This window comes from Plantibacter sp. Mn2098 (genome assembly GCF_049319745.1).
Taxonomy (GTDB): domain Bacteria; phylum Actinomycetota; class Actinomycetes; order Actinomycetales; family Microbacteriaceae; genus Plantibacter.
In genome coordinates, this window is sequence record NZ_JBMOUH010000004.1 from 230,687 (window position 1) to 288,357 (window position 57,671).

General features: G+C 69.1%; 47 protein-coding genes and 1 pseudogene (1 of these 48 cut by a window edge). 18 read left to right on the forward strand and 30 right to left on the reverse strand.

What is annotated here, in order from left to right; genetic code table 11:
* Nucleotides 1–149: 149 nt before the first annotated feature.
* Nucleotides 150–1,409: an amidohydrolase gene (locus ACL9RL_RS08350; RefSeq protein WP_422779765.1), complete on the forward strand. Its 1,260-nt coding sequence runs from the start codon at nucleotides 150–152 to the stop codon at nucleotides 1,407–1,409.
* 90 nt (nucleotides 1,410–1,499) lie between these two features.
* On the opposite strand, the gene ACL9RL_RS08355 is transcribed toward ACL9RL_RS08350, so the two are convergent.
* From ACL9RL_RS08355 to ACL9RL_RS08385, 7 genes are all read right to left on the reverse strand, one after another.
* The gene (locus tag ACL9RL_RS08355) at nucleotides 1,500–2,279 is read right to left on the reverse strand and encodes a response regulator (RefSeq protein WP_422779766.1); all 780 of its coding nucleotides are present in this window, start codon (nucleotides 2,277–2,279) and stop codon (nucleotides 1,500–1,502) included.
* Nucleotides 2,276–3,703, reverse strand: coding sequence for a sensor histidine kinase (locus ACL9RL_RS08360; protein ID WP_422779767.1), 1,428 nt, complete (start codon nucleotides 3,701–3,703; stop codon nucleotides 2,276–2,278). Before ACL9RL_RS08360 ends, ACL9RL_RS08355 begins: the two co-directional genes overlap by 4 nt.
* A 131-nt stretch (nucleotides 3,704–3,834) precedes the next feature.
* On the reverse strand, nucleotides 3,835–4,710 hold the full coding sequence (locus ACL9RL_RS08365) for an ABC transporter permease (protein WP_422779768.1): 876 nt from the start codon (nucleotides 4,708–4,710) through the stop codon (nucleotides 3,835–3,837).
* The gene (locus ACL9RL_RS08370) at nucleotides 4,707–5,747 is read right to left on the reverse strand and encodes an ABC transporter ATP-binding protein (protein WP_422779769.1); all 1,041 of its coding nucleotides are present in this window, start codon (nucleotides 5,745–5,747) and stop codon (nucleotides 4,707–4,709) included. Before ACL9RL_RS08370 ends, ACL9RL_RS08365 begins: the two co-directional genes overlap by 4 nt.
* A gap of 114 nt (nucleotides 5,748–5,861) precedes the next feature.
* Nucleotides 5,862–7,175, reverse strand: coding sequence for an MATE family efflux transporter (locus tag ACL9RL_RS08375; RefSeq protein ID WP_422779770.1), 1,314 nt, complete (start codon nucleotides 7,173–7,175; stop codon nucleotides 5,862–5,864).
* A gap of 46 nt (nucleotides 7,176–7,221) precedes the next feature.
* Entirely contained in the window at nucleotides 7,222–10,161 is a 2,940-nt protein-coding gene (locus ACL9RL_RS08380) for a VTT domain-containing protein (RefSeq protein ID WP_422779771.1), read from the reverse strand.
* Between the two features lie 258 nt (nucleotides 10,162–10,419).
* Nucleotides 10,420–10,869 carry a DUF1801 domain-containing protein gene (locus ACL9RL_RS08385; RefSeq protein ID WP_422779772.1) on the reverse strand — a complete coding sequence of 150 codons (450 nt, stop codon included), beginning with the start codon at nucleotides 10,867–10,869 and terminating at the stop codon, nucleotides 10,420–10,422.
* A gap of 140 nt (nucleotides 10,870–11,009) precedes the next feature.
* On the opposite strand from ACL9RL_RS08385, the gene ACL9RL_RS08390 reads away from it, so the two are divergent.
* Nucleotides 11,010–12,989: a M13 family metallopeptidase gene (locus tag ACL9RL_RS08390; protein ID WP_422779773.1), complete on the forward strand. Its 1,980-nt coding sequence runs from the start codon at nucleotides 11,010–11,012 to the stop codon at nucleotides 12,987–12,989.
* A 317-nt stretch (nucleotides 12,990–13,306) separates the two neighbouring features.
* Nucleotides 13,307–13,561, forward strand: coding sequence for a hypothetical protein (locus tag ACL9RL_RS08395; RefSeq protein WP_422779774.1), 255 nt, complete (start codon nucleotides 13,307–13,309; stop codon nucleotides 13,559–13,561).
* A 268-nt stretch (nucleotides 13,562–13,829) separates the two neighbouring features.
* On the opposite strand, the gene ACL9RL_RS08400 is transcribed toward ACL9RL_RS08395, so the two are convergent.
* Nucleotides 13,830–15,593: a carboxylesterase/lipase family protein gene (locus ACL9RL_RS08400; protein WP_422779775.1), complete on the reverse strand. Its 1,764-nt coding sequence runs from the start codon at nucleotides 15,591–15,593 to the stop codon at nucleotides 13,830–13,832.
* Between the two features lie 238 nt (nucleotides 15,594–15,831).
* Here ACL9RL_RS08400 and argG point away from each other — a divergent pair, with 238 nt between their 5' ends.
* The gene (argG, locus tag ACL9RL_RS08405) at nucleotides 15,832–17,271 is read left to right on the forward strand and encodes an argininosuccinate synthase (RefSeq protein WP_422779776.1); all 1,440 of its coding nucleotides are present in this window, start codon (nucleotides 15,832–15,834) and stop codon (nucleotides 17,269–17,271) included.
* A gap of 256 nt (nucleotides 17,272–17,527) precedes the next feature.
* Here argG and ACL9RL_RS08410 read toward each other — a convergent pair whose 3' ends face one another.
* From ACL9RL_RS08410 to ACL9RL_RS08430, 5 genes are all read right to left on the reverse strand, one after another.
* Nucleotides 17,528–19,060 carry a leucyl aminopeptidase gene (locus ACL9RL_RS08410; protein WP_422779777.1) on the reverse strand — a complete coding sequence of 511 codons (1,533 nt, stop codon included), beginning with the start codon at nucleotides 19,058–19,060 and terminating at the stop codon, nucleotides 17,528–17,530.
* Between the two features lie 108 nt (nucleotides 19,061–19,168).
* Nucleotides 19,169–20,731, reverse strand: coding sequence for an SLC13 family permease (locus ACL9RL_RS08415; RefSeq protein ID WP_422779778.1), 1,563 nt, complete (start codon nucleotides 20,729–20,731; stop codon nucleotides 19,169–19,171).
* Nucleotides 20,732–20,743: 12 nt separating this feature from the next.
* Nucleotides 20,744–22,411 carry an MFS transporter gene (locus ACL9RL_RS08420; RefSeq protein WP_422779779.1) on the reverse strand — a complete coding sequence of 556 codons (1,668 nt, stop codon included), beginning with the start codon at nucleotides 22,409–22,411 and terminating at the stop codon, nucleotides 20,744–20,746.
* A gap of 127 nt (nucleotides 22,412–22,538) precedes the next feature.
* Nucleotides 22,539–22,895, reverse strand: coding sequence for an SHOCT domain-containing protein (locus ACL9RL_RS08425; protein ID WP_422779780.1), 357 nt, complete (start codon nucleotides 22,893–22,895; stop codon nucleotides 22,539–22,541).
* A 100-nt stretch (nucleotides 22,896–22,995) separates the two neighbouring features.
* A complete protein-coding gene (locus ACL9RL_RS08430; protein ID WP_422779781.1) occupies nucleotides 22,996–23,373 on the reverse strand; it encodes a hypothetical protein in 378 nt (125 codons plus the stop codon).
* A gap of 254 nt (nucleotides 23,374–23,627) precedes the next feature.
* Between ACL9RL_RS08430 and ACL9RL_RS08435 the strand changes: the two genes are divergently transcribed.
* Entirely contained in the window at nucleotides 23,628–24,596 is a 969-nt protein-coding gene (locus tag ACL9RL_RS08435; protein WP_422779782.1) for a helix-turn-helix domain-containing protein, read from the forward strand.
* 47 nt (nucleotides 24,597–24,643) lie between these two features.
* Here the strand turns inward: ACL9RL_RS08435 and ACL9RL_RS08440 are convergent, their stop codons facing one another.
* Nucleotides 24,644–25,390: a YoaK family protein gene (locus ACL9RL_RS08440; RefSeq protein ID WP_422779783.1), complete on the reverse strand. Its 747-nt coding sequence runs from the start codon at nucleotides 25,388–25,390 to the stop codon at nucleotides 24,644–24,646.
* Between the two features lie 77 nt (nucleotides 25,391–25,467).
* Nucleotides 25,468–26,790: an alpha/beta hydrolase-fold protein gene (locus ACL9RL_RS08445; protein ID WP_422779784.1), complete on the reverse strand. Its 1,323-nt coding sequence runs from the start codon at nucleotides 26,788–26,790 to the stop codon at nucleotides 25,468–25,470.
* Nucleotides 26,791–27,002: 212 nt separating this feature from the next.
* On the opposite strand from ACL9RL_RS08445, the gene ACL9RL_RS08450 reads away from it, so the two are divergent.
* Nucleotides 27,003–28,394, forward strand: a complete 1,392-nt coding sequence (locus tag ACL9RL_RS08450) for a glycine--tRNA ligase (RefSeq protein WP_422779785.1) — start codon at nucleotides 27,003–27,005, stop codon at nucleotides 28,392–28,394.
* A 231-nt stretch (nucleotides 28,395–28,625) separates the two neighbouring features.
* Here the strand turns inward: ACL9RL_RS08450 and ACL9RL_RS08455 are convergent, their stop codons facing one another.
* Together ACL9RL_RS08455 and ACL9RL_RS08460 are read right to left on the reverse strand one after the other, a co-directional pair.
* Nucleotides 28,626–29,570, reverse strand: coding sequence for a polysaccharide deacetylase family protein (locus tag ACL9RL_RS08455; RefSeq protein ID WP_422779786.1), 945 nt, complete (start codon nucleotides 29,568–29,570; stop codon nucleotides 28,626–28,628).
* A 59-nt stretch (nucleotides 29,571–29,629) separates the two neighbouring features.
* Entirely contained in the window at nucleotides 29,630–30,862 is a 1,233-nt protein-coding gene (locus ACL9RL_RS08460) for a glycosyltransferase family 1 protein (RefSeq protein WP_422779787.1), read from the reverse strand.
* A 322-nt stretch (nucleotides 30,863–31,184) separates the two neighbouring features.
* Between ACL9RL_RS08460 and ACL9RL_RS08465 the strand changes: the two genes are divergently transcribed.
* From ACL9RL_RS08465 to ACL9RL_RS08480, 4 genes and pseudogenes are all read left to right on the forward strand, one after another.
* On the forward strand, nucleotides 31,185–32,456 hold the full coding sequence (locus ACL9RL_RS08465) for an SfnB family sulfur acquisition oxidoreductase (RefSeq protein ID WP_422779788.1): 1,272 nt from the start codon (nucleotides 31,185–31,187) through the stop codon (nucleotides 32,454–32,456).
* Between the two features lie 11 nt (nucleotides 32,457–32,467).
* Nucleotides 32,468–33,865, forward strand: coding sequence for an LLM class flavin-dependent oxidoreductase (locus tag ACL9RL_RS08470; RefSeq protein WP_422779789.1), 1,398 nt, complete (start codon nucleotides 32,468–32,470; stop codon nucleotides 33,863–33,865).
* Nucleotides 33,866–33,953: 88 nt separating this feature from the next.
* Entirely contained in the window at nucleotides 33,954–35,417 is a 1,464-nt protein-coding gene (locus tag ACL9RL_RS08475; RefSeq protein WP_422779790.1) for an APC family permease, read from the forward strand.
* 78 nt (nucleotides 35,418–35,495) lie between these two features.
* Nucleotides 35,496–35,678 (forward strand): annotated as a pseudogene (locus ACL9RL_RS08480) (DUF1016 N-terminal domain-containing protein); the annotation flags it as partial.
* A gap of 20 nt (nucleotides 35,679–35,698) precedes the next feature.
* On the opposite strand, the gene ACL9RL_RS08485 reads toward ACL9RL_RS08480, so the two are convergent.
* From ACL9RL_RS08485 to ACL9RL_RS08525, 9 genes are all read right to left on the reverse strand, one after another.
* Entirely contained in the window at nucleotides 35,699–37,309 is a 1,611-nt protein-coding gene (locus ACL9RL_RS08485; RefSeq protein ID WP_422779791.1) for a beta-N-acetylhexosaminidase, read from the reverse strand.
* A gap of 27 nt (nucleotides 37,310–37,336) precedes the next feature.
* Nucleotides 37,337–37,705, reverse strand: coding sequence for a hypothetical protein (locus tag ACL9RL_RS08490; protein ID WP_422779792.1), 369 nt, complete (start codon nucleotides 37,703–37,705; stop codon nucleotides 37,337–37,339).
* Nucleotides 37,706–38,144: 439 nt separating this feature from the next.
* Entirely contained in the window at nucleotides 38,145–39,038 is an 894-nt protein-coding gene (locus ACL9RL_RS08495) for a MurR/RpiR family transcriptional regulator (RefSeq protein WP_422779793.1), read from the reverse strand.
* The gene (murQ, locus tag ACL9RL_RS08500) at nucleotides 39,028–40,011 is read right to left on the reverse strand and encodes an N-acetylmuramic acid 6-phosphate etherase (protein ID WP_422779794.1); all 984 of its coding nucleotides are present in this window, start codon (nucleotides 40,009–40,011) and stop codon (nucleotides 39,028–39,030) included. The genes ACL9RL_RS08495 and murQ overlap by 11 nt, the downstream gene beginning before the upstream one ends.
* A complete protein-coding gene (locus ACL9RL_RS08505; protein WP_422779795.1) occupies nucleotides 39,995–40,936 on the reverse strand; it encodes an N-acetylglucosamine kinase in 942 nt (313 codons plus the stop codon). Before ACL9RL_RS08505 ends, murQ begins: the two co-directional genes overlap by 17 nt.
* Nucleotides 40,937–41,140: 204 nt before the next feature.
* Entirely contained in the window at nucleotides 41,141–42,775 is a 1,635-nt protein-coding gene (locus ACL9RL_RS08510; RefSeq protein WP_422779796.1) for a glycoside hydrolase family 3 protein, read from the reverse strand.
* A gap of 5 nt (nucleotides 42,776–42,780) precedes the next feature.
* Nucleotides 42,781–43,623, reverse strand: coding sequence for a carbohydrate ABC transporter permease (locus ACL9RL_RS08515; protein WP_422779855.1), 843 nt, complete (start codon nucleotides 43,621–43,623; stop codon nucleotides 42,781–42,783).
* Nucleotides 43,624–43,733: 110 nt separating this feature from the next.
* On the reverse strand, nucleotides 43,734–44,711 hold the full coding sequence (locus tag ACL9RL_RS08520; RefSeq protein ID WP_422779797.1) for a carbohydrate ABC transporter permease: 978 nt from the start codon (nucleotides 44,709–44,711) through the stop codon (nucleotides 43,734–43,736).
* A 6-nt stretch (nucleotides 44,712–44,717) separates the two neighbouring features.
* Nucleotides 44,718–46,007 (reverse strand): sugar ABC transporter substrate-binding protein, encoded by a 1,290-nt coding sequence (locus ACL9RL_RS08525; RefSeq protein WP_422779798.1) that lies wholly within the window; start codon nucleotides 46,005–46,007, stop codon nucleotides 44,718–44,720.
* A gap of 420 nt (nucleotides 46,008–46,427) precedes the next feature.
* Here ACL9RL_RS08525 and ACL9RL_RS08530 point away from each other — a divergent pair, with 420 nt between their 5' ends.
* Complete coding sequence (locus ACL9RL_RS08530) at nucleotides 46,428–47,333, forward strand: serine hydrolase (RefSeq protein ID WP_422779799.1); 906 nt, start codon at nucleotides 46,428–46,430, stop codon at nucleotides 47,331–47,333.
* 193 nt (nucleotides 47,334–47,526) lie between these two features.
* On the opposite strand, the gene ACL9RL_RS08535 is transcribed toward ACL9RL_RS08530, so the two are convergent.
* The 3 genes from ACL9RL_RS08535 to ACL9RL_RS08545 all read right to left on the reverse strand — a co-directional run bounded on the left by ACL9RL_RS08535 (nucleotide 47,527) and on the right by ACL9RL_RS08545 (nucleotide 49,639).
* A complete protein-coding gene (locus tag ACL9RL_RS08535) occupies nucleotides 47,527–47,985 on the reverse strand; it encodes an NUDIX hydrolase (RefSeq protein WP_422779800.1) in 459 nt (152 codons plus the stop codon).
* 7 nt (nucleotides 47,986–47,992) lie between these two features.
* Entirely contained in the window at nucleotides 47,993–48,808 is an 816-nt protein-coding gene (locus ACL9RL_RS08540; protein ID WP_422779801.1) for an esterase/lipase family protein, read from the reverse strand.
* Nucleotides 48,809–48,889: 81 nt separating this feature from the next.
* Nucleotides 48,890–49,639, reverse strand: a complete 750-nt coding sequence (locus ACL9RL_RS08545) for an alpha/beta fold hydrolase (RefSeq protein ID WP_422779802.1) — start codon at nucleotides 49,637–49,639, stop codon at nucleotides 48,890–48,892.
* Nucleotides 49,640–49,748: 109 nt separating this feature from the next.
* On the opposite strand from ACL9RL_RS08545, the gene ACL9RL_RS08550 reads away from it, so the two are divergent.
* Nucleotides 49,749–50,402 (forward strand): DUF4190 domain-containing protein, encoded by a 654-nt coding sequence (locus tag ACL9RL_RS08550; protein WP_422779803.1) that lies wholly within the window; start codon nucleotides 49,749–49,751, stop codon nucleotides 50,400–50,402.
* Between the two features lie 251 nt (nucleotides 50,403–50,653).
* Here the strand turns inward: ACL9RL_RS08550 and ACL9RL_RS08555 are convergent, their stop codons facing one another.
* Nucleotides 50,654–52,078 carry a glutamyl-tRNA reductase gene (locus ACL9RL_RS08555; protein WP_422779804.1) on the reverse strand — a complete coding sequence of 475 codons (1,425 nt, stop codon included), beginning with the start codon at nucleotides 52,076–52,078 and terminating at the stop codon, nucleotides 50,654–50,656.
* Nucleotides 52,079–52,157: 79 nt separating this feature from the next.
* Here ACL9RL_RS08555 and ACL9RL_RS08560 point away from each other — a divergent pair, with 79 nt between their 5' ends.
* The 6 genes from ACL9RL_RS08560 to ACL9RL_RS08585 all read left to right on the forward strand — a co-directional run.
* Nucleotides 52,158–52,607 (forward strand): hypothetical protein, encoded by a 450-nt coding sequence (locus ACL9RL_RS08560; protein WP_422779805.1) that lies wholly within the window; start codon nucleotides 52,158–52,160, stop codon nucleotides 52,605–52,607.
* Nucleotides 52,608–52,765: 158 nt separating this feature from the next.
* Entirely contained in the window at nucleotides 52,766–53,650 is an 885-nt protein-coding gene (locus ACL9RL_RS08565; protein ID WP_422779806.1) for an ABC transporter ATP-binding protein, read from the forward strand.
* Nucleotides 53,651–53,673: 23 nt separating this feature from the next.
* Complete coding sequence (locus tag ACL9RL_RS08570) at nucleotides 53,674–54,567, forward strand: ABC transporter permease (RefSeq protein WP_422779807.1); 894 nt, start codon at nucleotides 53,674–53,676, stop codon at nucleotides 54,565–54,567.
* A 277-nt stretch (nucleotides 54,568–54,844) separates the two neighbouring features.
* Nucleotides 54,845–55,957, forward strand: a complete 1,113-nt coding sequence (locus ACL9RL_RS08575) for an ABC transporter substrate-binding protein (RefSeq protein ID WP_422779808.1) — start codon at nucleotides 54,845–54,847, stop codon at nucleotides 55,955–55,957.
* Nucleotides 55,958–56,110: 153 nt separating this feature from the next.
* Nucleotides 56,111–57,220 carry an LLM class flavin-dependent oxidoreductase gene (locus ACL9RL_RS08580; RefSeq protein ID WP_422779809.1) on the forward strand — a complete coding sequence of 370 codons (1,110 nt, stop codon included), beginning with the start codon at nucleotides 56,111–56,113 and terminating at the stop codon, nucleotides 57,218–57,220.
* On the forward strand, nucleotides 57,217–57,671 hold the 5' portion of the coding sequence (locus tag ACL9RL_RS08585) for a cysteine hydrolase family protein (protein ID WP_422779810.1). The gene runs 274 nt beyond the window's last position; 455 of the gene's 729 nt are visible here — the first part of the coding sequence; its start codon is at nucleotides 57,217–57,219; its stop codon lies off the right edge, out of view. Before ACL9RL_RS08580 ends, ACL9RL_RS08585 begins: the two co-directional genes overlap by 4 nt.

Sequence of the window (57,671 nt, forward strand, 5' to 3'; positions counted from 1 at the left end):
CCTTCAATCCCGAGCGCCGGTGAACCGGCTGCCGCGGAATTCCGGGGTTCGGCGATTCTGGCGCGACGATTCGAAGGAGTTGTGCGCGAAGGACTCCTGTCAGACGGAGGCGCCCGCCTAAGCTGGTCGGACCGTCGCAAGGAGGATCAATGTCGTCCCAGTCCGTCTCAGCCAGCGCATCCGCGATCGCTTCCGAAGTGGAAGACCTGTACCGCGATCTGCACGCCAACCCGGAGTTGTCCTTCGAGGAGCATCGGACGGCCGGGATCGTGGCCGATCGGATCGGCGCCCTCGGATACCGGGTCACGACCGGCATCGGCCGGACCGGCGTTGTGGGGGTGCTCGAGAACGGCGATGGCCCGACCGTCCTGCTGCGCGCCGACATGGACGGCCTGCCCGTCACGGAGGAGACCGGCCTCGACTACGCGAGCACGGCCCGCGGCATCGATCCGGACGGCAACGACGTCGGCGTGATGCACGCGTGCGGCCACGACGTGCACGTCACGTGCCTGATCGGCGCTGCGAGGCTCCTCGTCGAGACCCGCGACACCTGGTCCGGCACGCTCGTCGTCCTGTTCCAGCCGGCCGAGGAGCACGGCGGCGGCGCACAGGAGATGGTCGATGACGGTCTGTACGGCCGCATCCCGACCCCCGACATCGTGCTCGGCCAGCACGTCGGTCCGTTGCCGGCAGGTGTCGTCGGCACGCACTCCGGGCCGTCGTTCGCTGCGGCGGATGCGCTCGAGGTCACGCTGTACGGCCAGGGCGGGCACGGTTCGCGCCCGCAGTCGACCGTCGACCCGATCGTGATGGCCGCCGCGACCGTCATGCGGCTGCAGACGATCGTCTCGCGCGAGGTCGCCGGGACCGATACCGCCGTGGTGAGCGTCGGCACGCTGCACTCTGGCACGAAGAGCAACATCATCCCGGACACGGCGACGCTGGGTCTCAGCATCCGCAGCTACGAGAGCCACGTGCGCGACCGCGTCATCGGCTCGATCGAGCGGATCGTGCGCGCCGAGGCGCTGGCGTCCGGTGCGCCCAAGGATCCGGAGATCGTGTCGATCGAGTCCTACCCGGTGCTCGTGAACGATCCGGAGGCGACGGCGACGGTCACAGGCGCGTTCGTGGACGCGTTCGGTGCGCAGCGGGTGCTCGACCCGGGCCTCGTCACAGGCAGTGAGGATGTCGGCAACCTGTCGACGGCGGCCGGCGCACCCCTCGTGTACTGGATTCTGGGCGGGGCAGATCCCGTCGCGTTCGCTGAGGCGTTCGCGTCCGGTCGGATGGAGCAGGACATCCCGGGCAACCACTCCTCGAAGTTCGCCCCGCTCATCCGCCCGACCCTCGACACCGGCATCGCGGCACTGTCGATCGCCGCCCTCGAATACCTCCTCCCGCGCCCCTGACCGTTCTCCTCTGCCGAGGGGTCGCAAACTGCGGGTGTTCGCGTTGAGGACCCGCAGTTTGTGACCCCTCGGCAGAGGAAGAGGGAGGGGCTAGAGGAGGTTGAGTTCCAGGGCGAGGGTGACCGCCCGGGTGCGATCGTTGACGGTGAGCTTCTCGAAGACGTGGAGGAGGTGCGTCTTCACCGTCGCCTCGGAGATGAAGAGGGACTTCGCGATGCGGGCGTTGCTGTTGCCGGCGGCGACGAGACGCAGCACCTCCAGCTCGCGCGCGCTCAGGACCGGGCGGGCCGGAGCCGATGCTGCCGCAGCCGACGCCGCAGCACCCGCCCGCATGCGGTCGACGAGTTTCGCCGCGATCTCCGGAGCCAGCACCGTCCGGCCCCCGACCACCGACCGGATGCCGGCGAGGATCTCCTCCTGCGGCGCCGCCTTCAGCAGGTAGCCGCTCGCGCCGGCCTCGATCGCACCGAGGATGTCGTCATCGGTCTCATACGTCGTGAGGATGAGGACCCGCACCTCCGGCACGGTCTCGATGATGCGGGCCGTCGCCTCTGCGCCGGAAAGGTGCGGCATCCGGAGGTCCATGAGCACGAGGTCCGGGCGGAACTCGGCCGCGAGACGGACGGCTTCAGCGCCGTCGGAGGCCTCCGCGATCACGTCGATGTCGTCGGCCCGCCCGAGCAGACCGACGATGCCGCCCCGCACGATCGGGTGGTCGTCGGCGACGACGACGCGGATCTGGGACGGATGCGCCGATTCGGGATGGGCCGATGCTGGCCGGGCTGATGCTGGCCGGCCGGAGTCTGACGGCCGTGCTACCGGCTGGGCCGACGCTGACTGGGCCGGAGCTGGGTTGGTGGTGTCGGTCATCGTGAGGGGTGCTCCGGATCCGGGTTCGACGGGTGGGACGATGCCGCTGGTGTGCGCGCGGCGCGGAGCAGATCGGCGACCGCGGGGCTGAGTCTGGGGTCGGCGGGAGCGGGAGCGTTCGCGGCGCTCGCCGGATCCCGCGTCGGAGTCGCGGCGGGTGGCGTGGCCGCGGTCGGGACCGGCACGCTGACGCGCAGCATCGCGCCTCCGCCCTCCCGATTCGCCGTGGTGACCCGCCCGCCGAGGAGCTCCACGCGGCTCTGCATGCCGTCGATGCCGAACCCGCGTTCGCGGACGGTGCCGTCCGCTGGGAAGCCGACGCCGTCGTCGCAGACGGTCAGACTGATCTCGGGCGCATCTGCGGGCATCGCCCCGTCGCTCAACGCGGGATCGCCATCGCCGCTCAGCACAGCATCGCCCCCGCCCAGCACGGCATCGCCCCCGCTCCGCGCAACCCGCAACCCCAGCTCGACCGACCGCGCACCCGCATGCTTCCGCACGTTCGCAAGCCCCTCCTGCGCGCATCGCAGCAGGACGACTTCGAGCGCGCGTGGGAGCTGAGCGGTGGTCGCATCGAGGCGCACGACAACACCCGTCTCCCGCTCGAATCGGGACGCCAGCCGCTGCAGACTGTCGTGCAGGCTGGTGTCCGAGGCGGGGAATCCGGCGTTCGTCGCGACGAGGGCTCTGGCTTCCCCGAGCGCCTCCCTGGCCGTCGTCTCGATGAGGTCGATCGTGTCGTCCGCGACCATCGGCGACTCGGCCCTGGCCCGCTGCGCGAGCATCACGACGCTCGTGAGGCTCTGCGCGATCGTGTCGTGGATGTCGCGGGCCATCCGTTCGCGTTCGGAGGCTGCGCCGGCATCGCGGCTCGCCCGTTCGGTCTCGGCCTGGGCGTCCTGCAGCTGTTGCAGGAGACGGGCGCGTTCGAAGGCGTACTCGTGGATGCGTGAGATCCACAGCCCGAGCGCGATGCTGAACACGAGGCTGATGCCCTGGATGAACGCGGCCTGGGCGAGGACCCCCTCCGACCCCTGCACGCCGATGCCGACGGCGAACCCGATCCCGAGCGCGATGGCGCTCACGACGTTGAGGATCACGGCGGTGCGGGTGTTGCGCGTGAGGACCCAGAGGAGCGGGATCATCACGACCTGCATCGTGAGCATGTTGGGGGAGAAGGCGGCGCCGATCGCGACACCGACGATGAGAATGGTCTGGAACAGCAGACCGGCCGTCTCTCGCCCGAGCTGGCGGCGGCCGAAGCTGTAGTAGCAGGCGCACAGGATCAGGAGGACCGCCCACGCGCCGATCCGGCTGGCGCCGCCGGCATCGTCCGCTTCGCTCAGCCAGACGATCACTCCGACGACGAGCGATGTCGCGCCGAATGCGATGTCCCACCACCGTCGTCCGTCCAAGTCGCCCATGTCGTTCCCTCCTCCCATCCTCTCCGCCCCATTCTCCCGCCCCCAGCCCGCGAGGGGTCGCATCTGGCTAGTCCAGACCCCGTCCGACTAGCCGTTTGCGACCCCTCGCGGGCTGAGCGATGGTGGATGGGCTACTGGCGGCGGATCCAGCGGAAGGTGACGCGGCAGAGGACGAGGCCGAGGACGCACCAGACGGCGAGGATCAGGGCGACCCAACCGAGATCCCAGACGCCGTTCTGCTCCTGGGCGGCGAACGTCTCCGGGAGGAACACCGATCGCATGCCCTGCGCGATCCACTTGAGCGGGAAGATGCTCGCCACGTTCTGCAGCCAGGTCGGCAGCATCGTGAACGACAGGTACACGCCTGAGATGAACTGCAGCACGAGGACGATCGGGATCACCACCGCCGTCGCACTCTTGCCGCTGCGGGGCAACGAGGAGAGGGCGATGCCGAGGACCGCCGATGTCACGATGCTCAGCAGGTAGATCCACGCGAACGTCAGCCACTTGTCGGGTTCGGTCGGCAGGGCGACGTCGAACGCGAAGTGCGCGACGAGCAGCAGCAGCGCGATCTGCAGGATCGAGGTCACGAAGACCTGTCCCATCTTCCCGAGGAAGTAGCTGAAGACGGGGAGCGGGCTGCCGCCGAGGCGTTTGAGGGTGCCGTCGCTCTTCTCCGTGGCGATGTCGGTCGCGAGGTTCTGGACGCCGGACAGGAGGATGCCGGCGGCGATCATCCCCGGCAGATAGTAGGCGGCCTGGCTGATGCCGCCGCTGCCGTCCGGCGCAGCGCCGACCTTGCCGACCGCGCTGAACGCGGTGGAGAAGATCGCCAGCATCACGACCGGGAAGAGGAAGGTGAAGAAGACCTGGTCGCCGGAGCGGAAGTAGATCCGGGTCTCGTAGGCGATGCGGCTGATGCCGAGCGAGATCGTGCGGCCGGGCGGGAGCGCAGGCACGAGCGCGTCGCCGCGGGGAGTCGATGCCGATGGGCGGGTCGTGGTCATGATCGTGCTCCCGTGGTCGGTGCGTTCGTCGGAGTCGTGCTGGTCGAAGCGCCGGTCCCTGAGCTTGTCGAAGGGCCCGCCCCGGACGTCGACTCCCCGGTCCCTGAGCCCGCGGCCCCGGTCCCTGAGCTTGTCGAAGGGCCCACCCCGGGCGTCGATTCCCCGGTCCCTGAGCCTGTCGAAGGGCCCACCCCCACCCGCGCCACCAGCCCGAGGTACACGTCCTCCAAGCTCGGCCGGATCACTTCGAGGTCGCGCGGTTCCCCGCCCGCCTGGCGGACCAGCTCGGCCACGCGCAACGCGGGTTCCGTGGTCCGTTCCTCGTGCAGTCCGGCGGCGTCGCGCCATCGGACCACCGGCACCCGCGCATCGGGCCCGCCGATCTCGTCGACGGCCCCGATCTCGACGAGCCGTCCGCCGGTGATGACACCGGCCCGGTCGGCGAGTTGGGCTGCCTCGTCGAGGTAGTGGGTGGTGAGGAGGATCGCGGTGCCGTGGTGTTTGAGGTCGCGGATGAGGTCCCAGAACTGGCGGCGCGCTTCGGGGTCGAAGCCCGTGGTCGGTTCGTCCAGGAAGAGGAGTTTGGGTCGGCCGATGACGCCGAGCGCCACATCGACCCGTCGTCGTTGACCGCCGGACAGTTTGCCGATGCGGGTGCCCGCCTTCGCGGTGAGGCCGACGGCTTCGATGACCTCGTCGACGCCGCGAGGGTGCGCGTAGTAGCGGGCGAACTGGGTGAGTTGTTCGCGGACGGTGACGTTGGCCGCTTCCGCGCTGGACTGCAGGACGATACCGAGCTGTGCCTTCCACGCGAGCCCGCCGTGCGCCGGGTCGACGCCGAGGACGCGGACGTCGCCGCCGTCGCGGCTGCGGTAGCCCTCGAGGATCTCGATCGTGGTGCTCTTGCCGGCGCCGTTCGGGCCGAGGAGGGCGAACGTCTCACCCGCCTGGATGTCGAAGCTGACGCCGTCGACCGCCGGTTTCCCGGCATAGATCTTGCGGAGGCAATTGACCTCGACGATGGGTGTTGTGCTCATGCCACCAATAGTCGTCCTCGGTGTCCCGCCCCGGTAGCCTCCATCCGACCGATCCTCCATCAACCGATCGGTTGATGGAAGCCCATCTCTCCGCTGCCGAGGGAGCGGGGGGGGCTAGACGCCGGTGCGCATCCAGGCGGTCGTGCGGGCTCGGAGGCCGAGGGTCAGGGCCCGGGCCCCGAGGTAGCCGAAGAGGAACGCGATGCTCAACCAGGCGAGACCAGCGGCATCGGGCGAGGACCAGGTGAGGACGGCGAGGGCCATCGGGACGAAGACGGCCGTGTTGAGCAGGCCCGTCAGCGCCAGGTATCGCGCATCGCCCGCACCGATGAGGACGCCGTCGAGCACAAAGACGAACCCGGCGAGTGGCGTGGAGACGGCGAGCACGATGACGCTCGGCAGGATGAGCGCGGCGATCGCCGGATCGCTCGTGAACAGCAGGCCGACGAAACCGCTCGTCGCCGCGACGACCGCCCCGAGCACGATCCCGGACCCGACGCCCCACTGCAGGCATCGGACGAGGACGGCGCGCACACCGGCGACATCGCCGCCCCCGAGCCCTTTGCCGACGAGTGCCTGGGCGGCGATCGCGAGAGCGTCGAGGGCGAACGCGAGCGTCGCGAACAGCGTCATCACGACCTGGAACCCGGCGAGTTCATCGGTGCCGAGCGATGTCGCGACGAACACGGCCAACAGCATCGCGACCCGCAACCAGGCGGTCCGGAAGAACAGCCAGATGCCGGATCGGGCGGCCCCGCCGATGCCGGCGCGATGCGGTCGGAGGCTTGCGCCCGTGCGGGCGACGTGCCGCAGGATCACCACGACGTAGGCGACGACCATGCCCCACTGCGCGATGACCGTCCCCACCGCTGACCCGGCGATCCCGAGGCCGAGTCCGTAGATGAAGAGGAAGTTGAGGGCGATGTTGGCTGCGAAGCCGGCCCCGGCGACGTACAGCGGCGTCTTGGTGTCCTGCAGTCCGCGGAGGAGGCCGGTCGCTGCGAACACGAAGAGCATGGCCGGGATGCCGAGCATCGAGATCCCGAGGTAGGCGTCGGCCTGGCGGGTGACGTCCTCGGATGCGCCGAACAGTCCGACGAGTGTGGGCGAGAGGAACCAGCCGATGGCGGCGATCACCGCCCCGAGGCCGAGCGAGAGCCAGAGGCCGTCGACGCCGACGGACACGGCGCCGCGTTCGTCGCCGTGTCCGAGGCGTCTCGCGACCGCCGGCGTCGTCGCGTAGGCGAGGAAGATCATCAGGCCGATGATGGTCTGCAGTACGGCGCTCGCGACGCCGAGCCCTGCGAGCGGGACGACGCCGAGGTGGCCGACCATTGCGGAGTCGGCGAGCAGGAACAGCGGTTCCGCGATGAGTGCCCCGAGTGCCGGCACCGCGAGGCGGAGGATGTCGCGGTCCACAGCAGTCATCCGTCGAGCCTAGGGCCCACCTCCGACGGCGGCAGTCCGCGGCCGCTCAACGGCTGAGCAGCGCGCCGCTCAGATTCGCGATGTCGCCGAAGCGCCCGTTCGTCAGGAACCCGCGCGCGATCGCGTACGACACCCGTGGCTGATCCGTGTCCTCGCGGCAGAAGAGGGAGAGCGGCACGGATTCGGCACCGAGCTCCGCTGCGAACTCCGCGATGTCGGCAGCCCCGAACAGCGGTTCCACCCGCGCCGCGATGCCGGCGACCGCTCGAACGGCCACCCCGTCCGGCTCGCTCCGATCCTGCCCCAATCCGGACGCCGCGAGCGACACGACCTCCGCGCCCTCGGCGGCGAACGCCCGGCACGCGGCGAGGATCGCCAGCCGGACGGCATCGTTGGTCGTCGGCGCGGTTCCCGGCGCGGGCTCCGCGACATCGCCATCGCCCCTGCCATCGCCACCAATCCCGACATCGACCCCTGCCCCGGTCGCCCGCGACACGACATCGAGCGACCATCCGACGATCGTCCCCCCAGCGCCATCGATCGGCAGCCATGTCGTCGCCGCCAGCAGCGCCCCGTTCCGATCCACAACGGCCGACGTCCGCGCAACGCCTCGCAGGCTGCCGAGGCTCCCGCCGACCGTCAGCCCGAGCTCCGGCACGTGCCGGTCCGTCACCCACACCGAGGTGAAGGCCCGCGCCTGACTGCGGATCTCCCACGACTGTTCGGCGAGGGGCTTCACGATGCTGCGCAACCCCGCCGTCGCAGCGAGCCCGTCGAGCGCCCGGACGGCCGGAACACGACCATCGGCCCCGCCCTCACCCTCACCCTCGTCAACGAACGCCCGCAACGCCACCCGCAGATCCCGCCCGAGCGGCGACACCCGCCATCCGTCGGGTGCGTCGGCCGGCTCAGAAGCGGCGAACACGCTCGGCGTCAGCCCGACCCGCTCGGCGGCGTCGGCGAACGCGGTGATGGCGGCGGCCCGCGCGCCCACCGGCCGGTCCGGCCCGATCGGGTCGCCGATCGCGAGCGCGACACCGCCGTGCTGCTGGTACGCGATCGCGTGGGTCCCGCCCTCGGTCACGAACACGCGGTTCTCCGGCCGCAGTGCGACCGTCGCGAGCGGTCCGCCGCCGTGCTGGGCGATGATCGCCGCCGCCGTCCGCCTGGCCCGCCGCGCACCCGGCCCGATCGCATCGGGGAGCCTGCGACGGGTCTGGTTCGCGGCGACCCGGAAGGCGTGCCTCGACGCGATGAGCAGTCCGGCCTGCACGACCCAGAGGATCGCGGTCGACAGCCAGATGGTCGCGAAGTCGAGGGGAATCCCGGTGACGATCGTCACCACGACGAGCAGCACGGTCACGAGCAGGTTGAGCACCGTGAGCGCCATCGCTGCCCACCAGGCCCAGCGGTGCCCGCGCCGCAGCCAGTTGACGATGAGCACGATCGCGATCGCGTCGAACAGGACGTCGGTCCACGACCCCTGCGTGAGTGTGGTCGGCCCGAGCGGCCCATCGAGCGGCAGCACCGTGATGAGCACCTGCACAACGCCCAGGATGACGAGGCCGGCGACCGCGAAGAGCCGCCAGTCGCGTTCCGTCGGGCGGGTCCTGCTGCGGTGTTCGCCCACCATGATGCGGGCGACGATGACGAACACGACGACGCTGATGAAGTGCTCCAGGTCGGCGACGTCGCCGATGTACAGGAGCGCGATCGACACCCATGCGACGAGCACGAGCCGCCACCGCAGACGGTACGGCGACCGCATAAAAGCCGTCGACGTCGCGACCAGCGCGAAGATCCCGCAGCTGGGGCCCACGTCGAGCGTTGTGGTGATGGTGTGCGCCCACTCCCATCCGGTCGGTTCGAGCGCCGCTGCGACGCCGAACGCCCCGAGGACGCCGACGAGATGCCCGGCGATGAAGATGCCGGCCATCCGCACCCCGCCGAACCGGTACTCGACCCAACCGCCGAAGACCGCGGCGCCGATGATCGCGGTCGCGTAAGCGCCCGGTCCGGTCGTGATGAACAGGCCGGTGAAGATCGTCCACCAGCGGCCGGCTTCGAAGCTCTCGATGCCGAACGCGACGTTCGAGAACCACGGCGCCGTGTGGATGGGCTGCCAGAGACCGCCCGTGACGACACCGAGGACGATGAACACGGTCACGAAGACGGTGGTCACCGGGACACGGCGGAGGGCCCAGCGGATCGGGGTGAAGACGTAGCCGACAGCTGCACGGAAGTCGGCGCGCTGGGTTGCGACGGGTGCCGGGTTCGGCGCGACGTCCGTTCGCGTTCCCGCTGCCCGCATCGCCCCGGCCGCGTTCGGCGACAGTAGCTCGTCGAGCTCCTCTTCAGTCAGCGAAACGACCGGTTCCGGGGCTTCGCCGGTCGCCGCCCGTCGCCTCGCCCGATACACCACGACGATCGCGATGACGATGCCGACCACCCCGGCGACGACGAGCGCCGCCCAGGAGAACCGGTGCAGGATCTCGGTCGCGGCTTTGCCGAGCAGGGTGACGATCGTGACGACGAGGCCGGCCCAGACGATTCCGCCGGCCGCATTCGCGGTGAGGAAGATCGGGTACGGCATCCGGAACATGCCGGCGAGCGGGCCGGAGAAGATGCGCAGCACGGCGACGAACCGGCCGAAGAACACGGCCCACGGGCCCCAGCGGCGCATGAGATGCACGGCGGCGCCGAGGCGTTTCGGGCCGACGTGTTTGGGGAATCTGCGGTTGAGGACGGAGATGATCCGGCGACCGTATCTGGCGCCGATGACGTAGCCGACCGAATCGCCGATGATCGCTCCCGCGGCTGCTGCGGCGCCGATCCAGACCGGGTTCAGGCCGCTCGTCGCCGCGAGCAGGGTCGTGGTGATGAGGATGGTCTCGCCGGGGAGGGGGATGCCGAGGCTCTCGACGGCGACCACGAGGAACACGACGATGATGAGCGCCGCGGGCGGGATGGCGGCCAACCAGTCCACTCAGCACCCCTTCCGAACCCGACAACAGTGGCTCAACGCTAGTCCTCCGAGCCGGGAGATTCTGCCGGAACCGTGGCGCAGTCGATGTCCGGCTCGGCCCCGGTCGTGCCCCGCACCGTCACAACTCCATCCCCACACCGTCATAACTCCTTCAATTCGTCGTCGTCGACGGACGGAACCGCGGAATTCCGGGGCGGTCGCCGGCCGGGTGCACAAATTGAAGGAGTTATGACGGTGCAGCGGGTGCGAGCGGCTTGGCTACTCGTCGGAGTCGGCCCCTGAACCGACACCGCCGTCGCGCGCCCGCAGCCCGTAGATGCCGGAGCTGACGGTCCGATAGCTCGTGGCGATGATCTGTTCGAGGACGGTGAGGTCGTTCTGGTCGAGGTTCTTCAGATACAGGCAGCCGACGCCGGACGTGTGCGGACCGAGCTTCGCGAGCAGCTCGGTGTGCGCGCCGATGCCGTCCGGGAGGTAGATCGACGTCGCGGCCTTGCGGGGAGAGAATCCCGCGGCGCCCGCATCGCCTTCCCGTCCGCTCTCGTACCGGTAGTGGTACTCGCCGTATCCGATGATCGTCTTGTACCAGAGGCGTGGTTCCTCGCCCGTGACACGACCGAAGAGTTCCAGCAGCGTGTCCGCGTCTCGTCGGCGGATCTTGTGGGTGACCGTGGCGAGCAGCTCCGCGACGTCGGCATCGATGTCCATGCCCCAGTATCCCAGCCCGCCCGCCGTTCTCCTCCTACGCCGGCCCGTCCGCACGCCGCACGCCCACCGCCATCACCTCGCACGACCTTTCAGGACATGTTCAGGCCGCTCCCGGGGATGCGGGGATTAGGCTGAACTGCATGACTGACGCCCCGCTCGAATCCGGCATCCGCACTGACGAACTGGACGAGGCGGTGCGTCCCCAGGACGACCTCTTCCGTCATGTGACTGGCAAGTGGATGGCTCGCACCGAGATCCCCGACGACAAGGCTCGCTGGGGTTCGTTCCACCAGCTGGCGGAGGAAGCGGAGAACAACGTCCGCGCCATCATCGAGGAGTCGCAGACCGCTCCGGACGGCCTCGAAGGCCGCCAGATCGGTGCACTCTATGCGAGCTTCATGGATGTGGACCGCGCCAACGAGCTCGGGGCGGCGCCTCTCGCGGAGCAGCTCGCCCGTGTCGCAGCCGTCGGCTCCGTCGAGGAGTTCCTGCAGCTCTCCGGGGAGTTCGAGGGCGAGGGCGTCGGCGGCTTCCTGCAGCTCTTCGTCGACAACGACCCGGGCAACCCGGAGCGCTACCTCGTCTTCGCCGAGCAGGGCGGCATCACCCTCCCGGACGAGGGCTACTTCCGCGAGGAGTCCTTCGCCGCCATCCGCGATGCCTACCGTGCGCACCTGCAGACGATCTTCGAGCTCGCCGGGATCGACGATGCCGCCTCCCGCGCCGACCGGGTGTTCGCGCTGGAGACGGACATCGCGTCCAAGCACTGGGACAAGGTCGCCACCCGCGACAGCGAGAAGACCTACAACCTGTACACCTGGGCCGATGCCGCGGCGCTCGCCGCAGGGGCTGACGGCAGTGGTCCGGATCTGAATGTCTGGCGTGACGCCGTCGGTGCACCGGAAGGCGCCTTCGACGAGATCGTCGTGCGCGAGCCGAGCTTCATCGAGGGTCTCGGCGAACTCCTCACCGAGGAGCGCCTCGCCGATTGGAAGGACTGGTTGTCCTGGAAGGTCGCGCACGGGGCCGCCCCGTACCTGTCGGAGGAATTCAGCGCCGCGAACTTCGACTTCTACGGCAAGACCCTCACGGGTACGCCGCAGCAGCGCGAGCGTTGGAAGCGCGGCGTCTCGCTCGTCGAGGGCCTGCTGGGCGAGGCCGTCGGCCGCGTCTACGTCGAGCGTCACTTCCCGCCGGCTGCCAAGGATTCCATGGATGTCCTCGTCGCGAACCTCGTCGAGGCGTACCGCCAGAGCATCGAGAAGCTCGACTGGATGAGCCCGGAGACCCGCACTCGAGCGCTCGAGAAGCTGGACAAGTTCACGCCGAAGATCGGTTTCCCGGTCAAGTGGCGCGACTACTCGGCACTCGAACTGTCCGCTGACGACCTCATCGGCAACATCCGTCACGCCAGCAAGTTCGAGCTCGACCGCGAGCTGGGCAAGATCGGCAAGCCGCTCGACCGTGACGAGTGGTTCATGACTCCGCAGACGATCAACGCGTACTACAACCCCGGTTTCAACGAGATCGTGTTCCCGGCCGCCATCCTGCAGTTCCCGTTCTTCGAGGCGACCCGCGATGACGCAGCCAACTACGGTGCGATCGGTGCGGTCATCGGGCACGAGATCGGGCACGGCTTCGACGACCAGGGTTCCAAGTTCGACGGCGACGGCCGTCTGACCGACTGGTGGACGGAAGCCGACCGTGCAGCGTTCGAGGCGAGGACCGCATCGCTCATCGAGCAGTACAACGCGCTCGCACCGGAGCAGACGCCGGACCACCACGTGAACGGCGCCCTGACGATCGGCGAGAACATCGGCGACCTCGGCGGGCTCGGGATCGCCTGGAAGGCGTACCTGATCTCGCTGAACGGTCAGGAGCCGCCCGTCGTCGACGGGCTGACGGGCGCCGAGCGCTTCTTCATCTCCTGGGCGCAGGCGTGGCAGCAGAAGGGTCGCGACGAGGAGGTCATCCGTCTCCTCTCGATCGACCCGCACTCGCCGAACGAGTTCCGCTGCAACCAGATCGTCCGCAACATCGACGCGTTCTACGAGGCGTTCGGTGTGACCGAGACCGACGCCCTGTGGCTTCCGGAGGCAGACCGGGTCACCATCTGGTAGCGGTGCCCCGGCCTCGGGCGTCCCGCTCGGTCGTCGCGTTTCCAGCCCCGGTCGCTGCGCCCCAGCCTCGGTCACTGAGCCTGTCGAAGTGCCCCTTCGACAAGCCCAGTGACCGGCGGGCTCACCAACCGAACCCCGCCCGCTACAGTCGGCTCATGGACACTTCTGCGCCGGAGCCGGACGGGCCTTCGGACCTGTCCCCGCGCGAAGAATCTGAGCGTGCCGAAACAGTCTCCGACCTCCCTGCAGAGTTGCGCCGTCCTCGAGTGCGATTTCCGACGGTCCTGCATCCCAAGGCGAGTCTGACATTGGCGATCGTGACCACGATCGCCGCTGCGCTCATCTGCTGGTTCCTGGTTCCGCGGTGGGGAGCGGTCTTCGAACTCCGGTTCGTCGGACAGCTCACCAAGCGTGCCGCTACCTTCGCACTGGTCGCGCCGGTGGTCGCGACCGCGCTCGCGATCTACTTCTGGGTGCTTGCGCTCACGAGCGGCAAGGCGTGGGCCGAGAAGGTCGCCAGGGAGGCGGATGATCCCCGTGCGCCGTCGAAGCGCGAGTGGTGGACGATCTGAGCCCCCTCCGGTCACTGAGCTTCAACCCCCGGTCACTGAGCTTGTCGAAGTGCATCGAGCACAACTCCTTCAATCCGAGGCCGCCCGGCTCCGACTTTCCCGGAATTCCGGGGTTTCGGGGTTCAACGCCATCCGAATTGAAGGAGTTATGGTCGATGGGGCGACGTGCGGGAGTTGCCGGCGGGATCATCTGCGGATGAGACGGCGCTCAGACCAGCGCAGCTCGGACCAGCGCAACTCGGACCAGGCCAGCTCGGCTCAGGGCAGCTCAAGGCACGGGCGCGGGCAACGGCAGGAACGCCGCCCACGCACGACGGCGATCGCCCCGAGGATCGGGCTCGATCCGGTCGACCTCGCCGAAGATGAGGGTCCTCCGCAACTCCTCCGTGTAGCGCGGCCAGTCGTCGGCGGGCGGCCGACCCGACGCGAACCGCAGCCACGCATCGCGCATCCGGCTTCCGGCGGCCGAGTAGGACTCACGGCCGCCGAGCACGGTCATCCCACGCCCGAATCGACTGTCCACCTCGTCGAACAGAGCGTGCATCTCGATGCCGTGGGTCGCATCGAGCCCAACGATCCGCAACAGCCGTGGCGCGACATCGAACCGGTAGACGTACGCGGGCGCGTGCCGCGAGTGCAGATCCGCGATGCGCGTACTCGGGTACCAGAACGCGTAGTCGCCGGCGAAGTCCGCGGCGGCGGCTCGCGACGGCAGGTTCGGGTAGGCATCGTGCATCGCCGGTCGTGCGCCTTCCGGCGCGAAGTCGAAGACCGCTCGGATACGCCCGGCCGATCGGGGCAGGATGTCGATCCGCCCGCGGAACAGCGTGCCTTCGCGATCATTCGTTCCGATGATGAGCGGGACGCGATGCGCCCGCCCGGCTGCGAACGTCAGCATCGGATGCTCCCGGACGAACGATCCGTCGACGACGGGAGCGAGCGGGAACGTGCCGGGGAACCGGTCGGGCGTCCGCTCCTGCAGGGTGAGGCAGGCGGTCACGAGGTCGGTCGCCGACGTGCGGTCGAGCATCGCGGCGACGTCCTCTGGACGTTCGTCGGTCGCCTCGGAGCTGGTTGGGGCTGAAGCGCTGCTCCAGCCTCCGCCGGTGCGGTTGGCGCCGCTGTTACTGGGGCTGCCGCCGTCGCTGTTACTGGGGCCGCCATCGCTGCCGCCCATCCGCTCCCGCCCACCGAACACCCGCTCCCGCCCATCGTGGAACTGCTCCCGCACTAGCTTCACGTACTCCGCGGCCCACTCGCCCGCCAGCGCGGCCGGGTAGACGGCGTTCGGGGGAGCGCTCTGCGCGATCGCCCTCGCAAACAGGTGCCGGGTGGATGGCAGCGTCATCAGCGTCGTCACCGCATTGCCGCCGGCAGACTCCCCGAAGAGCGTGACGTTGTGCGGATCGCCCCCGAACACGGCGATGTTCGCCCGCACCCAGCGGAGCAGCGCCACCTGATCGCGCAGGCCGAGGTTGCTGTCGATCGGCCTGGCCGGGGTGGAGTATCTGGACAGATCGAGGTAGCCGAGGGCGCCGAGCCGATAGTTGAAACTCACGTAGACGACATCGCCCGTGCGGACGAAGCCGCGCCCCTGCCCGGAGAAGTCGCGCGATGATCCCGCGCTGTATCCGCCGCCGTGGATGAAGACCATCACCGGTCGACGTCCGCGACGGGCGGGTTTCGCGGCGGAGATGACGTTGACCGTGAGGCAGTCCTCGCCGGACGGGAACCCCGGCCCGACGCCGCCGAACTGCCCGCGGAGCGCCTGGGTCGCCACATCGCCGTAGGAGGATGCGTCGCGCACGCCGTTCCATCGGATGACAGGTTGCGGCGCCCGGAACCGCAGCGGGCCGATGGGCGGTGCCGCGTAGGGGATGCCGCGCCAGACGCGCATGGCCCCCTCTCGCACTCCGCGGATGAGGCCGCCCGTCACCCGCAGTTCGAGGCCGTCGCCGGACGGGTCGCTGCGGCGGAGCCACGCGGGGACCGGCAACCGGCGTTCCCCGCCCTCGGTACCCCGATCCGTCATGCTGCCAGCGTGCGCCGTCGCGGCATCGGATGGAAGGGGTTGCGTCGCCCCGCTTCCGTCCCCGCCATCCCGCCACCCCCCCCGTGCAGCGCGATGCGCTCGCGCACGCGCCACCCTGCGCCGCGAGCGCGGGCCGCACCCACCCCGCGCTCGCGGCAGAGACCCGCGCTCACCCGAGCGCAGCATCCGCGATGCCCAGAATTCGTGGGGAACGCCCGGAAACCGTAGAGTTTTCCTTATGTCCAAAGTCTTGAGCAGTCTCCCCGTCGGCGAGCGTGTCGGCATCGCCTTCTCCGGAGGCCTCGACACCTCCGTCGCCGTCGCCTGGATGCGCGAGAAGGGTGCCGTTCCGTGCACCTACACCGCCGACATCGGACAGGCCGACGAGCCCAACATCGGCGCCGTTCCGGACCGCGCCAAGGAGTACGGTGCGGAGATCGCCCGCCTCGTCGACGCGAAGAGCGCCCTCGTCGAAGAGGGCCTCGTCGCCCTCCAGTGCGGCGCGTTCCACATCCGCAACGCCGGCAAGACCTACTTCAACACCACGCCGCTCGGCCGCGCCGTCACCGGCACCCTGCTCGTGCGCGCCATGAAGGAAGACGGCGTCGACATCTGGGGCGACGGGTCCACCTACAAGGGCAACGACATCGAGCGCTTCTACCGCTACGGTCTGCTCGCCAACCCGCGTCTGCGCATCTACAAGCCGTGGCTCGACGTCGACTTCGTCAACGAGCTCGGCGGCCGCAAGGAGATGAGCGAATGGCTCGTCGCCCGCGACTTCCCGTACCGCGACTCCACGGAGAAGGCGTACAGCACCGACGCCAACATCTGGGGCGCGACGCACGAGGCCAAGCGCCTCGAGGAGCTCAGCTCCGGCATCGAGATCGTCGAACCGATCATGGGCGTCGCGTTCTGGCGTGAAGACGTCGCGATCGCCTCCGAGGTCGTCACGGTCCGCTTCGAAGCCGGCCGTCCCGTCGCCCTCAACGGTGTCGAGTACGCCGACGCCGTCGCACTCGTCCTCGAAGCGAACGCGATCGGCGGCCGCCACGGCCTCGGCATGTCCGACCAGATCGAGAACCGCATCATCGAGGCGAAGAGCCGCGGCATCTACGAGGCTCCCGGCATGGCCCTCCTCCACATCGCGTACGAGCGTCTGCTCAACGCGATCCACAACGAGGACACCGTCGCGAACTACCACAACGAGGGCCGCCGCCTCGGCCGCCTGATGTACGAGGGCCGTTGGCTCGACCCGCAGTCGCTCATGCTGCGCGAGTCGATCCAGCGCTGGGTCGGCTCCGCCGTCACCGGTGAGGTCACGATCCGTCTGCGCCGTGGCGACGACTACACGATCCTCGACACCACGGGCCCGAGCCTCAGCTACCACCCCGACAAGCTCTCGATGGAGCGCGTCGGCGATGCGGCATTCGGTCCGGACGACCGCATCGGCCAGCTCACGATGCGGAACCTCGACATCGCGGACTCCCGGTCGCGCCTGGAGCAGTACGCCGCTGCAGGTCTCGTCGGCGGCCCGACGGCCGAGCTCGTGGGCGAGCTGCAGGTCGGCGAGGCGGAAGAGATCCTCGGTGGCGAAGCGATCGATGCGTCGACCGATGCGCTCGACCGCGCGACGGATCTCGCCTCCGAGGGCGCTGCGTTCGACTCCGGCACCGACTGACGCTGAGTGCCTGACGCGTCGCATCTGAGGTCTCGCATCTGAGTTCTCGCGCCCGACGCGTCGCGGACAACGCCGAACGGCTCCGACCCTGCTGGGTCGGAGCCGTTCCGCGTTGTCCGCATGTCCGCGGCGTCGCCGTGCGAGCGACGCCTCTGAGCGCTACCCTGCGAGCGCGAGCGCGAGCGCATCGCGCTACGGGTGGTGGGCGGACAGACGGACGCATGGATGCGTTCGGGAGCCCGCTTCGAGCGCGTTCCTACTTCTGGAAGTTCTCCGCGAGGTCGATGAGCAGACGCGTGCCGAAGCCCGTCGCCCCCTTCGAGCGCCAGGACTCGTCGGCGTCGACCTGCATCGTGCCGGCGATGTCGAGGTGCGCCCAGGGGATCTCGCCCACGAAGTCCGCGAGGAACAATGCCGCGATCGTCGCACCGGCGAACCGGCCGCCCATGTTCGAGATGTCGGCGACATCGGAGTCGAGCTGCTTGCGGTAACTGCGTTCGAGCGGCAGCTGCCAGATGGACTCGTCGGTGGCCTTCGACGATGCGATGGCCTGGTCGATGACGCCCTGGTCGTTCCCGAGGACGGCGGCGGTCTTGGTGCCGAGCGCCATCATGGCCGCACCCGTGAGCGTCGCGATGTCGACGATCGCGTCCGGCTGCTCCTCGCTCGCGAGCACCAGCGCGTCGGAGAGCACGAGCCGTCCCTCCGCGTCGGTGTTCTTGACCTCGACGGTCGTGCCGCCGCGGAGAGTGAGGACGTCGCCGAGGACCGTCGCCGAGCCGGACGGCATGTTGTCCGTGCACATCAGGAACGCCGTGACAGCTGTTGGGCAGGACAGGTCGGAGAGGGCGGTCATCGCAGCGAGGACCGCCGCAGCGCCGGCCATGTCCATCTTCATCGCGAGGTGCATGGGGTCGGACGGCTTGAGCGAGATTCCGCCCGAGTCGTACATGATGCCCTTGCCGACGAGTGCGAGGTGGGCGGTGGGTTCGACCGGCGCACCCTCCGCATCGGTCGGCGTGTAGCGGAGCTGGATCATCCTCGGCTCCTCGACGCTGCCGGCGTTGACGCCGAGCAGGCCACCGCAGCCGAGCTCGATGAGCTGCTGCTTGTCGAAGACCTCGACCGCGAGGCCGTGTGCGGCGCCGACCTCGATGGCGACGTCGCCCAGGTCGGTCGCCGTGAGGTGGCCGGGAGGGGTGTTCGCGAGGTCGCGGGCGAGGTTGGCCGCGCGCGCGAGGATCTCGCCGCGCCGGACGCCCTCGGTGACGGCCTGCGCGTCGCCGGCCGCGGCGAGGATGTCGAGCGAGACGAGCGGCACGTTCTTCGGGTCGGCCTTGAGCGGCGTGTACCGGTAGCGGGCGAGGATCGCGCCCTCGGCGATCACCTGGCCGATGGTCTCCTGGGCGAGCGGGAACGTCCCGTGCAGGTCGATGCCGATGCGCGAGAACTTGGCGGCGGCGCGGGCGAACGCTGCGACCACGTCACGGAGCGACGCCGCGGTACGGCCGTCTGCCGCACCGACGCCCACCGCGAGGTAACTCGGGCCGTTCTGCTGCGGCAGGAGGAGGGTCTGCCCGGCGTCGCCGGTGAAGCCCGTGCGGGCGAGCGTCGCGAAGTCGACGCCGAGCGCGGCCGGAACGGTGCCCTCCGGCTCGATCGCGACACCGATGACGTCGAGGTTCGAGGACAGGTCGCTCACCACCAGGACACCGACGGCGTTCTCCGGTGAACGTGAGGGTGTCGGGCTGAAGGTGGGCGGGATCAGCTTGTGCGGCCGGGGATTCATCGTCTGACTTCCTTCGTGTTGATGGTCTGGACGGCGGTGAGGACTGAGGTTGCGGACTGAGGGTCGAATCTGCGGGCGAGGGGCCGGGCTGAGGGCGATCCCGTCCCGCTACGGATGGAATGGCCAGATGACCGGGACGAGGAGTGTGGCCACGGCGACGAATAGCACGAGCAACGGCAGGCCGAGCTTCCAGTAGTCGCCGAAGCGGTACCCGCCTGGACCCATGACCATCGTATTGGCGGGCGTCGCGACGGGCGTGAGGAACGATGCCGCTGCGGCGACGGCGACCCCCATGAGCAGCGGGAGCGGCGAGATGCCGGTCTCCGTCGCGATGGCGATGGCGATGGGGGCGACGATGAGCGCGGTCGCCATGTTGCTGATGAGCTGGCCGAGCACGGCGGTGACGACGGCGATGCCGAGCAGCAGGAGGTACGGGCTCGAGGCGCCCACCGCCTCGACGAGGCCGTTCGCGAGCAGCTCTGCCGCGCCGCTCGTGGTGATGGCGGTGGAGAGCGGGATCATGCCGCCGACGAGGATGAGGGTCGTCCAGGAGATGGATCGTTGGGCCTGGCTGACGGACAGCACCCGCAGCAGCACCATGGCGCAGGCGGCGATGAGCGCGGCGATCGCGGGTGGCACGATCCCGGTCGCGAGCATCACGACCATCGCGACGAGGACGGCGATCGCGTATCCGGCGCGTGGGCCGAGCGGCACGGCCTGGCTGCGGATGGTCTGCGGTGCGTCCACGACGACGACGTTCGGGTCTGCCGTGTTGAGGTCGAGGGCGTCCCAGGTGCCGCGCAGCAGCATCACGTCTCCGGAGGCGAGTTCCGTCTGCCCGAGGTCCTCGCCCGCGCGTTGGATGGCGACGACGACGAGGTCGCCGCTGTCGGTGACCATGCCGGGGAAGACCGTCTCTCCGACGAACGACGACCGCGGAGGGACGACGACCTCGGTGAGCCCGGTCTCCCGGTTCAGGAGGCCGGTGACGTCTGGCAGGGAATACTGGGTCGCGATCGTCTGCGCGTGCGCGCTGAGGTCGCGGGGGACGTGGTCGGCTTCGCGTCTGGGCAGCAGTCTCGGTCCGAACAGGACGACGATGAGGATGGTCCCGACCACGAGCGGGAGCCCGACGAGCCCGAACTCGAAGAAGCCGATGGGACGGGCGCCGGCGTCGGCGGCGAGCTCGGACACGAGGACGTTGACGGGTGTGCCCGTGAGGACGAGGAGCGAACCGGCGTGTGCGCCGAATGCGAGCGGCATGAGCATCTGCGACGGGACCTGCTTGACCCGGATGCACAGTACGACCACCATCGGCACGAGCGCCGCGACGGCCCCGTTGACGCTGATGAGCGCCGTCACGATCGCGACGAGGATCATCACGAGCGTAACGAGTCTGCGGCGGTCCGTCCCGGCCCGCTGGACCAGTTGTTGTCCGGCCCAGGTGGTCACACCCGTCGCGTCGAGTCCCTCGCTCACGACGAAGAGCGCCGCGATGAACACGATGACGGGGTCGCCGAAGCCGGCGAGCGTCTGTTCGAAATCGAGGACGCCCGTCAGATACAGCGCGAGGGCGACCCCGATCGCGACGATGCCGACGGGGATGCGGTTCCAGACGAAGGCGACGACCGCCAGCAGCAGGATCGCGAAGGTGACCCAGATGTCGTTCACGACCGACCCGGGTCAGTCGTTGTTCGCGGCGGCCTCGACAGCGTCATCGACGGGCGCATCGATGTCCTCCGGCAGCTCCCCGGACATCCGCCCAGGCATCCGACCGGCCGGGATGATGGCGAGCAGTGCGAGCGCTGCGAGGGCGAGCAGGGAGAGGTTGAGCGCACGCAGGCGCGACTCCTCGTTGAGCGCAACGGCGGCGTCGACCTGCGCCGGGGTCGCATCGGTGCCTGCGAGCACCTCGTCGAGTTGGTCGTTGGAGACGAAGTTGATGTCGTAGAGGTTGACCTGCGAGGTCAGTTCCTCGTTGAGCTCCGGGTTGTTCGTGACGCCCGTGAGCACCATCGAGCTGAGCAGGCCGACGGCGAACACCGTCGCGACCGCGATGCCGACGCTGCCGGAGAGGTTGTGGACGAGCCCGCGCCAGGCGCCGACATCGCCCGCCAGCCGCTTGGGGGCCGCGGAGAGCAGCGTGTTGAACACGAGGGCGACGATCGAGCCCTGTCCGAGTCCGAGGGTGATGAGGCCGATGACCACGAACGCCTGCTCCCACTCGTTGCGGATCGTGAGCGCGAGGATGATGAGGCCGAGCGCCACGACGACGAAGCCGAAGCGTGCGAGCTGCCGCGGGGTGAACCGCTTGTAGAGGTTGGCGACGACCGTGCTCGCGATGAAGATCGACAGCGTGTAGGGGATGATCGCGATCGACGTCTCGAAGCTGGACCGGCCCTGCACCACCTGGATGTAGAGCGGGATGAGGAAGTTGGCCGCCGTGCCGACGAACAGCATGATGGCCATGCAGAGCGTCACGGCGCGTTCCGCACCCGTCTTCAGCACGTCGAGGTCGAAGATGCGCGGCGCGCCCTCTGCCTTGCCCTTGCGCAGCCAGGAGAAGAACAGCTGTCCGCCGATGATGCCCAGGATGATGAGGATCGGTGCTGGGGAGACGCCGAGGATGCTGAACGGGGCGCTCGCCGTTGCGACCCAGATGCCCCACGAGCCGAGCCCGCTGAACCCGAAGCTCAGGAGGATGATCGTGACGGCGGCGATCATGGCGCCGACCCAGTCGATCTTGAGGTCCGGGTGCGCCGGGACGGACTTGAGCTTGAAGCTCAGCAGGAGGTTCACGACGGCCAGGGCCGCGACGAGGGCGAACGAGTAGCGCCAGCCGATCGTCGACGCGAAGGTTCCGGCGATGAGCAGCGCGAGCACACCGGCGGCGGGGATGGCTGCAGCGAGGAACCCGATGGCCTGACCCTGCTGGGCGCCGCGGAAGTTCGAGGCGATGAACACGGTCAGCGCCGGGGCGATGAGCGCGATGACGGCGCCGGAGGCGGCCTGCGCGATGAAGAGCATGGCCGGGCTGACGCTCAGCGCCACGAGCGCCATGGCGACACCGTGGATGACGACCGCGATCTGGAACACCCGCCGTGTGCCGAACTTGGCGCCGATCTTGGCCCCCAGCAGGATGAACGCGGCCATCGCGAACGTTCCGGCCGTGATCGCCGTGCCGATCGTGGTGGCCGGCGTGTCGAGGTCGGCGGTGATGCCGCCCATCGAGACGGTGAGCGCGTTGACCGCGAACGACGCCTGGATCTGCGTGAGCACCACGACGATGAGCGGCAGCCAGGAGGCTTTCGCCTCGGTCTGGATGCCGGCTGGGACCGTGCTTGCGGTCATCGTTCGCTCCTTGGTGTGGGTGGTGCCGGTGTCGCGGTCAGTGCGGATGCGGTGCTGGGCGCTGCTGGCTGGTGCTGGCTGGTGCTGGGTGGTGCCGGGTGCTGTCGGGTGCTGCGGGTCGAGGACGCTAGCCGATCGCCTTCGCTTTGAGCTGCGCGAACTCCTCGTCCGTCAGGACACCGGCCGCGTGCAGTTCTCCGAGCTTCGTGAGCTGGTCGATGAGGTCGGAATTGACGCTACCGGCGGGGGAAGCGGCCGGGGCGGCCGTTGCTGGAACTGTGGAAACTTCGGCGATGGGCGCCGCCTGTGCAGGAACCGTCTGCTGCGCGCCTGCCGCCTGGGCCGCCGCCTGCTGCTGTGCTGCCTGCTTCTGCGCCGCGCGGTTGTGCACTGCGTTGCTCGTCGCTGCTGCTGTTCCGGTGATGACCGCGGTCGTCGCCGCTGCCTGGAGCAGGCTGCCGCGCCTGCGTCGTCCGAATGCCATGATCTGTCTCCTTGTGCGGTCGAGCGTGGGTTGGTGGACGGTGGTGCTTCCGGTGGCCGCCCATCGCCGAAGCGACGAGCGGCCACCGGGTCGCGCAGGACTAGGCCGCGAGGGCCTTCGCCTTGAGCTGCTGGAACTCCGCCTCGGTGATGGAGCCCGCCTGCAGCAGTGCTGCGGCATCGGCGATCTCGGTCGCGGCGCTGCGGCCGACGACGTCCTTGAGGTAGGTCTCTGCTTCGGTGCGGTGCTGCTTGACGGAAGCCGCTTCGCGCTCGGCCATGCCGCGCGAGTTCACGATCAGGTAGATGAGCGAGGTGAGCAGGGGCACGAAGATCAGGAAGATGATCCAGATGGCCTTCCACCAGCCGTTGTGGCTGCCGTCGCGGAAGATGTCTCGGATGATCGCGAACAGGATGCCGATGTAGGAGATGAAGAAGAAGGCCACGATGATGAGCCAGAGGGCGTCGAGGAAGTTCACGGAGGGTTGATGCCTTTCAAACTGCGATGTCGGACGGGTGCCGGCAACGGAGGGAGCAGTGCTTCGCACCGGGTTCGGTGCGCCAGATCGTGCGTGGCCGCCCATGACGGAGACACGCAACGTCTGTTGGGTTGACTGTAGAACTCAGCGCCGGTGCGCCTCGGGAAGATGACGCAGAACTGCCCTGATGGTGGCGCAGAACGCGATATCCTCCGAGTGTGGGGTGTCCCGGCCCCATGAGCGAGGACGATCCCATGTGGAAACCCATCCAGGCGAGCGCGATGCGCCACATCATCGAACGGATGTCGAACGTCGCAGCGTCCGACGAGCACGTCGCCAGAGCCTCCCAGGGGTTCTGGACGCGCACCGATTCCGTGTTCCACTTCTCGGCGCAGGTCCGCGCCATCGGCGACACCGTCGTGATGCGGACAACCCAGTCGGCACTCCGCATCCGCGGTGACGAGGTGCGATCGACCGGCACCGTGCACATCGCGTTCCTGCTCGACGGTTCGTGCGAGTTCGGGCAGAGCAACGGCGACGTCCACACGATCAGTCGCGGCGGATTGTTCGTCACCTCCGACTGGGCCGGATACAACCTGACAGCTCCGGAGAGCACACGGGTGCTCAGCATCCGGATGCGCGAGAGCCGGCTGCAGGAGCGCGGGGTGCGGGTCGCCGCCCACCAGTACCGGTTCGGCGGCGCGGGGCCGTCGCTCAGTGCGCCGCTGCGGGAACTCGGGCTGTCGATCGCCGACGCATCGTGGAATCCGTCGAAGCCGGCGCTGATGGTGGCCGGTCGTGCCGTCGAGGACCTCGTGGTCGGCATGTTCCTGGAGGCCGGCGGGTACGCGATGGACAGTGAGGATCTGCGGGCTGGGCTGCGCAGTCGGGCGATGGCGTACATCGCCGAGCGGCATCGTGATCAGGCGCTGTCGCCGCAGGCGGTCGCCGCGCCGCTCGGGGTCTCCCTGCGGCATCTGCAGCGGGCGTTCCAGGACAGCGGCACGTCCATCGCGGCCGAGATCGCCGGGCAGCGGGCCGAGACCGCCGCCCTCTATCTCGCCTCTCCCGGCGCGCGCACGGCGACGATGGGCGAGCTCGCTGCCCGCTCCGGCTTCAGCTCCGCCTACGAGCTCCGGGCGGCGTTCGCCGCGCGCTTCGGCATGCTCCCGAGCGCCTACCGCTCCACCCTCCCCGTCCTCCCCACCCTCCCCGCCCCCTAGCCCGTCCTCTGCTGCCGAGGGGTCGCAAACTGCGGGTGTTCGTCCCGTCAACCCGCAGTTTGCGACCCCTCGGCCGATGGAAGGGTCAGGGCGATGGCGACCGCCAGCTGGAGGACGACGATCGTCGCCAGGGCGGGGGTGACGCCGAGGTTCAGGACGATGAAGCCGCCGGCGGTCGCACCGAGGAGCATCGAGACGATCGCGAAGGAACGCCGGGTGACGGCGATGCGGTCCCGGGAACGGATGTCGGCGGCGATGCCGGTGATCGTCATCGTGAGGACCGTCGTCGTGAGGTCAGGGACGGCCAGGTGGCGCACGGCCGCGTTCTGCAGCCCGAGCGCGAACGAGGTGAGGACCACGATCGCATTCTGGGCGAGCGGGCCGGCGGCATCCTCCGTCGACCACGCCACGACGACCGATGCGATGAACAGCAGCACCACAACGAGGAGCACGTTCCGCAGCATCCGCGTCCGGCCGGACATCGTCCCCGTCCCCGCCCCCGCGCTCGCCGCGACCCCGGCCGTGATCCTGCCAACGGCCACCCCGCCGATGCTCGCGCCCAGCACGAACCCCGCCAACGCGAGCGCCGATCCCCACAGTGAGAACCCGGGAGCTCCCGCGATCGCGAATCCGACCGATACGACGTTGCCGGTCATGTTCGCGACGAACACGCGGCCCAGCTTGAGCACGCTCACCGCATCGACGAGCCCCGTCACGAACGTCAGCGCGAGCAGCAGGTACGGCAGCAGCACGCCGTGCTTCTCGCCGGCGAGCAGTTTCAGCGATGTCGACATCGCCCCATTCTGCCCGCGAACTGTCACTTCTGGCGGTTCTCACGCCGCCAGACCAGCCACGACTGCCAGCTCGCGGGCTAGGAAGGCGGGGCCAGACCGAGGCGGGGATAGAGGGCGCTGAGCGTCAGGTCAAGGCCGCCGGTCAGGCCGCCGATGACGTGGTCGCCGCCCGGGACGACGAACGTCTCCGCGTGGATGCCCGCCGCAATCGCGGACGACGACGCCTCCGCCATGAACTGCACGTACGTCGGATCGGCCGAGCCGGCGGAGAAGTACGCGCGGGTGTCGGGGTACTTCGTGTGCGTGTAGATCGTCGTCGGCTTGATCGCGTCGTACGCCGCCTGATCGCCGTCGAACATCGAATCCAGGTTCGCCGCAGCCGACTCCGCGCCGGAGTAGACCTCCCCGGAGATGCTCACGATGTTGCCGAACACCTTCGGATACTTGGCACCGTAATAGAGGGCGCACCCGCCGCCGGCCGAGTATCCGGCGACCGTCCAGGCATCGCGGTTCTTCAACACGTGCAGGTTCTGATGCACCCACGGGACGACGTCCTGCATCACGTACGTCTCGACGTTCCCGAGCTTGCCGTCGATGCAGAGCGGATCCTGCGACGGATCACCCAGCTGATCCACCACGAGCACGATCGGCGCCAGCCCGTTGTGCGTCGCGGCGAGCTTGTCCAACGCCGCCCCGATCCACTTCGAGTCCGGGTCGCCAGGCTGCCCCATCATCATCAGGACGAACGGCAGCGCCGGCGGATCCTTCACCAGGGCGGCGGGCGGATAGTAGATCTCGGCCGGGCGGGCGGGGAAGCCGGACACCGCGTTCGGCACCTGTTGGTCTGCCGGCAGCGGACCGTGCTGGCCGATCGCCGGCATGTCCGCGGGGGGCTTCCACTTCGTGTACAGCGGCGACTTCGGGTCACCTGCGGAGGCGGCCGATCCCTCCACCGGTGGATGCAGGACGGCGACCGGATCGTCGGTGTTGATGTGGAACACGGCGCCGATCGTGGTCTGCAGCCCGTAGGCGCGGTTGATCCCGACGAACCCGGTCAGCACGAACACGATGATGGCGATGACCGACAGCACCCGCCTCCACCAGCGCCCGCCGCGCCAGAACAGGCTGAGGAGCCCGAGCGCGACGCCCGCGAACGCCAGGATCGCCCACGGGCGCACCCCGTGGATGAGCGGGCCGGCGAGGTCCAGCAGGCCGTACACGATCCAGACGATCCCGAGGCCGATGATGCCGCCGGCCATCGTGACACCCGCAGCGGCGAGGTACCAGACACGGCCACCGCGCGGCCGGAGGAACAGGTACGCGAGCGCGACGGCTGCCGCGATCCGCAGCCCCCACACGACGGGGCCGTCGACCACGTCGATGCGCCACAACCAGTTCATCCGGCTCCGCTCCAAAGGTCCTTCATGAGAATCACACAGCGACCGCCCTGATTCCTGAGCAAGAGCCGTGGATCGGGTGCCGGCGCATCGGTCGTCCGTTTCGACTCCTCCGCACGCCCGCCCGTAGGATGAGAAGCGTTTGGGAGCGGGCGCCAGCCAGGCGTCAGCACCACGCAGCACAAGCCGCACCCCCAGCGGCGCAGAGGAGCACCATGGCAGAGCAGTCCCGCCTCGATTCGGTCATCACCCTGGCCCAGCACCGAGGTTTCGTCTTCCCGTCCGGAGACATCTACGGCGGTACGAGGTCGGCGTGGGACTACGGGCCACTCGGGGTGGAGCTCAAGGAGAACATCAAGAAGCAGTGGTGGAACGCGTTCGTGCGCGGCCGCGGCGATATGGTGGGCCTCGACTCCGCCGTCATCCTGCCGACGCCCGTCTGGGAGGCGTCCGGTCACGTCAAGGTGTTCAGCGACCCGCTCACGGAGTCCCTCATCACCCACAAGCGTTACCGTGCCGACCACCTCTTCGAGGCGTATGAGGACGAGCACGGCCACCCGCCCGTCAACGGCCTGGCCGACATCCCGGACCCCGAGCACCCCGACAAGGTGGGCCAGTGGACCGAGATCCGTCAGATGTCGGGTCTGCTGAAGACGTTCCTCGGGGTCGTCGACGATGAGACGGGCCTGCACTACCTGCGCCCGGAGACCGCGCAGGGCATCTTCACGAACTTCGCGAACGTGCTGCAGACGTCCCGGAAGAAGCCGCCGTTCGGCATCGGCCAGATCGGCAAGGCGTTCCGCAACGAGATCACGCCTGGGAACTTCATCTTCCGCACGCGCGAGTTCGAGCAGATGGAGATCGAGTTCTTCGTCGAGCCCGGCACGGACGACGAGTGGCAGCAGACCTGGATGGACCTGTGCTGGGAGTGGTTCGTCGACCTCGGCATGACGCCGGAGCACATCCGCTGGTTCGAGCACCCGCAGGAGAAGCTGTCGCACTACTCGAAGCGCACCGTCGACATCGAGTACCGCTTCGGGTTCGCCGGCAGCGAGTGGGGCGAGCTGATGGGCGTCGCGAACCGCACCGATTACGACCTCGCGACGCACGCGAAGAACTCGGGCAAGGACCTGTCCTTCTTCGACCAGGCCAAGAACGAGCGCTGGGTGCCGTACGTGATCGAGCCGTCGTTCGGTCTGACGCGTGCGCTCATGGCGTTCCTCGTCGACGCCTACGAGGAACAGGAGCTGCCGCCGAACGCCAAGGGCAAGGTGGAGACCCGCACGGTCCTGCACCTCGACCCGCGTCTCGCTCCGGTCAAGGCCGCCGTGCTGCCGCTGTCGCGCAACGAGGCCCTGTCGCCGCTCGCCCGTCAGATCGGTGACGACCTGCGGAAGCAGTGGAACATCGACTTCGACGACTCCGGCGCCATCGGCCGCCGCTACCGTCGTCAGGACGAGATCGGCACGCCGTACTGCGTCACGGTCGATTTCGACTCCCTCGAGGACAACGCGGTGACCGTCCGCGACCGCGACACGATGCTGCAGGAGCGTGTCCCGATCGACGGCCTGAGCGCGTACCTGGCTGAGCGCCTCAAGGGCGCGTAGCTCCGCGCGCTCCGCGCTCTCCGCGCTCGACGACGGCCCACGGGACTCTGCTCCCGTGGGTCGTCGTCGTCCGCCCCACCTCGCCCCGGTCGCTGAGCCTGTCGAAGCGCCCGCCCCGTCCACAACTCAGGCAACCCCCGGCGTGTCGGCCCCGACACGACGTCCGCCGCCGCGACACGCCGGGGCCGCTCCTGAATTGCGAACGGCCAGCGCACCAGCTGGGCCCCGCACTCAGCTCAGGAAGACGTCGCGCATCGTCACCGTATGGAGCCCACGATCGGTGAGCAGCTTGTGCAGCTCGGGGAACACGGTCGTGACGGTGGGGAAGTTCGCGTGGCCGATGACGATGCTCCCGGTCTGGAACCACTTGTCGGCGAACCCGAGCAGCTGGTCGGCCGGAATGAGGCCGGAGTCCGCGATCGATCCGTACCACATGACCGGCGTCGTATAGCCGATGCTCGCTGCGACGGCATCGGTCCGATCGTTGCGGAACCCGAACGGCGGACGGTAGAACGGCTTCGGATTCGAGCCGTACAGGGCTACGAGCGCCTGCTCGTTGCGGGTGAGTTCGTCGATGATGCCCTGATCGCTCAGCGAGGTGAGGTCGACGTGGTTGTAGGTGTGGTTCCCGATCGCGATCTGGCCGGATTCGACGAGCGGCCGGATGAGGGCCGCGTGCGTCGTCCATCCCTCGTACTTCGCGTTGGGGAAGAACGTCAGCCTGGTGCCGGTCTGCTTGGCGAACGCCGCGTACGCGCGGATCACCTCTGCGTCGCTGCCGTCGTCGACCGTCCACGCGAGGTACGGCCCGGCCACGGGCAGGCTGTAGACGCCGTGCCCGGCGGGCGGGAGGGCGACCCGCTCGATGGCAGGGGCGACCGACCGGACGTCGGTGGGCGTCGGGGTGGGCGTGGGGGTTGGAGTGGGCGTCGGGGTCGGGGTCGGCGTCTCGGTCGGCCCCGCACCCGTCGCCGAGGTGGGGCCAGCGGCGCTCGTGCGCGTCGGCCCACTGCCGGCGCCGGGGATCGGGAACAGGTCTTGGTCGGTCAGTGCCATCGCGCCGACGCCGAGCGCCGCAACCCCCAACCCGCCGATGGCCGCACCGATGAAGATGCGCCGGCGAACGCCGCTCCCGTCAGGCGTCGCGTGACGCGGTCCCGGATGATGTGCCCCCATATCGCCCCGATCGTGCGTTCCGGCTCAGTGCCCCGTGCTCGGTACTCAGTGCCCGGCGCTCAGAGCGCCGTCTGCATGGCGCGCTCGAAGCGCTCCACGAAGACGCGTCCGGGGTCCGACCAGTCCTTCGCCTCGATCGATGCGGCGATCGTGCGCGAGTGTTCGACGGCATCCGGTCGTTCCACGATCTCGACGAGCTTCCTCGCGATGGCGGCAGGGGAGAGCTGCACGTACTCGATGTGTTCGCTGTCGAGGACGCCGCGGGTGTTCTCGCTGTCGTTGACGACCGGGACGACACCGGAGGACATCACTTCGAGCGGCAGCAGCGACATGTCCGTGAGGGACAGGACGAGGCCGGCTGCGCAGCGGTTGTAGACGGCGTTCAACTGGTCGATGTCCATGGCCGAGCGGTTCACGAACGGGAACGACACGTCGTAGCCGGACATGTCCCAGCCGACGAGGTTGATGGTCACGTCCGGACGGAGCCGGTGGAACTCCGTGAGCGCGAGTTCGCCGATCTCCCAGCCGCGACGCGGAGTGGGAGGGCGCGCGTAGAAGAGGATCTCGGTGCGTGGCGCATCGTTGGTGTGGGAGTAGTGCTGCTTGTCCACCGAGTAGTCGTAGTGGTCGCAGGTCATCCCGTACTCGTCGGTGACCTTCTGGGCCAGCCATCGGCCGGCGGAGAATCCGTGGAAGCCGAAGCGGTAGGTGTTCTCGGAGAGGACGTACTGGCTGCTCGCCGGGTAGAACCACGGCTCGAAGTCCTGCACGAAGGAGAATCGCTTCGCCGCGCCGGCGTATCGGTAGGCGGGGTAGGCGGTCTGCCAGTCGGAGGAGACGACGACGTCGGCCCCCGGCGCGATGCCCGTGGCCGGGTCGTAGCGGACGAAGTCGGCCTTGAGGTCCGGGTAGGCGCTTGAGGCGCGCATCATGGCGCGGATGCCGTCGATGTCGACGGCCGGCATGGGCGATGCCTGGTACAGGTAGACGGTGAGGCGGTGGCCTGCCTGTTCGAGGAACTCCATAAAGCGGAAGGCGTTCTGATGTCCGCCGGAGGTGCGGCTGGGCGGGGAGATCAGCCACGCGACATCGTACGGCCGCGCCGGGAGGGCTTCGGCGTTGAAGCGGCGGTCGATCGTCCAGTCCGCGGCGATGGCGTCGCTCGGATACAGGTCGACGTGGCACTTGCCCATCGGGTTGAAGCGACCGTTGATGTAGTTGGCCGCTCGCCAGGCGGTCGAGCGGATGCCCTCAGCCTTGACCGCGCGCAGGCCGTCGTTCAATGCACCCATGGATGGTTCCCCCGGATTGTCCTGCGTCGTCCCTTCGGGGGAACGACGCGTGTCTCAGTGTCATCGCAACGTTAGCGCCCGGCACCTAACGGAAACGTCAACCCAGAGGACCATTTCCCGTCCGGCCCGCGAACTGTCGGTTGTGGCTGGTTACAGCCGTCCAGACAGGCCACGACTGCCAGCTCGCGAGCTGTCGGTTGTGGCTGGTTTGGAGCAGGTCAGAGCAGCCACGACTGACAGTTCGCGGGCAGGAAAGGGTGGGTGTTACCGAAGGTTGCGATGGGGGCGCGATGGTGGGGGACGGCGGACTAGCGTGTCAGGCATGACTGCCGAGATCGTCGTCGACCCTGCCACCGCGACCGCGCAAGACGGTGCCACCGCGACCGCGCAAGACGGTGCGATCCCGACCGCACCCCCGCTCGCCCGGGTGATCACGTCCGACGCGGAGGCCCGCGCCGTCGCCCGCGAGTTCGCGGAGTCCGTCCGGCAGCATGCGGCGCAGATCGACGCGGATCGACGCATCCCGGCCGAGGTGGTGGACGCGTTCAGCGCGACCGGCCTCTGGGCCATCACCATCCCGCGCGACCACGGCGGAGCCGACGTCTCGCAGGCGACCCTCGCCGACGTCATCGCGACGGTCTCGGCCGTCGAACCGTCGCTCGGGCAGATCCCGCAGAACCACTTCTGCCTCGTCGAGGACATCCGGCTCTCCGGCACCGCGGAGCAGCAGGCATTCTTCTTCGGCCTCGTGCTCGCAGGCGCCCGGTTCGCGAACGCCTTCTCGGAGGCCGGCGGCAAGAACGTCGCCGAGATCGAGACGAAGCTCGTGGCCGACGGCGACGAGGTCGTGGTGACGGGCCGCAAGTTCTACTCCACCGGTTCCGCCTACGCGCACTGGATCCCCGTGCTCGCCCTCGACGAGGACGGCCGAGAGCAGCTCGTCTTCACCGAGCGCGACAGCCAGGGGCTCACGGTCGTCGACGACTGGTCCGCGTTCGGCCAGCGGGCGACGTCGAGCGGCACGGTCCTGTTGGACGGGCTGCGGGTGCCGGCCGACCGCGTCTTCCCGATGCACACGGAGTACGAGAACCCGACCATCGCCGGTCCGTTCGCCCAGCTGACGACGCTCGCGATCGACCTCGGCATCGCGAGGGGCGCGATCCGCGAGACCCACGACGCCGTGCGTGCGGCCCGCCCGTGGATCGACAGCGGTGTCGACTCCGCGAGCAAGGATCAGCTCACCCTGGAGCGGCTCGGGCGTCTCGACATCGATCTCGCGGCTGCGGAGGCGCTCACCGAGAAGGCGGGGGAAGCCATCGATGCCGCCAAGCCGGCGGCCGACGAGCAGAACGTGGCGGCAGCATCGATCGCCGTCGCCCGCGCCAAGGTGCTGACGACCGAGCTGGCCCTCGAAGCCTCCACCCGCCTGCTCGAACTGGGTGGCACCCGTTCCACGCTCGGGGCCAAGGCGCTCGACCGGTACTGGCGCAACGCCCGCGTGCACACCCTGCACGACCCCGTGCGCTGGAAGCCCGTCATCATCGGCGACTACGTGCTGAACGGCACGCTGCCCGCCCGGCACTCCTGGATCTGAGCGGCGACGGGATGCCGCAGCAGATCCGCCTCAACGCGTTCACGATGAACTCGGTCGGGCACCTCTCGCCCGGTCTGTGGCGCCATCCGCGCGACGAGTCCCGCCGGTACCTCGACCTCGACTACTGGAGCGAGCTGGCGCAGACCCTCGAACGCGGCCTGATCGATGCGGTCTTCCTGGCCGACGTCCTCGGCGTCTACGACGTGTACGGCGGCAGCAGGGACGCAGCCCTGCGCGGCGGCGTGCAGGTGCCCGTGAACGACCCGCTGCAGGTCATCCCTGCGATGGCCGCGGCCACAGAGCACCTCGGATTCGGTGTGACGGCGAGCGTCTCCTTCGAGCACCCGTACCCGTTCGCCAGGCGGATGTCGACCCTCGACCATCTCACACGCGGCCGCATCGGCTGGAACGTCGTGACGAGCTATCTGAACAGCGGCGCCCTCAACCTGGGCGTGAGCGGGCAGGAGGCGCACGACCGCCGCTACGAGATCGCGGAGGAGTACCTCGAGGTCGCGTACAAGCTCTGGGAGCGCAGCTGGGACGACGATGCGGTCGTCGCGGACGCCGAGACCGGCGTGTACGCGCATCCGGACCGGGTGCACCCCATCGAGCACGTCGGTGAGTTCTTCCGCGTCCCGGGCATCCACCTGAGCGAACCGAGCCCGCAGCGCACGCCGTTCCTGTTCCAGGCCGGCGCATCGCCGCGTGGTGTGCTGTTCGCGGCCAGGCACGCGGAGAACGTCTTCGTCGCGGCGCCGTCGAAGCAGGTCCTCGCGGCGCAGGTCGCGGCGCTCCGGGATGTGGTGGGCGGGGCCGGTCGGAACCCGGACGCCGTGTCCGTCATCAACCAGCAGACCGTCATCGTGGCCGAGACCGATGCCGAGGCGCACCGACGACTCGACGAGTACCTGGCACTCGCCTCCACGGAGGGCGCGCTGACGCTCATGTCGGGTTGGACCGGCATCGACTTCTCACGGCTCGACCCGGACGCCGTGTTGCAGGATCAGGATTCCAACGCCATCCAGTCCGTCGTTCGGGCGTTCAGCGCCGCGGATCCAGGGCGGGAGTGGACCGTGCGGGAGATCGCCGAGTACGCCCGCATCGGCGGCGACGGGCCTGTCATCGCGGGCTCTGCGGAGACCGTCGCCGACTTCCTGGAGGAGTGGGTGGACGAGACCGGGGTGAACGGGTTCAACCTCGCGGCGGCCGCGGTGCCTGAGACGTTCGAGGGCGTCGTCGACCTGCTCGTTCCGGAGCTCCAACGCCGCGGCAGGTATCAGACCGAGTACCGCGAGGGGACGCTGCGGGAGAAGCTCGGGGCGGCGGGCCCGCGCATCGATGCCGCCCACCCCGCGGCCGCGGTGACGCTCGGCGAGGTGGGCGAACCGCTCGCAGGCAACATTCGGTAACCCGACGCGACAGGGGTGCGTCCGCGGGGCTAGATTCCGTCCAGCCCGATTCACTTCCCGCACCACCTCCCCGAACCGCGAGGATCCCATGGCCATCGACGACCAGACCGCGACATCCGCAACCGCGACCGCAGCAGCTGCGGCCACCGGGACACCGGCACGCTCCCGACTCCGAGGGAACCTCGGCGTCGCCTCCATCGTCTTTATGGTGGTCGCGGCCGCCTCGCCCCTCGGCGTCATCGGCGGCCCGGTGCCCCTCGGCATCACGGTCGGCAACGGTGCCGGGTTCCCCGCGACGTTCATCATCGCGACCGTCGTCCTGCTGCTCTTCGCGGTCGGCTTCACCACGATGACCCCGCACGTGAAGTCGGCCGGCGCGTTCTACTCGTACGTTGACCGCAGCCTCGGACGTGCAGCAGGCCTCGGCACCGGCTTCGCGGCGCTGCTGTCGTACCTGACGCTCGAAGCGGCCGTCTTCGGGCTCATCGGCCCCGGCATCGACTCGCTCCTCGGTTCGTACGGGGTGCCGAGCATCCCGTGGTGGATCTACGCGCTCGTCGCGTTCGCGGTCGTCGTGTTCCTCGGCTACCGCAACATCGCGCTCTCCGGCCGGGTCCTGGCGGTGCTGCTCATCGCCGAAGTGGCGATCGTGCTCGTCCTGGACGCGGTCATCGTGTTCAGCGGCGGCGGCCCGGAAGGGCTCTCGACCGGCATCGTCACGCCGTCGGCGATCCTCTCCGGTGCGCCGGGCATCGGCATCCTGTTCGCGATCCTGAGCTTCATCGGCTTCGAGGCGACGGCGGTGTTCCGCGATGAGGCACGCGACCCCGACCGCACCATCCCGCGCGCCACCTACCTCTCGCTCGTCCTGATCGGCGTGTTCTACGCGTTCTCCAGCTGGGCGCTCATCAGCGCCGTCGGCGACTCGAAGATCGTCAAGACGGCGACCGACAACGGCGGAACGCTGCTCTCCGACGTCACCCAGCGCTACCTCGGCACCGTCGGCGAGCACATCATCCAGGTGCTGTTCGTGACGAGCCTGTTCGCGTGCATCCTGTCGTTCCACAACATCGTGTCTCGGTACGTGTTCACCCTCTCGGCGCGCGCCGCCCTGCCGCAGCGGTTGGGTCACGCGCACGGACGCTTCGGCTCCCCGCACCGCGCGTCGATCGCTGCCGGTGTCGTCGTCGGTGTGCTGCTGGTCGTCGGGGCGGCGACCGGTCTCGATCCGATCAACCAGTACTACACCTGGCTGGCCGGGTTCTCCTCGGTCGGCATCGTGCTCCTGCTCGGGATCACGAGTGTCGCCGTGCTCGTGTTCTTCGCCCGCAACCGCACCGCCGCATCGTTGTGGCGGCGGGCGATCGCGCCGGCGCTCGGCCTCGTCGGCCTGATCGTGTTCCTCGTGCTCATCCTGCAGAACCTGCCGACGCTCGTCGGCGGCAGCGTCCCGCTCGCCGTGGGGATCGTGGTGCTCCTGGTGCTCGCGTTCGCGCTCGGCCCCGTCGTCGCGCGCCTGCGTGCCACGGCAGGTCGCGCAACAGACGACTGAAACGCGACCGGGCCGGGAAGCCGGGGCGGTTCACCGCAGCGGTGATGCCGCGTCGTACGACGCTGGTGCCGGACCGCGTGGGGAACCAGCGTACTGGCACGGCTTGCTGCTGATCTGCGTGCTGAATTCCCTTCAATGAAGGGGTTCTCCCCGAACCTCCGCTACATGCGCCGGTTCGCCGAGGCGTGGCCTGATCCATTCGCAATTCGCCAACGAGCCGTTGGTGAATTGCCGTGGGGTCATATGATCGAGCTGCTGGACAAGGCGAAATGGGGAAGCGCTCAGGCGATGTTCTCCGTCATCGCGGCGACGAGCGCGAGGCGGGACTCGAGGGTGACCGGGCGCCCGGGGGCGTCCGGCCGCTCCTGCCAGGGGCGGGGGCCATCGGCGCGGCGGTACTCGACACCGAGCGCGTCGAGGACGGCGAGGTGCTCGTCCAGCCGCGCCTCGAACGCCGGCAGATCCCGCTCGGCCCGCTGCCACGCCACCTCGGCCAGCGCGCACAGGCGCGGGAACGCGTGGTAATCCACCACACGCGCCATGTCCATGTGCTCCGTCCAGATGTTCGCCTGGGCGCCGATGACGTGCACGGCCTCCTCCGGGGTGAGCGATGCCGGCACCGGCTCGAACGCGTACACGTCCGCGACCGTCAGCACGGGACCGACGGGGGTCGGCTCGCCGGGGTGCTCCGACTCGCGGTAGTCGAGGTAGACCTTGTCATCGGGGCACGCGATGACGTCGTGTCCGGCCTTCGCGGCGGCGACGGCGCCGCGGATGCCGCGCCACGACGCGACGGTCGCACCGGGTGCGAGGCCGCCTTCGAGGATCTCGTCCCAGCCGTACAGGCGACGGCCGGCCGCCGTGAGGTGCTCGTCGAGCTGGTGGATGAACCAGGACTGCACCTCGTCGGCGTTCGCGAGGCCCAGCTCGGCCATCCGCGCCGCGGTGGAGGCGCTCTGCTCCCACTGGACCTTCTTCGCCTCGTCGCCGCCGACGCCGATGTACTCGGCCGGGAAGATCTCCATGACCTCGTCGAACACGTTCCGGAAGAACTCGACCGTCGACTCCTCGATGTTGAGGACCGTCTCGTTGATGCCCCAGCGGGTCCACACCGCGTGGTCCTCCTGCGGCACGTCCCCGACGACGAGCTCGGGGTAGGCGGCAGCGATGGCGCGTGCGTGGCCCGGGATGTCGATCTCCGGGACGACCGTGATCTGCCTGGCGGCCGCGTAGGCGACGATCTCCCGCAGGTCCTCCTGCGTGTAGAAGCCGCCGTGCGGACGCCCGTCGCCGCCGACCTCGCGGGCGCCGCCGTCCTGGCTCTCCGTGCGCCAGCCGCCGACCTCGGTGAGCCGCGGGTAGCGCTTGATCTCGACACGCCACCCCTGGTCGTCGGTGAGGTGCAGGTGCAGGACGTTGAGCTTGTGGCGCGCGATGACGTCGATGAACCGCAGCACGTCCGACATCGGCATGTAGTGGCGTGCGACGTCGAGCATGACGCCGCGCCAGCCGAAGCGGGGGGCGTCCTCGATGTCGACACCCGCGATGGTCCAGTCCTGACCGGTCACGAGACTGCGGCGGTTCACCGCAGCCGGGAGGAGCTGGGTCAGGGTGACGGCAGCGGAGAACGCGCCGTCGGCATCCGATGCGAGGATGCGCACACCGGCGGCGTCGACCGTGAGACGGTAGGCGGCGGCATCGACGCTCGGGTCGAGGGTGAAGGAGATCGCGTTCGCGGCGCCGGCGGCCAGTTCGAAGCCGGTCGAGCCCTGCAGGACGCCCCGCACCCAGCGGATCGCGGTCGTGAACGCGACATCACCGCCGAGGCTCGTCGCCTCCGACAGGGTGAAGCTCGCATCGATCGGGGTGGCCTGATTCGGCTGGGGCAGCATGTGTGGTCTTCCTCGGTGGTGGGGTGGTTACGCCTCGGTCAGCACGGCGGTGCCGAGCCGATCCGCGATGAGGGTGTCCGTCACGATCTCGACGGCCGACTGTCCGGCCTCGCTCGCGAGCTCGGCGACCGTCCTGCCGATCAGCTCGGCGAGGTCCGGGTGCGAGACCGCTGCGATGCGGACTCCCGTCCAGTCGACGGCGGTGTGCTCGAGTTCGAGACGGGTGGTGGTGCGCTGGTCTCGGAGGCGGTCGATGACGTCTGCGCGATCGCCGTCGGTCACCCAGGACGGCAGGAGGGACACGAGGGTCGACGCCGAGCGGGGGATGCGCACCTCGGACGTCGCGTCCGTCGCGTGCGCGAATCCGCGGTTGTGGCCACGTGCGTGTGTGCTCATCGTCGCTGCTCTCATCACCCTGCGTTTCGCCTCGGTTGCGCTATACGCAACACCCGTTGCAAATCTTGTAACTCACAGTAATCCGGGCGTCGGTCCAGTGTCAATGCGTCGGGCCCGTGGTGGTTCCGGGGGACGACGATGAGCGTGGTCTCGCCCTTCGACAAGCTCAGGGACCACGTCCCAGCCCCGGTCCCCGAAGGCGTCCCATCCCGATCCCTGAGCTTGTCGAAGGGCCATCGCGATGGGCGTCAACTCCCGGTCCCTGAGACCTCCCGGCCCGGTCCCTGAGCTTGTCGAAGGGCCATCGCGCTGGGCGTCAACTCCCGGTCCCTGAGCTTGTCGAAGGGCATGGGCCCTGGACGTGGACCCTTCGACAGGCTCAGGGACCCGCGGGGCGGACCCTTGGACAGGCTCAGGGACCGGCGTCGGGGACGACGGGCTACGCCCGATGCGCGCGGCGGTGCTCCGGCGTGATGCGGTGGTCCTGCACGGCGTCATAGGTGACCCGCAACGACTCCGCGACGGCGTCGAACCGACGCTGCGCGACGCGGATGAACAGCAGGTCGACGAGCGCCAGCTGCGCGATGCGACTCGACATCGCCCCGGACCGGTACCGGCTCTCCCTCGCCTGCGTCGTGAGCACGATGTCGCAGCCCTTCGCGATGGGCGAGTCGGGGAAGTTCGTGATGCACACCGTCGTCGCACCGGACGCCCGTGCGACCTCGAGCGAATGCGCCGTCTCCACGGTCACCCCGGAGTGCGAGAACCCGATCGCGACGCCGCCCGGCCCGAGCAGCGCGGCGGAGGGGAGCGCCAGGTGGACGTCGCTGAAGCAGTTCGCCGTCATCCCGATCCGGTACAGCTTGTGCTGCAGGTCCTGCGCGGTGAGCCCGGAGGCGCCGAACCCGATGAGGTCGACCCGCGTCGCCCCGATGATCGCCTCGACGACGTGCTCCAGCGCATCGAGGTCGAGCGACTTCGCGGTCAGCTCGATCGCCTGCACCTCCTGATACGCGACCTTCGCAACGACGGCCTCGACCGTGTCGTCCGGGTCGATGTCGGCATCGTGGACGTCGAACCGGTCGCGTTCGGCCTGCTCGCGGCTCGCAGACGTCGCAACGGCCACCCGGAATTCCCGGTAGCCGGTGTACCCGATGGTCTGGCAGAACCTCGCGACGGTGGCCTGGGAGGTCCCGCACGCCTTCGCGAGCTCGGTGATGGTGAGTTCGACGACGAGCGACGGATTGTCGATGATCGCTTCGGCCACCCGGGTCTCGGCCGTGCTCAGCCGGGGGATGGCCTGCCGCAGCGCGAGGAGCGCGTCAGTCGACATGGCCGTCTGCGCCGGTGCCGCCGCGCGATGCCGCGTGCTCGATCGCGTTCCGCAGCGAGCCGTCGCCCTGGCGCAGCGTTCCGACCGCTTCCGTCGCGTCCATCCCGGACACGATGACGAGGATCGCCGCTTTCACCCAGCCTCCGACCTGTTCGAGGGTCCGCGAAGCCGTTGCGGCGTCCGTGCCCGTCGCCAGCATAACGGTTCGCTCGGACCTGGCCCGGAGTTTCTCGTTCGTCGCCCGGAGGTCGACCATGAGGTTCTGATACGTCTTGCCGAGGCGCACCATCGAGATGGTGGAGAGCATGTTGAGGACGAGCTTCTGCGCCGTCCCGGCCTTCAACCGGGTCGAGCCGGTGAGGATCTCCGGGCCGACGACGGTCTCGATGCCGATGTCCGCGCCGGAGCCGAGGGGCGAGCCCGCATTGCAGGACAGCCCGACGGTCAGGGCGCCGACGCTCTTGGCGTAGTCGATGGCGCCGAGCACGTAGGGGGTGCGGCCGGAGGCGGAGATGCCGACGACGGTGTCGTCCGGCCCGACGGACAGTGCTTCGAGGTCCGCACGACCTGCGTCCGCGTCGTCCTCTGCGTCCTCGACGGCCTGCTGGATGGCGCCAGGACCACCTGCGATCACCCCGACGATGAGGCCGGGGTCCGTCCCGAACGTCGGTGGCGCCTCGCTCGCGTCGAGGATGCCCATGCGGCCGGCCGTCCCGGCGCCGATGGAGACGAGCCTGCCGCCGCGGCGGAGTCGCTCGACGATGCCGTCGATGGCCTGCGCGATGGCCGGCTCCACAGCCGCGATGGCTTCCGGGACTGAGCGGTTGCCGTCGTTCATCGCCGCGACGAGCTCGGCGGTGCCGAGCGCGTCGAGGTCCGGGTACCGATCGCCGACCTGCTCCGTGGAGAGCGTCGCGAGCTCGGCGCGCAGCACTTCGCGGTCGGGCTGCACTGCCTCAGGCTGCGTGGACATCGTCGCGCACGACCCTTCCGCCATAGGTGATGGTTTCATCGAGTGCCACGAGCCTAGCCCCGTCGAGGGCGTCGCCGAGTGGTGCGACCAGCTGGACGCCGATGTGTGTCATCGCGGTGGCGAGGTGTGCGGCGACGTAGGGGTGGGATGCGATGCCGCCCACGACGCACACGGCGCCCGTCGAGGCGGCGTTGGCGCTCGCCGCGAGGTGTGCGCAGGCTTCGTCGATGATGCCGACGGCGACCTCGTCGCCCTGTTCGGCGCGGGTGATGACGGTGGGGGCGAAGGTGCCCAACTGGCGGGCGGGCGCTCCAGCGTGCGAGACCCAGAGGGGCAGGGCGGCGAACGATCCGGCGAGGGCCTCCGCGTCGTCGGCGAGCACGGTCGCAGGTCCGCGGCCGTCCGCGGCGCGCAGGGCGGCTTCGAGGCCCTGCTGGCCGATCCACCTGCCGCTGCCCTCATCGCCGAGCCATGGTCCCCAACCGTCGATCTGCTTGACGCGTCCAGCGGGGTCCACGTCGAACACGACTGCGCCGGTGCCGGCGATCAGGACGGTGCCTGCGCCGCCGGCGAATGCGCCGGCGTGCGCCGCGAGGGCGTCGTTGACGACGGAGACCGATGCGCCGAGCGCACGCTGCAGACGATCGGTGAACTGGGCGACCTCGGCCGGCGCCGCTTCGACGCCGGCTGCGCCGATGCCGACGGAGCGGACGAGAGAGAGGATGTCGGCCGGGATGCCGGCGACGGTGTCGAGGACGGCGCGCGCCGACAGCGCCGCACCTTCGTGGTCTGCGAGGCCGGGGGCGCCGGCGCCGTGCGCTTCTGCCAGGACGGTGGGGGCGTCTGCCGTTCCGATCGTGACCCGTGCCCGGCAGGAGGTCTTCCCGAGGTCGATGGCCAGTACGGCGAGTTCGTCGTTCGTCATGTTCCGTTCCGTTTGTGGTGCTGTGCGTGGTGCTGGTGGTGCTGGTGGCCCTTCGACAAGCTCAGGGACCGCGGGCTGCCGGCCCTTCGACAAGCTCAGGGACCAAGTGGCCCGGTCCCTGAGCCTGTCGAAGGGCGCTGCCTCAGGGACCGAGTGGCCCGGTCCCTGAGCTTGTCGAAGGGCGAACGGTGGAGGTGCGACCCGTCACTGCGCGCTGACGAGATCCCGCACCCGATCGGCGGACAGCCGCGATGCCGCGAGCGTGTCGATCGATGCGAGCGCGGTCGGCAGCGTCGCCCGCAGGCCGACGCCGACGAGCACGGCGTCCGGACGCCGGGCGGCGATCCGTTCCGCCGCGGCCGACTGCGCCCCGGCGATCGACTGCTGGTCGGTCACCACGATGACGCCGTGCGTCTCGTCGAGCGCGTCGAGTGCGGCGTCGAGGGCCTCGTCGTCGCCGTCGGCGATGGACTCGCCCACGGGTACCCGGGTCACCGTGTACCGCTCGGACAGCGCGTCGACGAACGGGTCGGCCGCCGATGCGACGGCGAAGGTCGGCCGGTTCCGCAGATCCAGGATCGTCAGAGCTGCGGCATCGATCACGACGTCGCCTGCCACCTGCACGACCTGAGCGATCTCCTCCGCGAACGACCGCGCGGCCGGCAGCGGCACATCGGCCAGTTCGACGACGAGCCGCTGCACCCGAGCAGCCGCCCGCTCGACGATGCCGCGGTCGAGCGACCCGTCCGCGACGGCCGCGCACACGGCTTCAAAGACTTCGAGGTAGTCGTCCTCGTCGGTCGTCGCGCCGAGCTTCGGGCCGAGGTTCGACGGGTTGCCGATGCACAGCAGGTCGACGCCGGCGCGCAGCGCGAGGACTGCGCCGTTCCCGGAGCCGACGGTGCTGCGGATGGCCGCCATGTCGAGGGCGTCGGAGATGATGACGCCGTCGAACCCGGTTGCGCGGAGTCGTCCGAGGATCGTCGGGTTGAGGGTGGCGGGCACGTCGACGAGCTCAGTGACCGGCCCTTCCGGTCCCTGAGCCTGTCGAAGGGCATCGCCCGCGACGTCAACGTCCGGTCCCTGAGCCTGTCGAAGGGCCCGCAACGCCGGCACCACGATGTGCGCCGTCATGATGCTCGCCGTCCCGGCATCGATCGCGGCCTGGAACGGCGGCTGGTGCTCGCGGTCGATCTCGTCGAGCGGCAGCTCGATGCGCGGCAGCGACAGGTGCGAATCCGTCGCCGTGTCGCCGTGCCCCGGGTAGTGCTTGACGCACGCCGCGACGCCGGCGGACTGCAGCCCCTCGACGAGTGCGGCGGTGTGGCGGGCGACGAGTGCGCCCGTCGACCCGAACGCACGGTTCCCGATGACGGGGTTCAGCGGGTTCGTGTTGACGTCGGCGACGGGGGCGAGCGCGATGTTCGTGCCCGCCTCCCGCAGACGGCGTGCGATCTCGACGCCGACGGCCTTCGTGACCTCGACGTCGTCGAGCGCGCCCAGCTGTGCGTGCCCCGGCAGCGTCGACCCGGTGAGCGCTTCGAGGCGGGAGACGTTGCCGCCCTCCTCGTCGACGCCGATGAGGATCGACGGCTGGTGCGCCCTGAGTGTTGCGGACAGCGCCGCGGTCTCTGCGGGGTCGGTTCCGATGTTCTGCCCGAAGTACACAACACCGGCCAGACCGCCGTCGAGCTCCCGCAGCAGCCACGCCGGCGCCGTGCGGCCGAGGAACCCCGGCCACAGGACGCCGCGCACGAGCCGCGCGACGTCCGGGTCGATCGTGCCGTCGGCTGCGACGGCGCCTGCCGTCGTGTCGTCGTTCGCAGGTGCCTCATCCACGGTGCTCATCCCTTCACGGCCCCGGCCACCAGGCCGCCCGAGAGGCGACGCTGCACGAGGATGAAGAAGATCATGACCGGGATGGTGATGATTGTCGAGGCCGCCATGACGGAGCCCCAGTCGTTCGAGTGGAGCCCGAAGAACTGCTTGAGGCCGATCGCGACCGTGTAGTTCTCCGTCGAACCGCCGAGGAGGGTCATCGCGAAGATGAACTCGTTCCACGCCGTGATGAAGCTGAACACGCTCGTCGCGACGAGGCCTGGGGCCACGAGCGGCAGGAGCACCGAGCGGAACATGCGCCACCAGCTGGCGCCGTCGATGAACGCTGCCTCTTCCAGTTCGACCGGGACGGCCGCGACGAATCCGCGCAGCATCCAGATCCCGAAGGGGAGCGAGAGTGCAACGTAGACGACGATGAGCCCCAGCAGCGTGTTGAGCAGCTGCAGGTCGCGCACCTGCACGAACAGCGGGATCACGAGTGCTTCGAGCGGCACCATCTGCACCACGAGGATCATGAGCAGGACCGCGGTGCGGAACTTGAACTTGAACCGCGCGACGGCGACGGACGCCAGCAGGGCGACGATGGCGGACAGCAGCACGGTCGCGCCGGCCACGATCGCCGAGTTCCGCAGGAAGATGTCGAATCCGCCCGTGGTGAGGACGTATTCGAAGTTCTTGAACGAGAACTCCTTCGGGATGAAGGACTGCCCGCCGCTCGACGCCTTCGCGTCGAACGCGCTCGAGATCATCCAGTACGCGGGGAAGAGCGTGAAGACGAGGAGGAAGACGACCGCGATCGCCTTGCCCGTGTTCGCCCGCTTGGTGCGTGCGCTCGCCTTGCGGTGCACGGGGATGCGGCCGGTGCTGCTCGTGGCCGCCGTGGTGATGGCGCGGGTGGCGTCGGCCGGGGCAGCATCGTTGTGCGGCAGGCCGCTCTGGGACAGACCGGTTGTGGCGCTCACAGCTTCTCCTCCTTCATCAGGACGCGGACGTAGATGATCGTGACCACCAGCAGGAGCAGGGTCAGGAGGACCGCGATGGCGGAACCGAAGCCGTACCGGTTCTGACCGAACGACTCCACGTAGGACCACACGCCGAGGTTCAGGACGTCGCGGTTGGACCCGGCGCCGCCGGGCATCAGGTAGACCTGCGCGAACACCTTGAAGTCCCAGATGATTGACAGGATGATGACGACCGAGAAGACCTGCTTGAGCGACGGGAAGGTGATCTGGAAGAAGCGCCGGAACGCGCCGGCCCCATCCATCTCCGCGGCTTCGAGCATCTCCTTGGAGACGCCGAGGAGGCCGGCGAGGACGGTGATCGCCACGAACGGGAAGCCGTGGTGGATGACGTTGATGAGGGCGATGCCGTAGAAGGAGAACTGGTTCGTGAACCAGTTGTACGGCTCGTCCATCAGTCCGAGACCCATCAGCGTCTGGTTCACGATGCCGCGGTCGGCGTCGAAGATCCACACCCACACGTAGGTGCCGGTGACGGCGGGCATCGCCCAGGCGACCATGATGGCGCTGCCGACGATGGTGCGCCAGAAGTTGCCGAGGTTCGCCATGAGGAGGGCGACGAGGGTGCCGAGGACGACGGTGCCGATGACGGACGCCGCGGCGAAGAGGATCGTGTTCGGCAGGACGGTGGTCCACAGCGTCGAATTGCCGAACACTTCGGCGTAGTTGCCGAAACCGATGAAGTTGGGTTTGCCGCTGACGATCTGGCGCAGGCCGTAGTCCTGCAGCGAGAAGAGGACGACACGGAGGAGCGGCCACAGGAGAAGGACCGCGAGGATGACGAGCGCCGGCGCGAGCAGCAGCCACGGCCGGGTGCGGATGAGCACCTTGAGCCGCTTGGCTGAGGGGGAGGGGCCCGCGGCCACCCGCGAAGCCGGAGCTTCGCGGGTGGCAACAGGGGTGGTGAGCTTGGTCACTGGTGACTACTTGCCGTTCATGATGGAGTCCATCTCCTTGGCGGCGTCGGTCGTCGCCTCGTCGACCGACTTCGCTCCGGAGAGGATGGCCTGGATCATCGCGTTGGTGGTCTTCTTCGCCTGCACGGCGCCGAACTTCGGCGTCACGGGGACGGAGGCTCCGCCATCGACCATCTGCTTCGCGAAGGGCTGGACGAGCGGGTCGTCGCTCTTCACGGCCTCGTCGAGGAGGGACGTCTGGCCGGGGAAGTAGCCCGTCTCATCCGCCCACTGCTTGGCGTACTTGCCCGTGGTCATGAGTTCGATGAACTTGAACGCGAGGTCCTTGTTCTTGGCCGTCTCGAACATGGAGAGGTGCGATCCGCCGAGGACGGACGGCGAGATGCCGTCCTTCTGGCCGGGGATCGGGATGGCGGCGAACTTGCCCTTGAGGTCCGGAGCCTTCTGGTCGATGGTCGCGGGGGTCCAGGAACCCATCACGGCCATGGCGACGTTGCCCTGGAGGAAGTTGTCCATGACGTCCGTCTCCTTCCAGGTGGTCGCACCTGCGGAGGAGGAGTTGTGCTTGAGGGCCAGGTCGGTCCACCACTGCAGACCGGCACGCGACTTGTCGCTCGCGATCTGGGAGACCCACTTGTCGCCCTGCTTCTCGGAGATCTCGCCACCGGCGCCCCAGAGCCACGGGTAGGTGTCGAACTCGGCGTCGCCCGGGACGGGGAACGGGATCATGTCGGGCTTGGCCGCCTTGATGGCTGCGACGTCCGCGACGATCTCGTCCCAGTTCGTCGGCGCCTTGAGGCCGAGCTCGTCGAACACGTCGGTGCGGTAGATGATCGAGCGGACGCCGGCGTACCAGGGCATGCCGTACATCTCGCCGTCGTAGGTGCCCGACTGCACAAGACCCTTCACGAGGTCCTTGCTGAGGCCGGCCTTGTCGACCAGGTCGCCGATGGGGGCGAGCGCGCCGGCGTCGGCGAACTCGGCCGTCCAGGTGGTACCGGTCTCCGCGACGTCGGGGGTGGTGCCACCGGCGATGGAGGTCACGAAACGGTCGTGGGCGTCCGCCCACTGCACGTACTCGACCTTCAGCGTTGCGCCGGTCTCTTTCTTGAAGTCGTCGCCGACCTCGGAGAAGAACTTCTCCGAGTCGGGGTTGGTGCCCTGCATGATCCAGACGTTCAGGGTCTGGCCCTTGCCGTCAACGGTGTCCCCGCCTGCGGTCCCGCCACCGGCACAGGCGGTGAGCCCGAGTGCTGCGGTGGCCAGGATGGCGAGCGGGAGGGTGCGCTTCTGCATGGTGCGTCTCCTCGATGGGGATATTCAGACCGCCCTCGTTGGCGGCCTGATGGGTGATTGTGGAAACAGTATTCAATAAGTAAGGGATCTGTGCAAATTTTTTCCAGAAACGAAACACGGCCGTTACCTGACCGACGCGAGGTTGTCTCATCCCGGGGTGCACGATGGGCTGCTCGAGCGCCATCCGGGCCCCTGAAAACCCCCAAATGTGGGCGTTCTCACCCCTGATTCAGATGCTGTCCAGACAGAATTGGCAGGAACTTCAAAGGGCGCTTACGATACCGTGGAGGCGACGGATCGGGCCCCGGAAAACCGGTCGCTCCGGTCGGCCGCGTGGGCTATCCGGGGGTGTTGCTCACACCACCCACCCCACGCTGGCATGCAGCGAAGACACCAGAGGCAGAGGAGCTCGATCGCCCCGTGGCATCACGTGTCCAGGAGTCAGAACGCAGACGTTCGCGCAACGCTCGGCGGGGACGCCACCGCGCCTCGGAACAGGTCGAACCCTTCGTACGAGGCTTCACCGCGCTCGGCGAACTCGCCGCGACGGGGGTCCAGGTATCCCTGCGGATCAACGACATCACGACGGGCGAAGTGCTCATGTCGGTCGACGACCACGTCGTGTTCCCCACGGCCTCCGTCGGCAAGGTGCTGCTCCTCATCGAGGTCGCGGCCCGTCTCGGCGACCCGGACTTCAGCGGTCTGACCGTCCTCGACCGTGAGCCGCTCGACGCCGTCGCCGACTCCGGGATCTGGCAGCACCTGCAGGCGCCGTCGTTGCCGGTCGCGGACCTCGCGGCGCTCATCGGCGCCACGAGCGACAACCTGGCCACCAACGTGCTGCTGCGCCACATCGGACTCGATGCCGTGCGCGAGCGTGCCGAGGAGATCGGTCTGAAGCGCAGCGCGCTGCTCGACATCGTCCGGGACCGTCGTGGCCTCGACGATGCTCCGCAGCTGTCGGTCGGATCGGCCCGCGAGCTCGCGTGGCTGTTCCAGTCGCTCGCGACGGGGGAGATCGTCGACCCGACCACGAGCCGCCGGGTGCTCGGGTGGTTGTCGCTCAACACCGACCTGTCGCTCGTCGCGTCCGGGTTCGGGCTGGACCCGCTCGCGCATCGTGAACCGGATCACGGTATCCAGTTGTTCAACAAGACGGGCTCCGACCCGGGGGTGCGGGCAGAGGCCGGCATCCTGCGCGGTCCGTCCGGTGCCGTGAGCTACGCCATCTGCACCACGTTCGACGACACGGAGCTCGGGACGCGTCTCGGCGTCGTCGACGCCTGTCGTCTCCTCGGTCAGGACCTGCTGGAGTACGTCCACTAGTCCCGGCTGTGCCTGCGCGTCTCTTGCTCGCACTGCCCGTGGTCTCGCGTAGTTTTGCGCGGAATTCAGGAACTTTTTCAAAATTCAGGATGAGAAAGCGCATTCCGCGGTCGTTAAGCGCTTTCCGGCGGAGATATTCCTGAATTCTGGAAGTGAGGTGTCGGATGGGGCGGGCCGCAGGTGAACAGGCGGGCTAGTCGATGAGGTCGGCCTCGGCGAGCAGGCGGAGGACCTCTGCGCCGGCCGGCGGACAGCGGTGGAGATCGGCCGTGGTCGCCCAGTGCAGGGCGGAGACCTCCGCAGAGGGCGACGGCTCGTCCGGCGTCGTCGCGGTGAAGACGCGCATGCGCACCAGACGGCCATCGGGTTCGCCGTGGGCCTGGGTCACGACAGTGAACAGCTCGGCGACACTCCCGCGATCGAGCTCGACTGCGATCTCCTCCCGCGACTCCCGGACGGCCGCGTCGACCGGCGTCTCACCGGCATCGATCTTCCCGCCAGGCATGTAGATGACGTCGCGACCACGGGCCGTCACCATCAGCACACGCCGATCCCGGATGTACGCCAGCGCAGCGACCTCGATGGTGGCGAGTGCGCCGGATGCGTCAGCGTCGTCGGGCGTCGGAACGGGCTGGTCGGTGGAGATGCTCACCCCTCGATCATCTCGCGTTTGCCGCAGCGGCAGCGGCATCCGCATCGCTGAAGCCGTCGACCGCCAGCTGCACCGCATCGACGAGCTCCGGCCGGCCGAGGATGCGGAAGTGCCCCGACACCGGGAGCAGCACGTTCGTCGCCCCGTGCAGCACACTGCCCTCCGGCACATGCGGGTCGAACACGCCGTAGATCGACACGATGTCCGCATTCACGCCGCTCTCGCCGCTCAACGCGACGATCGTCTCATCGTGCGGGTCGAACTCCCGCAGGCTCGGGTCCAACACGTACCTCGCCAGCCGGGACCCGGCGAACGGCGAACAGACGGCGACGACACCGCGGATCCCGGAGTGCCCGCGTCCCGTCACGAGCAGATCCTTGCCGATGAGCCCGCCCTTGCTGTGCGCGACGACGATGCTGCCTGCCGGGTTCGCGGACAGCCTCCCGAGCGCGCGGGCGAGCCTCGCCGAGGTGTCGCGGATGGGCCGCCGGTTGTAGCCGAGGCCGCGCGCGACCCGGATGCGGTAGCCGTCCGCGTTCAGTCGGTCGGCGACGGGTTTGAGGAACATCCAGGTCTCGTACACGCCGGGGATGAGGATGACCGCTGGCCGTGACCGGTCGCCGTGCGCATACTGCTTCGGGACGTCGCGCGCGACGAGCGCCCGCGTGTGCCAGACGGCCGCGTACGCGTAGTCGGCGACGACGACCCACGCCATCGCGAGGGCCGACGGCCGCCGTCCGACCGGAGGCGCCTGCGTGGTCGTCACCTCATCCGCCGCTGCCAGCGACTCTCCTGCTCCGCCTCGTCCGGTCGATCGTTCCATGTGTCCCCCTCGCCTCGACCATTGTCGTCCCCGAGGCTGGGATGTGGCGGAACGTGCGGCGGTCGGAGCGTGCCGGCGTCGTCAGAGCCGCCCCGACACGTGGCGCACTATGAGGCCGGCGACATCCGACGCGGCCGTGATCATCGTCTCGTGCCCACGACCCTGCACCTCCGCGTATCGCGAGTGGGGGATGATCGTCGCGACGTGCTTCGTCCAGCCTCGCGGGCACACCCGATCGTTCGCGCCGCGGATGACGAGGACGCGAGCACGGATGCGGGGGAGGACGTCCTCGACGTGGTGCTCGAGCATCGTCCGCAGCTTCTTGAGGTACCAGCGCGGTCCGGTCTTGACGTAGTAGACGGCGCCGATGAACCACACCTTCGGCTTCGCGCGCGAGAGGTCCTGCACCATCCGCCACGCCTGCATGCGCACCGAGCGCTCGTCCGCGTTGACGGTCGGGGCGATGAGGACGCCGCAGTCGAACAGGTCCGGGTGGCGGGCGAGCGCCTCCGCGACGATCTGCGTCCCCATCGAATGCCCGATGAGGACTGGCCGTTCGATGTGTTCGTGACGGACGAGCCTCGCGAGCAGGTCGCCGGACGCCGGCATGTCGAGTGCTTCGAGCGGTTCGGGCGCATCACCGAACCCCGGGAGGTCCAACGCATACACACGACCGTGCTTGTCGAGCTCGTCCGCGAGGGCCGACCAGTAGCGATGCCCCATCCCGATGCCGTGCACGAGGACGAATCCCGGGCCGGTGTGCGTGCCGCTCTCGGTGATGATCGTCACTCGTTGCTGGTCGTGGAATTCGCGGGTTGCTGCGGGTGACATCACGCCAGTGTATGTCCAGGGGTTGAGGGGTAGTCTGTGGGGACATGGTCACCCGCCCGATTCTCGTGGCTGGTGCCGAACATCGATTCTCTACGCAGAGGTGCTCAGAATGACCGATCAGAACTCCGGCCAGCCGAACGGCGACCAGCCCTCCTCGGGTCAGCCGAACGAACCCTACGGCCAGCAGCCGCCGGCGGCTCCCGTCCACGGCGAGACGTCCGTCCCCGAGACCCCGGCCGCGCCTCCTGCGCCGCCAGCCCCGACCGCGCCACCCGCGCCTCCTGCGCCTCCTGCTCCGCAATACGGCGAGCAGGCGCCCTACGGCCAGGTTCCCGAGAACCCGTACGCGGCACCCGTCGCTCCGACCGCTCCCGATGCCTACGGCCAGCAGCCGGCGCCGTACGGCCAGCCGGTCGGCCAGCCCGTCGGATACGACCAGCAGGGCTACGCGCAGCAGCCCTATGGCCAGCAGCCCTACGGTCAGCAGCCGTACGGATACGCGCAGCCCGTCGCGCAGAAGACCAACCTGCTCGCGATCCTGTCGATCATCGCGCCGTTCGTCGGCTTCTCGCTCGTCGGTCTGGTGCTCGGCATCATCGGCCTGAACCAGATCAAGAAGACGGGTGAGCAGGGTCGTGGTCTGGCGCTCGCCGGGACGATCGTCAGCGGCGTGTTCATCGTGCTGTCGATCATCTTCATCATCGTCTACATCATCATCATCGCGTCGATCGCCACGAACTACTCCGGTACCACCGGCTACTGATCGCGCGGCGTCGTCGGCAGGGCATCGGCTTCGGCCGGTGCCCTGCTGCGTTTCCCGGGCCGTTCCGACCCTGGCTGTTCCGACCCGGGCCGTCTTGACCCCGAGCGACCCGATCCAGCGCATCCCCGAGGTGAGGACCGTTCACAACTCAGGAGCGGCTCGGCGTGTCGCCGCCGGAATGCGGATGCCCCGGCGACACGCCGAGGGCGCTCCTGAATTGCGAACAGACCGAGGGGCGTCCGAGGCGCGGGTCAGGACGCGGCGTCGGCGGCTTCGGGTGCGCTCGCGGCAGCGGCAGCGGCAGCGGCGCTGGCGGCGGGCAGGTCGACGTCGATGCCGAAGAGCGCGGAGAGCGCCGAGGTGTAGGCCGCCTGCTCGCCGTTGCGAGCCAGTTCACGCGCCCGCACGGTCGGCTCGTGCAGCAGCACACCGGCCAGGTGACGCAACGCCTGAGCGGTGCGCCCGTCGTCACCGCGGGCCGCTGCGCGAGCGATCTCCGCATCGACGATCGTGTGCACGTGGCTGCGCAACGCGACGACCGCCGGCTCCAGGCTGCGTTCCTCGGCGACGGCCGCGAACTTCCGGGCGGCGTTGCTCACGATCGAGCGCGCGACCTCGGTGGCCTGCAGCTCTTCGAGCGGCGCGTGGATGCGGATGGTCTCGAGGTCGAGGAGTTCGACGCCCGCGACGGTCGCGACATCGGGATCCACGTTGCGGGGGAGTCCGAGGTCGATGACGAGCTGGCGTGCGTGGTGGTCGATCGGGCACGCATCCGCCGGGACGAGATCGTGCTGGCCGATGGGCGTCGCAGCCAGTCGGTCGGCGGCTGAGAGCTGGACGGCTCCGCCGGCCCGATGCGCCGCAGCGACGAGCGTCCGTCCCGAGGTCAGCACCGCGGCATCGACCACGTGGTGATCGGCCGTTGTGCAGGTGACGATGAGGTCGGCGATGGCGGTCTCCGCGGCGAAGTCGTCCTCGGCCACCCAGTCGAGGGCGTGGGAGCGGGCGAACCGCTCGGCCCGACCGGACGGCGAGTAGACGCGCACGTCGTTCGCGCCCCGGTCGCGCAGGGCCGCGAGGCTGGCGCCAGCGTAGGCGCCCGTGCCGACGAGCAGGACGCGCTGGGCGGCCCAATCGGTGATGCGGCTCTCCGCGAGGTCGAGGGCGAGGCGCACGATGGAGCGACCGGCCCGGCCGAGCGGCGTCCGGTTCTTGACACCGCGGGAGGTCTGCGATGCGCGCTGGAAGAGGCGCTCGAGTTCGGAGGACGTGGTGCCGTTCGCCCGCGCGGCTTCGAGTGAGCGGCGCACCTGCCCGGCGATCTCGCCCTCCCCGACGACGACGGATTCGAGCCCGGCCGACACGGCGAACAGGTGCTCGGCGGCCGCGGTGCCGACGGACAGACCGAAGACGTCTCGCAGCTCTTCCGCAGGGACGCCCGTGGTGAGGCTGATCGCTTCCGTCGCGGCTTCGAAGGCGACGGGGGAGGCCGCGGTGACCGGTTCATCGAGATCGATGTACGCCTCGAAGCGGTTGCACGTGGCCACGACGACGGCCCCTGCGATGCACTCGTGGTGCTCGATCAGGCGCGACGCGACCCCCTCTGCGCCAACAGAGAGTCGTTCGAGGAGGTCGAAACTGGCGTTCTTATGGCTCGCCGTCACACACATGAGCACCAGTCGAGTCTACCCGGCACTTGCTGTGCGCGTGCCCGAGAGGGAAGCCGTCGCCCACCGCCGCTCCTACACTGATCACATGTCTGAGCCCATCGCAGGCGGATCACCCCGAGCATCCGCCCCCGAGCCGTCCGAGTGGCGCCGATTCACGCCGGACTCGATCGAGCGGCGCATGCTCCTCGCCGCGGGCGACACGTTCGGTGCGCCCCTCCGTCCGCAGCCGCTCCTGCTCACCCGCGGCAGTCGGGTTGAGGTCGAGGGCATCGACCCTGACCGCCGGATCATCGTCCAACTCGTCGCCAACCAGGGCGCGTACAAGCCCACCTACCGCAACAAGGTCATGGCGGACATGTTCAAGCTGCTGTGGCTGCGGTCGAGCGTCGACACGGTCGACCGGGCGGTCCTCATCGTGACCGATGTCGCCTCGCAGGCGCTCGGCGGATGGGTCGCGCAGGCGGCCGAGGACCTCGGCATCGAGGTGCACCTGTTCGCCGACGGGCGCATCGAGCCGCTGCGGAGCCAGCGTTAACACACCCGCAACACAGCGCACGATCCTCGGAAACACGCCCCGCTTACCGTTGACCCATCAAGCGGATTCCGCGTGGCAGACCTCGAACTCGCTACGCACGCTCTCCGCCATAGAGCAGCGGGCACCTCTGCCCGCGAACGATATGGAGGGCATGAGCGGTGACCCCAGCAACCAGTCGCGCAGCACACGAAACAGCAGCACACGGCGCAGAATCCGCCGGAACGTCGGCCGTCAGCCTCGCCTCGGTGGGGAAGGTCTACGGGTACGGCCCGTCGGCGATGGTCGCCCTGAGCGACGTCGACCTGACGATCGAACCCGGACGGTTCGTCAGCCTCATCGGTCCGAGCGGATGCGGTAAGTCCACGCTCCTGCGCATCGTCGCCGGACTCGAGGACGCCGATCGCGGTGAGGTCCGGGTGCACGACGTCACCCCAGACGAAGCGTGCGCGGCCAAGCTCATCGGCCTCGTCCCGCAGAGCCCGGCGCTCCTGCCGTGGCTGTCGGTCCTCGCGAACGTGAGCCTCCCGCAGAAGATCAACACGGGTGCGGGCAGACGCCGCGAACGCATCGGCACCCTGCAGGGACGCGACGGGGCGGCAGCTCCCGACATGCTCGAACTCCTCCGCCGCGCCGGCCTCGACCAGGCGGCCCACAAACTCCCGGCGCAGCTCTCCGGCGGTATGCAGCAGCGGGCAGCCATCGTGCGCGCCTTCGGCCTGCAGCCCGACGTCCTCCTGATGGACGAGCCGTTCTCCGCCCTCGACGAGTTCACCCGCGAGAGCCTGCAGGACCAGCTGCTCGACCTGTGGGACGAGCTGAAGACCACCGTCCTGTTCGTCACGCACTCCGTCTCCGAGGCGGTCAGGATGTCCGACACGGTCGTCGTGATGGCGCCTCGCCCCGGCCGGATCGTCGACGTGATCGACATCGACCTGCCCCGCCCGCGGAACCAGCGGCTCTTCGAAGAGGCCCGGTTCCACGAGTACGAAGACCTGATCAGAGACCGTCTGCACTCAGCATGGCGATCCACCGGCGCGGCCTGAAGCGCGGAGAGAGGAACACGATCATGACCGTCGCAACCGAACGCGTCCCAGCCATCACCTCGGCCGTCCAGACCGCCGCATCATCCACCGGCACCTCCGGCACCACCATCCCCGTCGAACCGTCGCGGTTCAGCCTCAAACACCCGAAGTCCCGCATCGGCTGGATCCGGCCCACCGTGTGGCTGCCGGTCGTGGTGATGCTCGCGGTGCTCGGCGTCGTCTGGCAGTGGAGCGCCGCGACGATGCCCTACCTCCTGCCGCCGCTGCAGAGCGTCGCCGACTCCCTCGCCGGGAACCTGGGCTACTACCTCGGGAACGCGCTCATCACCCTCGGCGAAGCGACCGCCGGCCTCGCGATCGGCTTCGTCGCCGCGTTTGTGATCGCCGTGCTGATCAGCGAACTGCCCATCGCCCGCCGCGCGATCATGCCCATCGCGGTGGTGCTCAACGTGACCCCGCTCGTCGCGATCGCCCCGGCGCTCGTCGTCGCCTTCGGGTTCGGGCCGCTGCCGAAGCTCATCATCACGGCGCTCATCTGCTTCTTCCCGATCCTCATCAACACCGCGGCCGGACTCCGATCCGTCCCCCAACAGGTGTTGCAGGTGTACCAGACGATGCACGCCTCACGATGGGAGATGCTCGTCCACCTGCGGGTGCCGAACGCGCTCCCGTACCTGTTCGCGGCGCTGCGCATCGTGTTCCCGCTGTCGATCATCGGCGCCGTCGTCGCGGAACTGTCCGCGTCCGGGTCGACCGGCGGCCTCGGCACTGTGATCAGCGTCGGGTCCTCGATGAACCAGCTCGCGGTGGTGTACTCGGCGATCTTCGTCCTCGCCGTGATGGGTGTGGTGCTGCTCGCGCTCATCACCGTGGTGGAGCGTCGCGTCCTGCACTGGCACGAGAGCACCAACGCTTGATCGTCGCGGTTCCGCGGTCCTGACCGCCCTGCTCCCTGGCCCTTCGACAAGCTCAGGGACCGGTGGTCGCCGACCCTGCCCTGCCCTTCGACAGGCTCAGGGACCGCGGTGGTCGCCGACCCCGAACCCCGGTCCCTGAGCTTGTCGAAGGGCCCGTCCCCACCCTCCGGTCCCTGAGCTTGTCGAAGGGCCCGCACCGAACCACCCCCGCACCACCCCGAACCCTCCGACACCCGATCCCCGACCGTGTCGAAGGACCCATCCCAAGGAGTGCCCCATGAAACATCGTGTCCCCACGTTCGCCGTCACCGCCCTCGCAGCGGTCGGCCTCGTCCTCGGCGTCGCCGGCTGCAGCACCCAACCGGCGGCGGGCGATGCCGGCACCGCCGGCTCGGCCATCTCCAAGGAGCGCTGCGACGAGAACAAGGCCGCAGGCACCATCACCTACCTGTCCGGCTACCAGTTCCAGTCCTCGGCGTCGATCCTCGAGTACATCGCGGCCGACAAGCTCGGCTACTTCAAGGACCTCTGCCTCACGGTCGACCTGAAGCCGGGCTCGGGCGACACCGCGCAGAACACGAAGCTCCTCGCGAGCGGTCAGGCGACGGTCTCGGCCATCGCGCAACAGGACCTCATCCAGGCGCGTGCCAACGGCATCGACATCACCGGCATCTCCTCCTACTCCAACGCCGGACTCGACGTCCTCATGACGAACCCGGGAACCACCTCGCTCAAGGAGCTGAACGGGCAGGTCGTCGGCCACAAGGGCTACGTGCCCGCATCCGTGCAGGCGATGATGGTCAAGGAAGGCGTCGACTGGTCCTCGCTCACCCTCGTGAAGGAGGGCTACGACCCGTCCGTCCTCCCGCGCAAGCAGGACGGCCTCGCGGCGCTCACTGGCTTCGTCTCGAACGAGCCGCTCCAGCTCGCGGCCGCCGGCCAGAAGATCACCGTCTGGCAGCCCGTGAAGTACGGCATCCCCAGCTCCCTGGGGGCGATGGCGGTCAACCCGGACTTCGCGAAGAAGCACCCGACGGCCGTGCAGGACGTCCTGCGGGCAGCACTGCACGCCTACGACTTCTGCTCGTCGAGCCAGGCCAAGACCGAGCAGTGCGTCGGCTACGCGGCAGCCCTCGCCGGAGCCACCTACGACAAGAAGCTCAACGCGGGCATCTGGCAGGCGGAGACGAAGGTCGTCGCAGAGAACCCGACCCCGAACCAGCCGCTCGGCGGCATCGACTCCGAGAACGTGTCGAAGCTCGTCGACATGCTGCACCAGTTCGCGATCGTCCCGGACTCCGTCACGGCCGAGCAGGCCAACGGCTGGTTCGACAACTCCTTCATCGAATCCATCTACCAGGACAACAAGCTCGTCTGGCCGGCTCCCTGAGCCTGCGCCGAATCTGCGCTGATCTGCGCTGAGTCGGCTCGGGAGCCGCCTCCCGGGCCGACGCGCAGCATCGCGGAATCGCAGCATCGCCACCGCCCCACCTGAACACGCACCACACGAACACGCACCGCACGCACTGAAAGGCGCATCGACATGGCACCGAAAGAGTATGGGATCTTCCTCCCGATCGGGAACGGCGGGTGGATGCTGTCCACCACGGCCCCGCACCCGGAGGCGAGCTACGCCTGGAACCGGCGGGCGGCGATCCACGCAGAGGACATCGGCCTCGACTTCATCATGTCGATGGCGAAGTGGCGCGGCTTCGGCGGCGAGACGGACCACTGGGGCCGCTCGCTCGAATCGATGACCATGATGTCGGCGCTCGCGGAAGCGACGGACCGGGTGAAGATCTGGGCGACGATGCACGCCAACGTCCACAACCCGGCCGTCGCGGCCAAGATGTACGCGACGCTGCAGGACATCTCGGGCGGTCGCGCCGGGATGAACGTCGTGAACGGTGCGTACGCTGCGGAGTTCGAACAGTTCGGGGAGTGGGATCCCGACCTCAGCCACGCGGACCGGTACGCCATGACCGAGCTGTGGACGGAGGCCGTCACCCGCCTGTGGTCCGAGGAGTCGGTGACGATGCACACGCCGTACTTCGACCTGGAGGACTGCCAGTCCCGTCCGCTCCCTGCGGTCCGGCCGACGATCATCAGCGCCGGCCGATCGGATGCCGCCCGCGAGTTCCAGGCCCGCTACGCCGACGGCGCGTTCCTCTCCGGGGACACGCTGGAGGAGATGACGCAGCTGTCCGCCGACGTCCACGCCAGGGCGGCGAAGCACGGGCGGGTCTGCAAGACCTACTCGATGCTGACCGTCGTGCAGGCCGAGACCGACGAGCTGGCCGCCGAGAAGGTGGCGCAGTGGGGTGCAGGGCTCGACCGCGAGGCGCTCGCGCTCATGCAGGCGTCGTGGGGCGTCCCGGAGGCGCAGGCGAAGGCGTGGGCCGCCGGCGCCATCGGCGAAGCCGCGTTCCAGACGCCGTATGTCGCCGGCTCGGCGCAGACGGTGACCGAGCACATCGAGTACATCGTCGGCGAAGCCGACCTCGACGGGCTCATGCTGATCTTCCCCGAGTACGACCAGGACATGGTGCTGTTCGGGGAGACCGTGCTGCCGGCGCTGCGGGCGCACGACGAGGCACGCGATGCAGCCATCGCTCCAGCGGCGGCCAACGCCCCTGAGACGGCCAACGCATGAGCGCGGACCTCCGCGAGCAGCAGCTCGCCCAGCTCATCAGCGCTGGCAGTTCCCCTGCGCTCGTCGTCGTCGACGTGCAGCGCGACTTCGGCGACCCGGCGGCCCTCGACGCGTACGGACTCACCGATGCGGCGTTCGACGCCCTCGACGCCGCCGTGTCCAGCATCGCCTCGCTCGTCGACGCCGCCCGTTCCCTCGGCGTCCCGGTCGTCTGGGTGGAGCTCGGCAGCGACCCGGCCCGCCCGTGGAAGGCGAGCGCCTGGCTGCGGTCGGGCGACTCCGAGGCTCCGATGACGGCGGACGAGCCGTGCGTCATCGGCACCTCGGGCGCCGAGTGGTACCGGATGGAACCGGCCAAGGGCGAACTCCGCGTCGTCAAGCGCGGATACAGCGGCTTCCTCGGCACCGGGCTGGAAGCATCGCTCCGTGCTGCCGGATACGACTGGCTGAC

Coding starts and splice junctions, on each gene's coding strand:
- ACL9RL_RS08350 (WP_422779765.1), top strand. CDS start 150: ATGTCGTCCCAGTCCGTCTCAGCCAGCGCATCCGCGATCGCTTCCGAA.
- ACL9RL_RS08355 (WP_422779766.1), bottom strand. CDS start 2,279: ATGACCGACACCACCAACCCAGCTCCGGCCCAGTCAGCGTCGGCCCAG.
- ACL9RL_RS08360 (WP_422779767.1), bottom strand. CDS start 3,703: ATGGGCGACTTGGACGGACGACGGTGGTGGGACATCGCATTCGGCGCG.
- ACL9RL_RS08365 (WP_422779768.1), bottom strand. CDS start 4,710: ATGACCACGACCCGCCCATCGGCATCGACTCCCCGCGGCGACGCGCTC.
- ACL9RL_RS08370 (WP_422779769.1), bottom strand. CDS start 5,747: ATGAGCACAACACCCATCGTCGAGGTCAATTGCCTCCGCAAGATCTAT.
- ACL9RL_RS08375 (WP_422779770.1), bottom strand. CDS start 7,175: ATGACTGCTGTGGACCGCGACATCCTCCGCCTCGCGGTGCCGGCACTC.
- ACL9RL_RS08385 (WP_422779772.1), bottom strand. CDS start 10,869: ATGGACATCGATGCCGACGTCGCGGAGCTGCTCGCCACGGTCACCCAC.
- ACL9RL_RS08390 (WP_422779773.1), top strand. CDS start 11,010: ATGACTGACGCCCCGCTCGAATCCGGCATCCGCACTGACGAACTGGAC.
- ACL9RL_RS08400 (WP_422779775.1), bottom strand. CDS start 15,593: ATGACGGATCGGGGTACCGAGGGCGGGGAACGCCGGTTGCCGGTCCCC.
- argG (WP_422779776.1), top strand. CDS start 15,832: ATGTCCAAAGTCTTGAGCAGTCTCCCCGTCGGCGAGCGTGTCGGCATC.
- ACL9RL_RS08410 (WP_422779777.1), bottom strand. CDS start 19,060: ATGAATCCCCGGCCGCACAAGCTGATCCCGCCCACCTTCAGCCCGACA.
- ACL9RL_RS08420 (WP_422779779.1), bottom strand. CDS start 22,411: ATGACCGCAAGCACGGTCCCAGCCGGCATCCAGACCGAGGCGAAAGCC.
- ACL9RL_RS08425 (WP_422779780.1), bottom strand. CDS start 22,895: ATGGCATTCGGACGACGCAGGCGCGGCAGCCTGCTCCAGGCAGCGGCG.
- ACL9RL_RS08435 (WP_422779782.1), top strand. CDS start 23,628: ATGTGGAAACCCATCCAGGCGAGCGCGATGCGCCACATCATCGAACGG.
- ACL9RL_RS08440 (WP_422779783.1), bottom strand. CDS start 25,390: ATGTCGACATCGCTGAAACTGCTCGCCGGCGAGAAGCACGGCGTGCTG.
- ACL9RL_RS08445 (WP_422779784.1), bottom strand. CDS start 26,790: ATGAACTGGTTGTGGCGCATCGACGTGGTCGACGGCCCCGTCGTGTGG.
- ACL9RL_RS08450 (WP_422779785.1), top strand. CDS start 27,003: ATGGCAGAGCAGTCCCGCCTCGATTCGGTCATCACCCTGGCCCAGCAC.
- ACL9RL_RS08455 (WP_422779786.1), bottom strand. CDS start 29,570: ATGGGGGCACATCATCCGGGACCGCGTCACGCGACGCCTGACGGGAGC.
- ACL9RL_RS08460 (WP_422779787.1), bottom strand. CDS start 30,862: ATGGGTGCATTGAACGACGGCCTGCGCGCGGTCAAGGCTGAGGGCATC.
- ACL9RL_RS08465 (WP_422779788.1), top strand. CDS start 31,185: ATGACTGCCGAGATCGTCGTCGACCCTGCCACCGCGACCGCGCAAGAC.
- ACL9RL_RS08470 (WP_422779789.1), top strand. CDS start 32,468: ATGCCGCAGCAGATCCGCCTCAACGCGTTCACGATGAACTCGGTCGGG.
- ACL9RL_RS08475 (WP_422779790.1), top strand. CDS start 33,954: ATGGCCATCGACGACCAGACCGCGACATCCGCAACCGCGACCGCAGCA.
- ACL9RL_RS08485 (WP_422779791.1), bottom strand. CDS start 37,309: ATGCTGCCCCAGCCGAATCAGGCCACCCCGATCGATGCGAGCTTCACC.
- ACL9RL_RS08490 (WP_422779792.1), bottom strand. CDS start 37,705: ATGAGCACACACGCACGTGGCCACAACCGCGGATTCGCGCACGCGACG.
- ACL9RL_RS08495 (WP_422779793.1), bottom strand. CDS start 39,038: ATGTCGACTGACGCGCTCCTCGCGCTGCGGCAGGCCATCCCCCGGCTG.
- murQ (WP_422779794.1), bottom strand. CDS start 40,011: ATGTCCACGCAGCCTGAGGCAGTGCAGCCCGACCGCGAAGTGCTGCGC.
- ACL9RL_RS08505 (WP_422779795.1), bottom strand. CDS start 40,936: ATGACGAACGACGAACTCGCCGTACTGGCCATCGACCTCGGGAAGACC.
- ACL9RL_RS08525 (WP_422779798.1), bottom strand. CDS start 46,007: ATGCAGAAGCGCACCCTCCCGCTCGCCATCCTGGCCACCGCAGCACTC.
- ACL9RL_RS08540 (WP_422779801.1), bottom strand. CDS start 48,808: ATGGAACGATCGACCGGACGAGGCGGAGCAGGAGAGTCGCTGGCAGCG.
- ACL9RL_RS08545 (WP_422779802.1), bottom strand. CDS start 49,639: ATGTCACCCGCAGCAACCCGCGAATTCCACGACCAGCAACGAGTGACG.
- ACL9RL_RS08550 (WP_422779803.1), top strand. CDS start 49,749: ATGACCGATCAGAACTCCGGCCAGCCGAACGGCGACCAGCCCTCCTCG.
- ACL9RL_RS08560 (WP_422779805.1), top strand. CDS start 52,158: ATGTCTGAGCCCATCGCAGGCGGATCACCCCGAGCATCCGCCCCCGAG.
- ACL9RL_RS08570 (WP_422779807.1), top strand. CDS start 53,674: ATGACCGTCGCAACCGAACGCGTCCCAGCCATCACCTCGGCCGTCCAG.
- ACL9RL_RS08575 (WP_422779808.1), top strand. CDS start 54,845: ATGAAACATCGTGTCCCCACGTTCGCCGTCACCGCCCTCGCAGCGGTC.
- ACL9RL_RS08580 (WP_422779809.1), top strand. CDS start 56,111: ATGGCACCGAAAGAGTATGGGATCTTCCTCCCGATCGGGAACGGCGGG.